Origin of the sequence: Streptomyces sp. NPDC058632 (assembly GCF_042717095.1) — a bacterium.
Lineage (GTDB): Bacteria > Actinomycetota > Actinomycetes > Streptomycetales > Streptomycetaceae > Streptomyces.
In genome coordinates, this window is the sequence record NZ_JBHXQZ010000024.1 from 1 (window position 1) to 45,172 (window position 45,172).

The 45,172-nt window shown below is 70.6% G+C and carries 33 protein-coding genes and 1 pseudogene; 10 read left to right on the forward strand and 24 right to left on the reverse strand.

Annotated elements, in window-relative coordinates; all coding sequences use genetic code 11:
- Positions 1–272: 272 nt before the first annotated feature.
- From ACFWVE_RS11865 to ACFWVE_RS11880, 4 genes and pseudogenes are all read right to left on the reverse strand, one after another.
- Entirely contained in the window at positions 273–1,310 is a 1,038-nt protein-coding gene (locus tag ACFWVE_RS11865) for a GDP-mannose 4,6-dehydratase (protein WP_384011358.1), read from the reverse strand.
- Between the two features lie 613 nt (positions 1,311–1,923).
- Positions 1,924–2,808 carry an endonuclease/exonuclease/phosphatase family protein gene (locus tag ACFWVE_RS11870; protein WP_384011362.1) on the reverse strand — a complete coding sequence of 295 codons (885 nt, stop codon included), beginning with the start codon at positions 2,806–2,808 and terminating at the stop codon, positions 1,924–1,926.
- Between the two features lie 322 nt (positions 2,809–3,130).
- A pseudogene (locus ACFWVE_RS11875) lies at positions 3,131–3,438 on the reverse strand (P1 family peptidase); the annotation flags it as partial.
- Positions 3,439–3,517: 79 nt separating this feature from the next.
- Complete coding sequence (locus ACFWVE_RS11880) at positions 3,518–4,708, reverse strand: MFS transporter (RefSeq protein ID WP_384011365.1); 1,191 nt, start codon at positions 4,706–4,708, stop codon at positions 3,518–3,520.
- Between the two features lie 202 nt (positions 4,709–4,910).
- Here ACFWVE_RS11880 and ACFWVE_RS11885 point away from each other — a divergent pair, with 202 nt between their 5' ends.
- Positions 4,911–5,579 (forward strand): lysophospholipid acyltransferase family protein, encoded by a 669-nt coding sequence (locus ACFWVE_RS11885; RefSeq protein ID WP_384011368.1) that lies wholly within the window; start codon positions 4,911–4,913, stop codon positions 5,577–5,579.
- A gap of 443 nt (positions 5,580–6,022) precedes the next feature.
- Here the strand turns inward: ACFWVE_RS11885 and ACFWVE_RS11890 are convergent, their stop codons facing one another.
- Positions 6,023–6,979: a LacI family DNA-binding transcriptional regulator gene (locus tag ACFWVE_RS11890; RefSeq protein WP_384011370.1), complete on the reverse strand. Its 957-nt coding sequence runs from the start codon at positions 6,977–6,979 to the stop codon at positions 6,023–6,025.
- Positions 6,980–7,133: 154 nt separating this feature from the next.
- On the opposite strand from ACFWVE_RS11890, the gene ACFWVE_RS11895 reads away from it, so the two are divergent.
- The 6 genes from ACFWVE_RS11895 to ACFWVE_RS11920 all read left to right on the forward strand — a co-directional run bounded on the left by ACFWVE_RS11895 (position 7,134) and on the right by ACFWVE_RS11920 (position 16,756).
- Positions 7,134–9,608: a glycoside hydrolase family 2 TIM barrel-domain containing protein gene (locus ACFWVE_RS11895; RefSeq protein WP_384011373.1), complete on the forward strand. Its 2,475-nt coding sequence runs from the start codon at positions 7,134–7,136 to the stop codon at positions 9,606–9,608.
- Between the two features lie 98 nt (positions 9,609–9,706).
- Positions 9,707–11,002, forward strand: coding sequence for an MFS transporter (locus tag ACFWVE_RS11900; protein WP_384011375.1), 1,296 nt, complete (start codon positions 9,707–9,709; stop codon positions 11,000–11,002).
- A gap of 32 nt (positions 11,003–11,034) precedes the next feature.
- The gene (locus tag ACFWVE_RS11905; RefSeq protein WP_384011378.1) at positions 11,035–13,305 is read left to right on the forward strand and encodes a beta-glucosidase; all 2,271 of its coding nucleotides are present in this window, start codon (positions 11,035–11,037) and stop codon (positions 13,303–13,305) included.
- Positions 13,302–15,065 (forward strand): family 43 glycosylhydrolase, encoded by a 1,764-nt coding sequence (locus tag ACFWVE_RS11910; protein ID WP_384011381.1) that lies wholly within the window; start codon positions 13,302–13,304, stop codon positions 15,063–15,065. Before ACFWVE_RS11905 ends, ACFWVE_RS11910 begins: the two co-directional genes overlap by 4 nt.
- Positions 15,066–15,117: 52 nt before the next feature.
- Positions 15,118–15,885, forward strand: a complete 768-nt coding sequence (locus ACFWVE_RS11915) for an SDR family NAD(P)-dependent oxidoreductase (RefSeq protein ID WP_384011383.1) — start codon at positions 15,118–15,120, stop codon at positions 15,883–15,885.
- A 91-nt stretch (positions 15,886–15,976) separates the two neighbouring features.
- The gene (locus ACFWVE_RS11920; RefSeq protein WP_384011387.1) at positions 15,977–16,756 is read left to right on the forward strand and encodes an SDR family NAD(P)-dependent oxidoreductase; all 780 of its coding nucleotides are present in this window, start codon (positions 15,977–15,979) and stop codon (positions 16,754–16,756) included.
- A 334-nt stretch (positions 16,757–17,090) separates the two neighbouring features.
- Here the strand turns inward: ACFWVE_RS11920 and ACFWVE_RS11925 are convergent, their stop codons facing one another.
- From ACFWVE_RS11925 to ACFWVE_RS11950, 6 genes are all read right to left on the reverse strand, one after another.
- Positions 17,091–17,282: a hypothetical protein gene (locus ACFWVE_RS11925; RefSeq protein ID WP_384011525.1), complete on the reverse strand. Its 192-nt coding sequence runs from the start codon at positions 17,280–17,282 to the stop codon at positions 17,091–17,093.
- A 44-nt stretch (positions 17,283–17,326) separates the two neighbouring features.
- Complete coding sequence (locus ACFWVE_RS11930) at positions 17,327–18,646, reverse strand: transporter (RefSeq protein ID WP_384011390.1); 1,320 nt, start codon at positions 18,644–18,646, stop codon at positions 17,327–17,329.
- A gap of 8 nt (positions 18,647–18,654) precedes the next feature.
- Positions 18,655–19,305 carry a hypothetical protein gene (locus ACFWVE_RS11935; protein ID WP_384011509.1) on the reverse strand — a complete coding sequence of 217 codons (651 nt, stop codon included), beginning with the start codon at positions 19,303–19,305 and terminating at the stop codon, positions 18,655–18,657.
- Between the two features lie 197 nt (positions 19,306–19,502).
- Positions 19,503–21,632, reverse strand: a complete 2,130-nt coding sequence (locus ACFWVE_RS11940; protein ID WP_384011393.1) for a hydantoinase/oxoprolinase family protein — start codon at positions 21,630–21,632, stop codon at positions 19,503–19,505.
- A gap of 106 nt (positions 21,633–21,738) precedes the next feature.
- Positions 21,739–23,367, reverse strand: a complete 1,629-nt coding sequence (locus tag ACFWVE_RS11945) for an FAD-dependent oxidoreductase (protein WP_384011396.1) — start codon at positions 23,365–23,367, stop codon at positions 21,739–21,741.
- An 84-nt stretch (positions 23,368–23,451) separates the two neighbouring features.
- On the reverse strand, positions 23,452–24,537 hold the full coding sequence (locus ACFWVE_RS11950; RefSeq protein ID WP_384011399.1) for a LacI family DNA-binding transcriptional regulator: 1,086 nt from the start codon (positions 24,535–24,537) through the stop codon (positions 23,452–23,454).
- Between the two features lie 284 nt (positions 24,538–24,821).
- Between ACFWVE_RS11950 and ACFWVE_RS11955 the strand changes: the two genes are divergently transcribed.
- Positions 24,822–25,619 carry a VOC family protein gene (locus ACFWVE_RS11955; RefSeq protein WP_384011402.1) on the forward strand — a complete coding sequence of 266 codons (798 nt, stop codon included), beginning with the start codon at positions 24,822–24,824 and terminating at the stop codon, positions 25,617–25,619.
- A 171-nt stretch (positions 25,620–25,790) separates the two neighbouring features.
- Here the strand turns inward: ACFWVE_RS11955 and ACFWVE_RS11960 are convergent, their stop codons facing one another.
- The 11 genes from ACFWVE_RS11960 to ACFWVE_RS12010 form a co-directional block, all read right to left on the reverse strand.
- A complete protein-coding gene (locus ACFWVE_RS11960; RefSeq protein WP_384011404.1) occupies positions 25,791–27,179 on the reverse strand; it encodes an MFS transporter in 1,389 nt (462 codons plus the stop codon).
- A gap of 52 nt (positions 27,180–27,231) precedes the next feature.
- Positions 27,232–28,155 carry an amidohydrolase family protein gene (locus tag ACFWVE_RS11965; protein WP_384011406.1) on the reverse strand — a complete coding sequence of 308 codons (924 nt, stop codon included), beginning with the start codon at positions 28,153–28,155 and terminating at the stop codon, positions 27,232–27,234.
- A gap of 22 nt (positions 28,156–28,177) precedes the next feature.
- Positions 28,178–28,861, reverse strand: coding sequence for a 4-carboxy-4-hydroxy-2-oxoadipate aldolase/oxaloacetate decarboxylase (gene ligK, locus ACFWVE_RS11970; protein WP_384011409.1), 684 nt, complete (start codon positions 28,859–28,861; stop codon positions 28,178–28,180).
- Positions 28,862–28,933: 72 nt separating this feature from the next.
- Positions 28,934–29,959, reverse strand: coding sequence for an amidohydrolase family protein (locus ACFWVE_RS11975; RefSeq protein ID WP_384011412.1), 1,026 nt, complete (start codon positions 29,957–29,959; stop codon positions 28,934–28,936).
- The gene (locus ACFWVE_RS11980) at positions 29,956–31,164 is read right to left on the reverse strand and encodes a 4-oxalomesaconate tautomerase (RefSeq protein ID WP_384011415.1); all 1,209 of its coding nucleotides are present in this window, start codon (positions 31,162–31,164) and stop codon (positions 29,956–29,958) included. The genes ACFWVE_RS11975 and ACFWVE_RS11980 overlap by 4 nt, the downstream gene beginning before the upstream one ends.
- 377 nt (positions 31,165–31,541) lie before the next feature.
- Positions 31,542–31,922, reverse strand: coding sequence for a hypothetical protein (locus ACFWVE_RS11985; protein ID WP_384011416.1), 381 nt, complete (start codon positions 31,920–31,922; stop codon positions 31,542–31,544).
- 342 nt (positions 31,923–32,264) lie between these two features.
- Complete coding sequence (locus ACFWVE_RS11990) at positions 32,265–32,693, reverse strand: DUF6892 domain-containing protein (protein WP_384011419.1); 429 nt, start codon at positions 32,691–32,693, stop codon at positions 32,265–32,267.
- Positions 32,694–32,779: 86 nt separating this feature from the next.
- On the reverse strand, positions 32,780–34,219 hold the full coding sequence (locus ACFWVE_RS11995; RefSeq protein WP_384011421.1) for a GH1 family beta-glucosidase: 1,440 nt from the start codon (positions 34,217–34,219) through the stop codon (positions 32,780–32,782).
- A 112-nt stretch (positions 34,220–34,331) separates the two neighbouring features.
- Positions 34,332–35,252, reverse strand: coding sequence for a carbohydrate ABC transporter permease (locus tag ACFWVE_RS12000; protein ID WP_384011424.1), 921 nt, complete (start codon positions 35,250–35,252; stop codon positions 34,332–34,334).
- A 12-nt stretch (positions 35,253–35,264) separates the two neighbouring features.
- Positions 35,265–36,260, reverse strand: a complete 996-nt coding sequence (locus ACFWVE_RS12005; protein WP_384011427.1) for a carbohydrate ABC transporter permease — start codon at positions 36,258–36,260, stop codon at positions 35,265–35,267.
- A 92-nt stretch (positions 36,261–36,352) separates the two neighbouring features.
- On the reverse strand, positions 36,353–37,663 hold the full coding sequence (locus ACFWVE_RS12010; protein ID WP_384011428.1) for an ABC transporter substrate-binding protein: 1,311 nt from the start codon (positions 37,661–37,663) through the stop codon (positions 36,353–36,355).
- Between the two features lie 303 nt (positions 37,664–37,966).
- Between ACFWVE_RS12010 and ACFWVE_RS12015 the strand changes: the two genes are divergently transcribed.
- Positions 37,967–38,980 (forward strand): LacI family DNA-binding transcriptional regulator, encoded by a 1,014-nt coding sequence (locus tag ACFWVE_RS12015; RefSeq protein WP_384011513.1) that lies wholly within the window; start codon positions 37,967–37,969, stop codon positions 38,978–38,980.
- A 10-nt stretch (positions 38,981–38,990) separates the two neighbouring features.
- On the opposite strand, the gene ACFWVE_RS12020 is transcribed toward ACFWVE_RS12015, so the two are convergent.
- Positions 38,991–39,563 carry a chloramphenicol phosphotransferase CPT family protein gene (locus tag ACFWVE_RS12020; protein ID WP_384011430.1) on the reverse strand — a complete coding sequence of 191 codons (573 nt, stop codon included), beginning with the start codon at positions 39,561–39,563 and terminating at the stop codon, positions 38,991–38,993.
- 109 nt (positions 39,564–39,672) lie between these two features.
- Positions 39,673–41,538, reverse strand: a complete 1,866-nt coding sequence (locus ACFWVE_RS12025) for a ricin-type beta-trefoil lectin domain protein (protein WP_384011433.1) — start codon at positions 41,536–41,538, stop codon at positions 39,673–39,675.
- A 593-nt stretch (positions 41,539–42,131) separates the two neighbouring features.
- Here ACFWVE_RS12025 and ACFWVE_RS12030 point away from each other — a divergent pair.
- Positions 42,132–45,140, forward strand: coding sequence for a family 16 glycoside hydrolase (locus ACFWVE_RS12030; RefSeq protein WP_384011436.1), 3,009 nt, complete (start codon positions 42,132–42,134; stop codon positions 45,138–45,140).
- The last annotated feature ends 32 nt before the right edge of the window (positions 45,141–45,172 follow it).

Genomic DNA, 45,172 nt, shown 5'->3' on the forward strand with positions numbered 1-45,172 from the left:
CGTCCGAATCTCCGTCCGGCACCGCGTCCGGCTCCCCCTCACCACCGTCCTCCCCCCCCCCCCCCGCGGCGGGCCCCCCCCCCCCCCCCCGACGCCGGGCGGGGACCGCCGCGGCAGCTCCTTCGGAGCACGCGCGCAGCGCGCGTGCCGTGCACACGATTCCGCAGACCATGGGCCCAGTCTCGGACGGTACGTCTGCGGAAATCCCTAGTGTGTGGGCGGCCGGTGGCCGGGGCTGCCGAGCGTGCCGCCGCCGGAGGGCCGGGCGGGGCCTACCAGCCGTCGGCGGCGGCCACCAGCCGGCTGTAGTCACGCTCGCGTGAGGCCTGGCGCAGGTCGGACTCGACCATCATGCGCATCAGCTGCTCGAAATCGACCTCGGGCTCCCAGCCCAGTTCCTTGCGGGCGTTGGTCACATCGGCACACAGCGTCTCGACCTCGGCGGGCCGCACCAGGCCGGGATCGACCACGACGTGATCACGCCAGTCCAGGCCCACGTGCTCGAAGGCGATGCGTGCCGCGTCCCGCACGGTGTGCATCCGCCCCGTGCCCACGACGTAGTCGCCGGGCTCCTCCTGCTGGAGCATCAGGTGCATGGCACGCACGTAGTCACCGGCATAGCCCCAGTCGCGCTCGGCGTCCAGATTGCCGAGGCTGACCTTGTCCATCATGCCCAGTTTGATCTGGGCGACGGCCAGGGTGATCTTCCGGGTCACGAACTCGGCGCCACGGCGCGGGGACTCGTGGTTGAAGAGGATTCCGGAAACGCCGTACATCCCGAACGACTCACGGTAGTTGCGGGTGATGTAGTGACCGAAGGTCTTGGCCACGCCGTACGGGCTGCGCGGGTGGAACCGGGTCGTCTCGCTCTGCGGGCTCTCGGCGACCTGGCCGAACATCTCCGAGGAGGACGCCTGATAGAAGCGCATCTGGCCCCGGGGGCCGCCACCGGAGGACTTGCTGAGTCCGCTGACCATACGGATGGCTTCGAGCATGCGCAGGACACCGGTGCCGTTGACCTCGGTGACCAGTTCCGGCTGCTGCCAGGACATGGGGACGAAGGAGATGGCTCCCAGGTTGTAGACCTCGTCGGGCTGGACCAGGTCGACCGCGGAGACCAGACTTCCCTGGTCCATCAGGTCGCCGTCCACGAAGGACAGACCGGGGATCAGCTCGGCGATCCGGTCCCTTCGCGGATTGGCCTGGCCACGGCAGAGCCCCCATACCCGGTACCCCTGACTCAGCAGGTGTTCCGCCAGGTACGAGCCGTCCTGTCCGGTGATTCCGGTGATCAGTGCGCGCTTGGACATCTTCTCTCTTTCCACCGCCACGGAGAGGACAGGTCGGCGGGAGTCCGTACCGCGCCCGCGGACCGGAAGCGGCGGTATTCGACGCGAGACGCGCACTCTCCGGCGCACCGACCGGAAGGTCGGTCCTGCCGGATCCCGAGACGCACAGCCTGCGCTGACTCACGAGCCGTCCTCGTGACGGCCATGCAAGCACCGAAACGGCTAAGGAATTTCCGAGTCTTCCGGCGACGAGCCGGCCCGGGGGGCGGGCCTCGCCCGGCTGCCTGTGGTCCGACTGGTCCCGCAGCCTCGCGGACCCCGACGGAGTACGTCCTGGTCGGGGCCTTCCGCGTCGACGAGGCGGGGGCCGCCCCTGTGCGGTCCGAGCATCTCAGGGTTGCGCAGCGGACCCTGCCGCCCCGCCCGGCCGCGACGCCTCGCGTCGTGAACGCCACGGTTGCGCGGGACGACTGGTGCCTGCTGGGCGGGACGAGCCTCCCCGAGGGGAAGTGACGCACCGCCCGTGAGGCAGACCTCCATCGGGGTTCTGCGGTTGCCGAGGCCGGCCGCCCGGGACGGCGCCCGCGCGGTGGGTGCCGCCCCCGGCCCCCTGGGTCCGGGCGATTCGGATCGCTCAGCGGCCGCGCAGGGGGATCCTCAGGTCCGTGACGACGGGGCGGTGGTCCGATGCCTCCGTCGGCACAGCTTCGGCACCGGTCACGGTGATGTCGCGGGAGACGGTCACCAGGTCGATGCGCTTGGCCGGGTCGGCCGCCGGGTACGTCCCACCGCCGGCCGGGTCGGCGTCCCGCAGCTTCTGCCACAGCGGCGCCAGTTCCGGAGCCGTCGCCCCGGCGTTGAAGTCTCCGACCAGGATCTTCGGTCCGCGGTCGGCGGCCAGCACCTCGAGCATGTCCGCCACCTGGGCCTCTCGGACCGATGGGTCGGCCCGGTGGTCCAGGTGCGTGCTGTAAACGTGTACATGCGCGCCCTTGACGTCGACCGTCACTTCGGCGAAGCCGGGCGCGGGAGCCGGCACCGGATCGGACGTCTGGGTGGAGAGCCGGGTGATCTCGTGGTTCTCGGCCCCGAGCACCGGGTAACGGCTCAGCACGGCGACACCGTACTGCCGGCGCTCCCCGCCCCCGGCGGCCGGGTCCAGGTCGTAAACGGGTGCGAAGAACACCCTCATGCCCAGCTTCTCGGCCAGTGCACGCGCCTCGTCGACGAAGTCGCTCCGGGCACCCCAGTGCACGTCGACCTCCTGGAGACCGACCACGTCGGCGTCCAGGTCACGTACAGCCTGCGCGGTGCGGTCGAGGTCGAGGATCCCGTCCTGGCCGGCACCGGCGTGGATGTTGAAGGTCGCCACCCGCAGCGGCGCCCCCGGGGCGGGTGCCCCGGGGGCGCCGGCACCCGTGGCTGTCGCCGGTGCTGCCGGGGCGAGCACGACGACGGCGGCGGCGAGCAGGGCGGTCGTACGGACGATACGGGCGGAGCGCGGGAAACTCGGCTTCATTCCTTCTCCAGGGATCCGGTAGAGGTCGGGACCGCGGCAAAGCAGACGTCAGGGCTCGTACCGAGCAGGAACAGCGGCGCGGCCAAAGGGACGACATCCGGGAACGATCGGGAAGGCGCGTCCGACGGGATGGAGCGGACGGGGTTCGGCTGCCGCGGCGGATCAGCTGATGCCACGTCACCATCTGTATCAGGTGTCCTGGTCCCTCAGCCGGATCACCGGGTTCCTCTCCCCCGCCGCGATGTCGGGGCCCGGGTGTGTCGTTTACCGGATCCGTTCGTCGGACCGCCGGTGGCATCGGAGGAGACGTGAGGGCGGCGGGCAGGGCGTCCGCCGGAAGGGCGGGGAGCGTTCGGCCGTCGAAGCCGGTGGTCGTCGTCGCGGCCGGCGGCTAGTTGAGCACCGCTTCCTCGACCCCGTCGAGAACCGCTTCGAGGAGCGGTCCCAGACCGGCGTCCGCCACGGAAGCGTCCGCGCCCGGTCGTGTGCCGAAGACGACGGCGCAGTCACCGCTGCCGTGGTTGTATGGCTGCAGGCAGCGCCCGGGCGGGCGAGGGCGAACACCGCACGCCGTGCGACGCGGGTGAGCTGCCGGGCGTCCAGGGGTGCGTCCGTGGCCACCACGGTCATGCCCCCAGGCCCTGCCGTGGCGACCCGCCTCCCCGTTCCTCGCGAACACGCGAGGGGCGTGTCGCGCCCGTACCTGCGCTCACGTCCGCGCCGGTACCGGTCGCCGGAGGAGGTAGACGGCAGCGGTCACGACCAGGAGGGCCATGCAGGCGATGAACACCAGGCCCGCGCCCTCCAGGCCGATCGGGCCCGTCAGTACTCCCACACCGATCACCGGCACCGAGATGCCCGCGTAGGCCACGACGAACAGCGTCGAGATCACTGCCGCCCGTTCGCCCGCCGGAGACACCCCGGCCACCGCGGCCAGCGCCCCGCGGAAGGCCAGCCCCTGCCCGGCGCCGCCGACGAGCGCGCTCAGCACCACCAACGAAAGCAGGTCCCAGTGCAACGCGCCCGCGAGCAGTGCCAGACCGGCGAGGAGCCCGGCACATCCCCAGGGCAGCGACCGCGCCGGACCGACCCGGCCGACGGCCAGTTGGCCGGCTGTCGAGGCGAAGAAGGCCAGCGCGACGACCAGGCCGCTCACGGCGCGGTTGTGCACGTCCAGGAACTCGGCGAGAAACGCCGGACTGACCGACGTGAAGACCCCGAACAGCGCGAAGCCCACGAACGAGGCGGTCGCCGCCGGACCGAACACCGCCCGCACCTGAGGGGGCACTCCGGGCCGTCGCGGACGTGCGGTGCTCAGCGGCCGCCGTTCACGTACCGTCTCCGGAAGCCGGAGCAGGACAACTGCCGAGCAGGCCACCAGGGCCAGGTGCGCGGCGAACGGCAGGTACAGCGGCCAGGGCGCGTACTGCGACAGCACTCCCGCGAGCAGCGGACCGCATCCCAGCCCGCCCATGTTGGCGGCGGTCGCGACGAACGTGGCACGAGAGGCGCCGCCATGGGGTGCCAGTTCCATGACGTACGCCGTGGCGGCCCCGGTGAACAGGCCGGCGGACAGTCCCGACACCAGCCGCCCCGCGTACAGCCATCCCAGATCGGTGGCGCACAGGAAGCAAAGGGCGCTCAGGGCCGCGAACCCCAGGCCCCACAGCAGCACCGGTCGCCTGCCCACCGTGTCCGAGACGTTGCCCGCCAGCAGCAGGACACCGATGACGCCGAATGCGTACACGGCGTACACGACGGTGACGGTCAGCTCGGAGAACCCGAACTTCTCCTGGTAGAGGCCGTAGAGGGGGGTCGGCAGCGTGGTGCCGATCATGCATACGGCGAACAGCGCACCGCCGAGTACACACGCGCGCCACCTCCGGCGATCACCGACCATGCCGCCGACGGTAGCCCCGTCCGTGCCGCGGTTGCGCCCGGCACGCCAAGCGCCCGGCGGAAGCCGGAAAGCGACCGGGCGCTGCCCTCACCCCGTGTCATGGGGGAAGCCGCGCGGTACCCGTAGGTGCGGGTACTCATGTGCCGGAAGGCGTCGGCACGTGAAGCTGGCGAGCAGGGATTCCCGTGTCGAAAGGCCGACCATGCTCAGCCGTGCTGCCGCTGCCCTGCTGCCCTTCTTCGGGCACCTCACCGTCACCCGCGAGGCGGACGGACCGCACCCCGTGGGCAGTGTCTTCGTCGCCAACCACGACTCGTTGGCCGACCCGGCGGTCGTCCTGGCCGCCCTGCGGTCCGTGGGCGTGCGGCCGGCGGTCCTGGCGACGGCGGGTCTCTGGCGCGTGCCGGTGCTGGGCCGGTCGCTGTCCAAGGAGGGGCACATTCCCGTCCGCCGGGGGTCGGCGCGGGCGGCGGAGGCCCTCGCGGCCGCGGCCGAGGTGCTCGGGGCGGGACGTCATGTACTCATCTACGCCGAAGGCGGTCTCCCCCTGCGCCAGGACGCGAAATGTGCCGCGCCTCTGCCCTTCCGCACCGGTCTCGCGCGGCTCGTGGCCGCGACCGGTGCGCCGGTGGTTCCCGTCGGCCAGGCGGGGGCCCGGCGTCTCTGTTCGGGAACGGCCGCGAAGCAACTGGCCGGTGTGCTCACCGCCCCGGTCCGCCGTCCCCGATTCCACGTGCACATCGGCAGTCCGGTGCGTCTGCCGGCGGAGACGGCGCGCGGTACGTCGATTGCGCATGGTGCGGTCAGCGCCGCCTGGCGGCGAGCGGCACACGCCGTCGGTGAACCGCCCCGCGGGCCCGGGAACCATTGAGGGTGGCGGAATCCCTCCGCGCGGAGCCTCGATCCCGAAGTTCTCACGTGTGCCGAACGCCCGTCGGTGGAAACCGATCGTCGCGGCGGCGGCGTCGACCACGATGTGCGCGACCACGACACAGTGATCGCTTCACCACCTGGCTGACGCCCGGCGCACTGCGATCGGCCCCGGCAGCGACCGGGGATCTCGATGTGGCACCGCAGCGCGCCGCTCACCGATACCCAGGGCATCGGACGAACGCGGTGACGGTGCCGCCACCCCCACTCCACAGCCAAGCCCTTCACCGAACTCATTCCGAAGTGATCAGTAAGGCGGTTTCGAGTGGGTCACTCGAAACCGCCGTCCTTCGAGCACGCACTTTTGCCTCGCTCTGCCACTTCCGACGGGCGTCGCAGTTGAGGTGGTGTGCGTCGCCGACCGGCCGGTGATGTGACCGGTGCTCAGGTGGTCCCGCCCTCGATGACCCGGAAACGCACCTCGGTACGGTCCTCCCCGGCTTTCCCTGCGTCCAGGTGGCGGAGGATCGCTTGGATGGTCTCCTCGGTGACCGTGGAGGTGTCGTACTCCATCGTCGTGAGCGGCGGGGTGGTGAGGCGGGACAGGGGAGTGTGGTCCATACCGATCAGCGCCAGGTCGTGCGGCGCCCGCCAGTTGCGGAGCGATGCCGCGTGCAGCAGTGCGGTGGCGACGTCGTCGTTGTAACAGCCGACGGCGAAGCCCGGTTCACCAAGCTGGTCCAATGCGGCTACGGCGTCTTCGACGTTGACCCCGAGCGCGAGAATCCGTGGTCCGTCGACACCGTGAGCCCGGCATTCGGCCAAGAACGCGCGTTCGCGCGCGCCGCCGAAGGGGTCGCTGCGCGCATCGTGCAAATGGGCATAGGCGAGGCACCGGTAGCCGCGGTCGATCAGGTGGCCGGCCTGCAGCGTGCCGATCTCGGCATTGGCGTCCCGGCTTGACGAGCTCCCCGGGTCGATGGCTTCGACACCTCGGCTCTCGAGCAGCCGTCTGTCCTCGTCGGAGAACGGGGTGAGGGACAGCACCACCCGGGGTTTCAACCTGATGATGACGCTCTCCAGCGATGTCACGGTGTGCGTCGCGAGTCGCAGAACCAGGGTGAGCCCCCGCCGGGACAACTCGTCGGTCAGCGCACTGTAGATGTCCTGAAGGTTCCCTCCGAAGGTCGTGTCGGGGATGAGCGCGATGACGATATCGCTTGATCCTTTGGCCAGGGCCCGGCCCGCGGCGGACGGCTCGTAGCCGAGTTCGGCGATCGCCCGATGCACCCGCGCGCGCGTTTCGGCCGTGAAGTGATCTGCGCGACCGTTCAGGATCTGGCTGACGGTGGACCTCGAAACGCCGGCCCGCTCGGCGACGTCCTGACTCTTTACGACCACCGCTGCCCCCGTTCCCTCGTCTCCGATGCCACTGTAACGCGGATTGACGCGCGACACCTCGCATCGAACAAGCCATTGACGCGCGTCACCAACCGATGCTTAGTTATTGACGCGCGTTAACGCCGCAACAACACGACGTAACCAGGAGTCCTCCATGGCGATCTCCGCCTTCAATGACGAGTGGGCCTTCCGCACGAAGGTGAGCGCCTTCGCGGAGCTCGGCGGCGCGAGTGGTGACTGGACGGCTGTGACGCTCCCGCACGACGCGCTGATCGGCGTGCCGAGGCGGGCGGATGCGCCTGCCGGCGCCGCGGCCGGGTATTTTCCCGGCGGCGCGTTCGAGTACCGGAAGGACCTCTTCGTCGAGGAGTCCGATCGCGGCCGGTGCTTCTTCCTCGAGTTCGACGGGGTCTACCGGGGCGCGATGGTGTACGTCAACGGGGCCCTGGCGGGCCAGGACGCCTTCGGATACTCCCGTTTCACGGTACGGATCGACCCCTACCTCCGCTTCGGGGAGGTCAATGAGATCAGGGTCGACTGCCGTGCGCACCAGGACAGCCGTTGGTACACGGGTGCGGGTATCCACCGCGACGTACGCCTGATCGTGAAGGAACCGGTCCACATCGCCGTCGACGGCGTGCGGATCAGCACGCCCGACATCGAGCCCGGTCAGGCGGTTGTGGAAATCACGGCCGAGGTGCTGAACACCTCTGCCGTGACCACGACCGTCGAGCTGGCTTCAGCCGTGGACGAAGAGGGCTCGGCGGAGGTGGCCCGCGAGCGGTGCCCGGTCACGCTGCTGCCCGGTGAGCGGGCGATCGTCCGGAACAGGCTGTACGTCGCGGACCCGGCGCTGTGGAGCGTGGAGACCCCGTCTCTGTATACGGCCAGGCTTCAACTCCGGGACGGAGACCGTGTGCTCGACGATCACGTGAGCGAGTTCGGTATCCGCCGTCTGCAGTTCGACCCCTCTCATGGCCTGCGGATCAACGGCCGCACGGTCAAGCTCCGCGGTGCGTGCCTGCATCACGACAACGGCCCCCTCGGCGCGGCGGCCATCGAGCGGGCCGAGGAGCGCCGGGTCGAGTTGCTGAAGGCGGCGGGCTTCAACGCGATCAGGAGTTCCCACAACCCCGCCGGCTCCGCGCTGCTCAAGGCGTGCGACCGGCTCGGCATGCTGGTCATGGACGAAACCTTCGACGTCTGGACCGTCGGTAAGACCGACTTCGACTACGCCGGCGATTTCCGCGAGTGGTGGGAACGCGACGTGGCGGCCCTCGTCGCGAAGGACTTCAACCACCCGAGCGTCATTCTCTACTCGATCGGGAACGAGATCCCGGAGACCGGCACCCGGTTCGGCGGTGTGTGGAGCCGTCGGCTCGCCGAGAAGATCCGCTCCCTCGATGACACCCGCCTTATCACCAACGGCATCAACGGATTCGTGTCGGTGCTCGACACGGTCGTCGCCGCGACACGGCAGATGGCATCGGCACAGCCGCCGAGCGGCGGGGTCAACGGCATGATGGCGCAGGTCGGAGCGATGATGAACCAGATCGCGTCCTCCGAGGAAGTGACCAGGCGAACCGAGGAGTGCTTCTCCGTTCTCGATGTCGCGGGCCTGAACTACGGCGACGGCCGCTACGAGCTCGACCGCCACCGGTTCCCCAACCGGGTGATCGTCGGAACGGAGACCTTCCCGTCCCGCATCGCGCACAACTGGTCACTCGTCATGTCGAACCCTCACGTCATCGGTGACTTCACCTGGACGGGCTGGGACTACCTGGGCGAGGCCGGTCTCGGCTCCGTCGGACACGGCGATCCGGACTCGCGGGCGGCGTCGGCCGCTCAGCCCTATCCGTGGCTCGCCGCGTGGTGCGGCGACTTCGACATCACCGGTCAGCGTCGGCCGGCGTCGTACTACCGGGAGATCGTGTTCGGGCTCCGGTCTACGCCGTACATCGCCGTGCGACGTCCCCAGCACCACGGGAAGACCGTGTTGGCCACCCCGTGGTCCTGGAGCGACGCGATCGCCGGCTGGACATGGGAGGGCTTCGAAGGGAAGCCGATCGGCGTCGAGGTGTACAGCGACGCCGACGAGATCGAACTGCTGTTGAACGGGGCCAGCGCGGGCCGGATGCCGACCGGGCCTGGTCATGAGTTCCGCGCCGACTTCGAGCTCGTCTACACGCCCGGGGAACTGGTCGCGGTCGCCTACTCGGACGGCCGGGAACAAGGACGCACCACGCTGGTCACCGCGGACGACGCCCTCGTGCTCGACGTCCGGGCGGACCGTGCCCGCCTTCGTGCCGACAGCGGCGACCTGGCCTTCGTGGACATCGCTCTCACCGACGGCAAGGGCAACGTGCACCCGGGGCGGGACCGGCCCGTGACCGTCACCGTGGAGGGCGCCGGTGTACTGCAGGCGCTCGGCAGCGCCGATCCCGCCTCGAAGGAGAACTTCTCCGGGCCGAGCAGGCGGACCTTCGACGGTCGTGCGCTGTCAGTGATCCGTCCCGTCGGGACCGGGGACATCACGGTCACCGTCCACGCCGAAGGGTGTGAACCGGCCCGGCTCGTGCTGCGGGCGGGCGCCCTCGAAGCCGCCGGCCCTCAAGCGCTCGTGCGCTGACCCGGCCGGCCGCAAGGTCTCACAGATTCCTGGACGAAGGAGTCCTCATGAACGAAAACCCACCGATCCCAGAGGTCGGTCCCGCCATACATGCTCCCGTGCCGACGCAAACCCTGAGCGAGCAGGACCCGGCCACCGCGGCAACACCCGGTGACGACCTCCCGAAGGTGAGTTCCCGCTACATCTGGTTGCTCCTGCTCGCGTTGTTCGGCACGTACATCGCGTTCGTCACACCCATCGCCATCTCACTGGCCATCCGGGTCAAGGCACTCGCACCGGACAACGAGGAGTACCTCGGTTACGTGATCGGCGCCGCGGCGGCGGTCTCCCTCGTTTCCGGACCGGTCGCCGGTATCCTCAGCGACCGCACCCGTACTCGCCTCGGCCGACGTCGACCATGGCTCATCGCCGGCTCCGTCCTCGGCTCGGTGGGGCTGCTCGGCATCGCCGTCGCGCCCAATGTCCTCACCGTCGCGGTGGGGTGGGGCGTCGCGGCGCTGGGCTGGAACACGGTCATCGGCAACATCACGAACTCGCAGGCGGACCGCCTGCCGGAGTCACAGCGCGGGAAGGTCGGCGGTCTCGTCGGAGTCGTCACGATGGCGGCCCCTGTCTGCGGTTCGGTCCTCGGCGGAATCCTGGCCACGAACTCGGTGCTGCTCTTCATGGTTCCGGCGTTCATCGGTGTGCTTCTGGTGCTGCTGTTCTGCGTCTTCGTACCCGAGGAGGACAGCCGGGAGCGCGTCTTCGCAGAAGAACTCAACGTCAGGCTCCTGTTGTCGAAGTTCGTGCTCGACCCCCGGCGCTACCCGGACCTGTCGTGGAACTGGCTCGCGCGCTTCCTGTTCTACTTCGGGCTGACCCTCACCTCCACCTTCACCGCCTACCTCTTCGCACAGCGGCTGCGCCTCGACGTCACCGAGATAGGGACGGTCGTCGCGATCGCCGGCTCGGTGGGTGTCGTCGCGGTCATGATCGGTGCCGTCGGCAGCGGGTTCGTCTCCGACCGGCTGCGTCGGCGCAAGCCGTTCGTCCTCGGCGCCGGTCTGATGTTCGCCGTCGGCGCGCTGGTCATGGCCTTCTCCACGAGCCTCCCGGTCCTGCTCGTCGGGATGGGCATCACCAACCTCGGCCTCGGTGTGTTCTCGGCCGTCGATCAGGCACTGCTCCTGGACGTGTTGCCCGAGAAGGACACCGACGCCGGGCGGTTCGTCGGCATCACCGGACTTGCGAACTCCGGCGCGCAGTCGCTCGCGCCTCTGGTCGCGCCCGTCTTCCTCGGCGTCGGCGTCGTCGCGGGCGGCGACAAGAACTACTCGCTCCTCTACGTGGTCGCCGCCGGTTTCACCGTGCTGGGCGGTCTCGCCGTCCTGCGGGTCAGATCCGTCCGATGACCACGCAACTCGCCTCACACAGAAGGAAACCGATGGCGAACATCCCCTTGGACGCCCTGTCCCTCGAGCAGAAGGCGTCATTGCTGACCGGCGGCGGCTTCTGGTCCACCACGGCCATCCCCGAGGCAGGTATCGACGCGATCGTGCTCTCCGACGGTCCCCACGGTGTCCGGCGTCAGATGCACGGCACCGACCACCTCGGCCTGCACCACAGCGAACCGGCGACATGCTTCCCGCCCGCCGTCGCGGTGGGCTCCAGCTGGAGCGAGGACGTGGCGGCGAAGATCGGCACCGCTCTCGCTCGGGAAGCCCGGGCGCTGGGGGTGGACGTCCTGCTCGGCCCCGGCGTGAACATCAAGCGTTCACCCCTCGCCGGACGCAACTTCGAGTACTTCTCGGAGGACCCGCTCCTGTCCGGCGTGCTGGCCACGGCATATGTGCGGGCTCTGCAAGCCGGTGGTGTCGGGGCCTCGGTGAAGCACTTCGCGGCCAACGACCAGGAGACCGACCGCATGGTCGTCAGCGCCGACATCGACGAACGCACGCTGCGGGAGATTCATCTTTCCGCCTTCGAACGGGTCGTCACCGACGCCGGGCCGGCCACGGTCATGTGCTCCTACAACAAGATCAACGGCGTTCCCGCATCGGAACACCACCGCCTGCTCACCGATGTCCTGCGCACCGAATGGGGATACACCGGCGCGGTGATCTCCGACTGGGGCGCCGTGCGCAGCCGTCCCGCGGCACTGAACGCCGGCCTGGACCTGTCCATGCCCGGCCCGGGCCACTACGCCACGCAGGCCCTCGTCGACGCCGTACGGGCCGGCCATGTCACGGAGGCGACGGTGGAGCGCGCCGTGGCGCGCGTACTCGCCCTCGTCGACGCGGCCGGACACGATGCCGCTGCACCGGACCTGGACGCGCACCACGAACTGGCCCGCGAACTCGCGGCCGAATGCGCGGTCCTGCTCAAGAACACGCGCGGCACCCTCCCGCTGGAGCGGCCGTCGTCCTTGCTCGTGGTCGGAGAGTTCGCGACCACACCTCGCTACCAGGGCGGTGGCAGCTCCCATGTGAACGCCACACGCGTCGACGTCCCGCTGGAGTTCATCCAAGCCCACGCCGCGGCGCGCGGAGCAGCCGTCACGTACGCGCGGGGATTCGCCACCGACGACCAGGGGGAAGAGGCGGCGCTCCGCGAGGCCGCGGTGCGTGCCGCTGCCGGGGCCGGGGCCGTCGTCGTGTTCGCGGGCAACCCGGAGGCCGAGGAATCCGAGGGCTTCGATCGGCAGCGCCTCGAGCTCCCGGCCTCGCAGGTACGGCTGATCAGGGAGGTCGCGGCGGTGGCCGCGCGGACGGTGGTGGTGCTCGCCAACGGCGGAGTGGTCTCACTGGAGGACTGGCACGACGACGTCGACGCGATCCTGGAAGGCTTCCTTCTCGGCCAAGGAAGCGGCGCGGCGATCGCAGATCTCCTCTTCGGACAGGCCAACCCCTCGGGACGGCTCGCGGAGACCATCCCCCTGCGCCTCAAGGACACCCCAACGTACCTGTCGTTCCCCGGAGAGCAGGGCCACGTCCGCTACTCCGAGGGCGTCATGCTCGGCTATCGCCACTACGAGACGGTCGACGCCCCGGTCCGCTACCCGTTCGGACACGGCCTGAGCTACACCGCCTACGACATCGCCGGGCTGCGGGTGCAGGTCGACGGGCCTGCCGAGGCGTCGCTGACCGTCACGGTGAGGAACACCGGAAGCCGCGCCGGCAAGTACGTGGTGCAGGTGTACGTCGCCACGCAGGCCGGCCCCGTGCGGCGCCCGGAGCGCACGCTCGCGGCGTTCACCAAGATTCACCTCGAGCCCGGACAGGGGAAGGAGGTCCGACTCGGGCTGGACCGGCGGGCGTTCGCGTACTGGGATGTTCCCCTTTCCCGGTGGGTCGTTGCGGACGGGACCTACGTCGTCCAGGTCGGCGAGAACGCCTCGGCCGTACTTCTCGAGCGGTCCGTCCACCTCGACGGTGACGGCATCGCACCGCCACTGTCGCTGCAGTCGAACGTCGGCGACTGGCTCGCGCACCCCGTGGCGGGTCCCCGACTTCGGGCTCGCATGGCTCCGCTCATGGCGCAGGGCGGGCCGGAACTCGACGACGACAGTGACGAGATGCGCATGGTCGCGTCGATGCCGATGAACCAGATCCTCAACCTGACCGGCGGCGCCCTCGACGGCGACTGGCTCGTGTCACTGACGAACACGTGCCCCTCCGCTGACACCACCGAAGAAGAAGGAAACGTGCACTCATGACGTCCGACCCCCGCGGCCGCACGACAGCGGTCATCTGCAACCCGCTGGACCTCCCCTACCGCTACCAGGACCTACGCCCCATGGCCGGGGGGCGGACCGTGCACCGGGAAGCGGCCGACCCGTCGGTGATCCGCTACCGCGGCCGGTTCTACCTCTTCGCGTCCATGTCGGCCGGCTTCTGGCACTCGACGGACCTGCTGACCTGGGAGTACCGAGTCAGCCGGAAACTCCCGCCGCTCGACTACGCTCCCGACGTCCGGGAGATCAACGGAGCCCTCTACGTCTCGGCATCCCGGCAGACCGACAGCCCGTTCTTCCGCAGCGAGGACCCCCTCGCCGACGACTTCACCCTGGTGAACCCGGGCTTCACCTTCTGGGACCCCAATCTCTTCCAGGACGACGACGGCGCCGTCTACTTCTACTGGGGCTGTTCGAACAAGGAGCCCATCATGGGAGTCCGGGTCGATCCGGACACCATGGACAGGATCGGCGAAGCGGTCCCGCTCTTCGGCGGCGACCCCGAACACCACGGCTGGGAGCAGGTCGGGGAGAACCACGTCAAGACCGAGCCCACGACGGAACTGGCCAGGGCGATCGCCGAGTACCTCGGTGACGCCCCGTTCATCGAAGGCGCCTGGATGACCCGGCACGGGGACACCTACTACCTGCAGTACTCCGCACCGGGCACGGAATGGAACACCTACGCGGACGGCTACTACACCGCATCGTCGCCGCTCGGGCCGTTCGAGTACGCGCCCAGCAGTCCGTTCTCGTCGAAGCCCGGCGGCTTCATCACCGGCGCGGGGCACGGCAGCACCTTCCAGGACCAGCACGGCAACTGGTGGCACGCCTCGACCATGCGCATTTCGGTGCACCACGAGTTCGAACGGCGCGTCGGGCTGTTCCCCGCCGGCTTCGACGCCGACGGAGTCCTGTTCTGCAACCAGAACTTCGCCGACTACCCGACGATCGTGCCGGACCGCCGGATCGATCCATGGACCGAGACCTTCGCCGGCTGGATGCTGCAGTCGTTCCGTGCGAGGACGACCGCGTCGTCCTTCACGGAAGGCCACGAACCCGACCTCGCGGTCAACGAGAACATCCGCACCTGGTGGACCGCCGCAACGGCGGAGCCCGGCCAGTGGCTCCGGATCGACCTCGGCCAGGAGCGCACCGTCGCGGCGATCCAGCTCAACCTCGCCGACGAGGGTCTGGCCGCGCACGCACCCGAGAGGACCGACGGCGGCGAAGCCACCGGGGCATGGCGGGCGATCTACCCCGATCTCCACCCGACCGAGGTACTCATCGAGGTCTCACAGGACGGCGAGCAGTGGTGCACGGTCTCGGACAACCGAGGGTCGGGCGAAGACGCTCCGCACGCGTTCATGGTGCTCGAGCCTGCACGGCGGGCTCGGTTCGTCAGGGTCACGGCCGGCCGGATGCCCTTCGACGGGCCCATCTCCATCAGCGGCCTGCGGGTCTTCGGCACCGGTGACGGGGCGGCCCCCGCAGCGGCCACTCCGCGGGCGAGGCGGGTCGACGACCTCACGGCACGGATCGAGTGGGAGCCCTGCGGGACGGCCCACGGGTACAACGTCCGTTACGGCATCGCGCCCGACAAGCTCTACCACAGCTGGCTGCTCTACGAGCAGAACGACCTTGACCTGCGGAGCCTGAACGCGGGGGTCGACTACTGGGTCGCCGTCGACTCGTTCAACGAGAACGGCATCACCCCCGGCCCGGTTCTGAAGATCACCTGAGATCCGCCCGGCCCCGTGTCCGGTCCGTCACCCAGCGCGTAGGAGTTCGTCCATGCAAGGCTTGCACGACAAGGTCATCGTCTTCGCCGGCGCCGGCGGAATCGCCTCAGCCGCAGCGAAGTTCCTCGGTGCGGGGGGCGCCCGGATCGTAGTCGGCGACGTCGTCGAGGCGTCGGCCCGAGCCACCGTTCAGGCCGCCCGGGACGCCGGCGGCGAGGGCATCGCCACCGTCGCCGACATCGCGGACGACAACCAGGTCGAGCAGCAGATCGAGCTGGCCATCACCACATACGGCCGCATCGACGGTCTGTTCAACGTGGCCGCCAACATCCATCCCGACGAGGTCGCCAAGGACACCGACGCGACCGGTATCGATCTGGCCGCATGGCAACGCACCATCGACGTCAACCTCACCGGCTACCTGCTCACACTCAAGCACGCACTGCCGCACATGATCGCCGGCGGTGGCGGATCCGTGGTCAACACCCTGTCCGGCGCGGTCTACGCCGGCATGCCCGACAAGGTCGCCTACTCCGTGACCAAGGCCGGCGTCGGCGCACTCACCCGCCATGTCGCGCGCCGCTACGGCAAGGACGGCATCCGCTGCAACGGCGTCGCCCCCGGGCTGGTCGTGACCCAGCAGGCCGAACTGAACCTGCCCGAAGAGTTCCGCGACATGGTCCTCGCGGGCACCCCGGCGCCCCGCCACGGCCGGCCCGACGACATCGGTGCCACCGTGGCTTTCCTCCTGTCCGACCTTGCCCAATGGACGACAGGCCAGATTCTCTGCGTCGACGGCGGCACCACGATGCGCCCCTGAACCACGCCCGACGGCTGCTCGGCACCACGGTCCGACCGACCGCCATCAGCCTCTTGACACAAAAACCTCTCGATACCAAGAAGGAAGACCCATGGGAAAGCTGGACGGGAAAGTCGTACTGCTCACCGGAGCCTCCTCGGGCCTGGGCAAGCAACAGGCGATCCGGATCGCCGAAGAGGGCGCCAACCTCGCGATATGCGCGAGGACCGAGAGCAAGCTCGCCGACACCAGGAAGCTCTGCGAGGACCGGGGCGCCGAGGTCCTGGCGATGCCGGTCGACATCATGGACTACGACGCGCTGTCCGCGTTCGTGGCCGCGACCGTCGAAAAGTTCGGCGTCGTCGACGTCCTCGTCAACAACGCCCACACCATCACCGTCCCGGCCCCGTTCCTCGAGAAGACCATCGACGACCTCGATGTCGAGATGCGCAGCTCCGTATACGCCTACTGGCACCTCATGAAGCTCTGCTTCCCCTACATGCGCGACCGGCCCGGAGCCGGCGCGTCCATCATCAACTTCGCCTCGGAAGCCGGTGTGATGGGCGACGCGCTGTATGCCCCGTATGCGGCGTCGAAGGAGGCGGTCCGAGGGCTCTCGCGCGTCGTGGCGAGGGAATGGGGGCGGTACAACATTCGCGTCAACACGCTGTGCCCCAACGGCATGACGGACAACATCTCCGGCGGGCTCGACTGGATGGAACCCCAGACCCGCGAACACATCGAGAAGAGCTTCGTGAACAACCCGTTCGGCCGCGCCGGAAACCCCTACGCGGATGTCGCACCGGTGACCGTGTTCCTCGCCTCGGACGACAGCCGGTGGATCACGGGGCAGAACCTCCATGCGGACGGGGGCGGCCTGATCAACGCCTGATCCGCTACCGGGCAGTTGGAAGCCCAACTGCCCGGTAGGCCCCGGTGTCCCGGATCCTCCGGGCCGGCGGCACCGTGGACGTGCCTGCCGACCTGCCCACCGGGAAACAGAGCCGAGCTCATCATCCCCATGCCCCGCCCGGCACTCGTCAGAAGCCGGCCACCGCGTTCGAAGCCCGCATCGTCCGGCGGTGGCTCGTCGACGATCCGAACCTGGTCGTGGAAGGGGCTCAGGGTGCGCCTGCGTTTTTGAGCTGCCAGTTGTCGTCAACATAGGCGTCGGTGAAGGGTCGTACGTACCGTCCCAAAGTACGGCTGCTCGGACCTCGCCCGGCTTACCGACGCAGCGGGCTTCGGGTACTGGAGTTGTAGGAGAGCTGCTCGGGAGTGAGCAGTGTGCGGACGTGGCGGTAGTCGGGGAAGCCTGCGGGGGCGGCGGAGGCCGTGGCGGTGCCCTGCGCTCCGAGGGCGGGCAGGGCGCCGCCGGCGGTGGCGGTGCGCAGGAAGAGGCGGCGGTCGAGCGTCATGGCGTTACGGCTCCTCGTGTCGGGTCGGGACGGCTGCGGGCTGCTCACAACTGGGTGGTGGCGGTGACGATCAGGCCGCCGAGCGCGACGCACCACACGTAGGGCAGGGTGCGCAGCATGACCTGCTGCGGGCTGACGCCGGCGTACTGCGCCGCCCACACGGTCTGGGTACTGGTCGGGTCGCTGACGCCGAACACCTGGTTGTACGAGGCGGTCAGGCCCAGCACGGCGACGGCCGGGTAGATGCCGGCGGCGATGAGGACGCCGGCGATCCCGGCGCCGAGGCCGTAGACGTTCAACGGGCCGCGGTAGAGGCACAGCGGCACGAGGAGGGTGAACACCGGCACGAAGACGACGGGGTTGTCCGGTGCGACGGCTTTCACCAGCGGATCCAGTGCCTCGACGGCGCCGGGAAGCTTCACCGCGGCGAGCAGGATGCCGATCGCGATGAAGAGCGCGATGGGCGGGGCGGCGATCTCGAAACCGCCGTAGAGGGTGCGCAGGAGTCTCTTGTTGAGCTGCCCCGGCCGGGTGGTGGTCACCAGTGCCCACAGCACGCCCGCGAGCATCGACGGGATGACGGCCAGCTCGAAGCCGAGCGCGAGGACCAGCGGCACGGCGGGGGCGAGCAGCGCGTACCAGGGCGCGTCGCCCATGTGGCGGGCGCGGTTCCGTCGCCGTTCACCCGGGCTCTGCGGGCTGTCGCCGTCCCCGGCCCGCTCTCCGGCCGACGCCAGCGACCAGGCGTGCTCGACTCCCTTGCGGCGGGTCTCGACGAGCACGAAGAGCACGGCGAAGAAGGCCGCGAACGGGAACAGCCTCATCATGAAGCTCTTCACCGTGTCGATCGGCAGCTCCAGCGCGGTGGAGAAGAACTGCCAGACGGGCAGCTCGAACGGCAGCCCGGCGGCGATGCCCATGAGGATGATGCCGGCGGCGGTGGTCTTCGGCACGCCGACCGCGATCATCGCGGGGATGCCGATGATGCCCGCCATCATCGCCGCGGGCGCGGAGCCGGTGACGGTGCCGACGAGGGCGGAGACGGCGAGGACGCCGAGGGCGACGACGGTCGGGCGGTCGCCGCCGAACTCGACGATCTTGCGGACGAGGGTGCCGGCGATGCCGGTCTCCTCCATCAGCTTGCCGAGCCAGGAACCGATGAGCACGGCGAGCATGGTCGCGGCGAGCGCCGTCGAGCCCTCCTGGAGCACCGTGTCCAGAATGCTGTTCTCACCGGTGAGGGGTGCTCCGGCGACGATCGCGATGGCGACGCCGAGGAGCACGAGGGCGAAGGCGGTGGGCAGCTTGCGGGTGAGCATGAGCCCGACCCCGGCAAGCATGAGCAGCAGAATGACCATTCCCATGGCGGGCCTCAGTCCTCTCGGAGGGCCTGGACCGCGCTCATGAGCGCGGCGGTGAGGAGGAGCGGGGTGCGGCGCAGGCCGCAGACGGCACCCGCGTACGCGTGTGCCGCGAGCTCGTCGGCTCCGGCGACGTGGCCGGGGACGCGGAGCCGCCCGAACCGCAGGGCGGTGTGGCCGAGCCGGTCTCGCAGTGCGCGGCGTGCACGGGCGTCGCCGTGCAGCAGGCAGTGGGCCTCCTCGTGGGCGAGGGCCGCGGCCCGCAGCGATCCGGCGGGGTACCAGTGCCGCCAGCCGAGTGCGTCCACCAGCCGCTCGCCGAGGGCGACGGTGTCGGTGTACAGCTCGACGGTGGGCACGGGGCGGGAGACGTACCGGGCGAGGAGCAGTCGGTCGAGTCCGCCGGTGCTCTCGACGACGCGGGTCCCGTGCGGGCCGCCCGCGGGGGCGGCGGGCACGACCTCGCTCTTCGGGCCGGACCCGGCGGCGGTCGCTGCCGGCGCCGTGCTCGCCGCCAGTTCCGCACCGAACGCGGTCGCCGTCCGCGCCCAGCGGCGCAGCCGCGCCTCGTCGCGGATCTCGTGCGTCGGAGTGTTGGCGAGCAGGCGTACGCCGAACTCGGTGTCGTCCAGTGCCGCCAGCCGCGCGCAGGCGGCGCGCAGCGCCTCGCGGCGGGCCGGGGGGAGGGTGAGGAGTGCGGTGCCGGTACGGTGCGGCCCCCTCCCCGGGGCCTTCGCCTCTGCCGCGCGGAGGCCGCCCGTCCCGGTGGCCGGGCCGCCGCCGTGTCCGGCCGGATCCGTCGAAAGCGCGGCGGGCGGGGCGCTCGCGCGTCCGGCGCGGGTCCGGGGTGTCCGCGTACTCATGAGCGCACCTCCACGACCGCCACGACCGGCTCGTCCGCCGCGCGCGAGCGCAGTTCGCTGCGGGCCAGGGCCAGGAGCGGCCCCGCCTCCAAGACGCCGGAGAGGTCGGCGATCCGGGAGCCGAGCAGCAGCCGCAGCGCGGGGGCCCGGACACCGCCGTCGCCGTAGGAGGTGGCGTTGCGGACCAGGTCGGCGAGGAGCTCGGGTGCCTCGCCGACGGTGGTCGTGGCGACCTTGGCGTCGGCGGCGTGCAGCCGCACCACGCCGTCGGCGTCGACGACCCGCACCGGGTGCCTGGTCCTGCGGAAGCGGCGGCGCTGCTCGGTGCCGTAGACGGTGTGCGCGGGTGTGGTGGCGAGCACCCGGACGGCGGACGGGTCGGTCTTGAAGCCGGCCGCCGCCACGTCCAGCCGCTCGGCGGCGTCGGCGCGGTGGGCGCGGTCCTGTGTGCGCAGTTCGGTGGCACCGGTGGCGACGGCCCGTACGGTGTGGGTCTGCGGGTCGACGGTGACCTCGACCTCCACGGCGCCGGGGGCGGCGCCCTGCGCGACGACGGCGGCCTCGGCCTCGCCGCGTACGCCGAGGATCTGTTCCTGCGTGGCGCCGGGAATGATCCGCTCGATCTGTTCGCGGACGAGGGCGAGGGCGACACCGATGGGGCTGATGACCTCGTTGTGCCGGGCTATGCGGCCGGGCAGTCCGGTGCCGGCGGCCAGGTGCGGGGTGACCGAGGCGGCACCGCCACCGCCGCCGACGAGGACGGCGGTGTCGCGGTCGAGCAGGTAGTCGCGCATCATCGCCTCGGCGACGTCCCCGACCTGCTTCACGCCGGCGTCGAGCAGCTGGGTGGCGGCACCCGCCACGTCGGTGCCGAGGGCGTCGGCGAGCGGCTTCAGCGCGGTGCGCGCGACCTCGGGGTCGCAGGCGGCGAAGTCGCCCGCGGGCACCCGGCCGAGGGCGTTCGCCGCGCAGGTCATGGTCAGGGCGAAGCGGCCGCCGGCGGCCTCCAGCACGGCGTAGTCGCCGGGGTCGCCGTCGAGGGGCGAGACGGTGGCCAGCGTGGCGCCCGCCAGGTCCTCGATGCCGGCGAAGCAGGCGTACGGCAGGCCGGCGATGTGGGCGCTGCGCGGGCCGACGGCGTGCACGCGGCCGCCCGCGATCCGGGCCATGGAGCCGCCGCCGACGCCGACGGTGCGGACGTCGAGGGCGGAGAGGTAGGAGGACTTGCCGAGGATCGTGGCGTGCCGGACGGCGACCTTGCCGCGGCGGACGACGCTGATGTCCGTCGAGGTGCCGCCCGTCTCCAGGAACACGCCCTCGCTGACCCGCTCCTGCATCAGCGCCCCGGCGACGCCCGCGGCGGGCCCCGACAGCACGGTGAGCAGCGGGCGGCGGCGCATCTCGTCCAGCGACATGACGCCGCCGTCGCAGCGCATCACCATCAGCGGCGCCGTCACCCCGGCGGCCACGATGCTGCGGTCCACCAGGTCGGCGGTGGCGAGCATCCGCGGCAGGATCGCCGCGTTGACCACGGCGGTGCGGGTGCGTTTGCGCAGCCCGTACAGCGAGGTGATCTCGTGCGCGGCGGTCATCGGCAGCCCTTGCCCGCGCGCGGCGTCCAGCACGGCCCGCTCGCCGTCCGGCACGTCGACGCTGAACGGCTCGCTGGCGACCAGCACCTCGGCTCCGGCGGCGGTGACCGTGTCGACGGCGGCGCGGACGGCCGCGGTGTCGTCGGGGTCGGCGACGTGGGCGTAGTGCAGCGGGAGCCGCTTTCCGGGGGCGAGTTCGAGGGCGGCGAGCCCGGCGAGGCGCTTGGTGGGCAGGGCGCCGGGGCCGGTGCCGATGCCGATCAGGCCGACGGGCGCGACGTCGCCCTCCAGCAGGGCGTTGGTGGCCTGCGTCGTGCCGTGCGCGAGGAACGCGACGTCCCCGGAGGTGCGGCCGACGTCCTTCAGCAGCCGGTCGAGCGCCTCGACGATGCCGTGGGCGACGCCGTCCTCGTGATGGTGGCTGGTGGGGACCTTCACCTGGGCGACGAGTTCGAGGGTGGTGGAGTCGACGGCCACGGCGTCGGTGAAGGTTCCGCCGACGTCGATGCCGACGCGGATGCGGTGCGGGGTCATGATGGGGACACCTCCTTGTGTCGTGCGCACGGAGAGCGGTGCGGGGCGGGCCGGGCGGGACGGTGCCGCCGCGCCGCCCGGCCCGCGGTGCGGTGGTACGGCGTCGTCAGTAGCCGCGCACGTCGGGCCAGCGGCGCTGGACGCCCGCCCGGTCGAGTACGCGGGTGAACTCCTCCAGCCGCTTGTCCTCCTCCTGCACCTGGTGCGGGCGGACCCCCTCCTCCAGGCAGTGCGCGGCGAGCGCGCCGGCGACCTCGCCGATGTTCCACTCGACGGGGTGGAGGCGGTAGCAGCCGTTGGTGATGTGGGTGGTGCCGATGTTCTTGCCGGCGGGCAGCAGGTTGCGCACCCGGCGCGGCACCAGCGCGCCGAGGGGGATCTCGAAGGGCACGGAGCCGATGTCGATGTAGTTGTCGCCGCCGGTGGAGGGGTGCAGGTCGATGCGGTAGGCGCCGACGCCGACGGAGTCGCGGTGGCGAGTGCCGCCGTACGGGCCGACGAGGTCGATGGCGACGTCGTGCTCGGTGACGGTGGTGAGGGCCTTGATGCGGCGGGACTCGCGTACGTACGGGGCCTTGGCGAGGCCGTCGGTGGTGCCGGTGATGTCGGGGCGCAGTCGCAGGCCGGGGAAGCCGGTGCCGCCGTCGGTCCTGGGGGCCTCGGTCTGCAGCCAGTACAGGACGGACAGCGACAGCCGGCGGGCCTCGGTGACGGCGGCGCGGCCGGTCTCCTCGCCGGCGCCGATGAGCGGCTTGAGCCAGTAGTCGTTGAGCGGCCAGTTGACCAGGGTGATGTCGGAGTCGAACGCGCCGGGGCGGTGCAGTTTGCGGGCGAGGATGCGGCGGAAGCCCCACAGTTCCTTGTCGCCGGCGTCGGCGCTCTGGTCGGCGCTGACGTCGAGCGGGTCGACGTCGGGGTTGGGCTCGAAGGTGCGCGGCACGGCCTCCAGGGAACGGGGGTCGGGCGCGAGGAAGCCGAGGAGCGGGCCGGGCCAGAAGTCCGGCCGGTAGGAGCGCCAGAAGTCGTAGTCGGCGGGGCGGTCGACGGTGTGGTTCTCGCCCTGGTGGTGGGAGAGGGCGAAGCAGACGGTGATGCCCTGCTGGTTGAGCGGGTCGGCGGTCTCGGGGGCGTGCGGCTCGTCGTACTCGGAGCGGGCCTCGGCTCCCAGCGCGTGCTCGACGTCCGCCAGTTCCAGCAGCTCGCCGGTCTCGGTGGCGTCGAGGACGTAGGAGGCGGCGACGGTGTGCCGGGCTCCGTCGCGGACGTCCTCGAGGGTGACGGCGCGGACCAGGTCGCCGTCGGTGTCGGCGGCGACGGGCCGGGTGTGGGTCAGCACGGTGAGCCGGCCGGCGGCGACGTGCGGGGCGAGCATCGACTCCAGTACGGCGACGGCGACGCGCGGCTCGTGGCAGAGCTTGCTGACGCGGCCGGCCCCGGGGTTGAGCAGCGGCAGGTCCAGCGCTTCGGCGCGCAGCGGGTACCACTGCCGGTAGTGGGAGCGGATCGATTCGCGCAGCGCCCGGTAGGTGGCCGTGACACCGAACTGCTCGACCCACGGGTGTTCGTCCGGCGGGACGGCCTGCGAGGTGAGCTGGCCGCCGATCCAGTCGGTCTCCTCGGTGAGGACGACGGTACGCCCCGCACGGCAGGCGGCGAGCGCGGCGGCCACACCGCCCGTGCCGCCGCCCGTGATGAGGACCTCGGTCTCGGTGGGGGTGCCGGTGAGGATGGGCATACGGTGCTGACTCCTTGCGGGTTGCGTACGGCGTCGGTGGTCCACCGCAGCCGCGGCGGACCGGGTGTGGGACGGGAGGTGCTGTCAGCAGGCCCCGCCGGGCGGCGGGCCCGTGGTGTGCCCGGCGCGGAAGCCGCAGGCCACGAGAGGCTCGGCACGCTTCTGGCCGGAGAGCTGTGCGGTGAGCATGCGGACCGCGGCGGCGCCCAGTTCGGCCCGGGGGACGTCGAAGCCGGTCGGTGACCGGGCGGCGGCCAGGTCGGCGGGCGGGGACCCGAGCAGCGCCAGCGACACGTCCCCGGGCACGTCGAGCCCGGCGGCGGCGACGGCCGTGTGCAGCGCCCGCCAGGCGGCGCCGGTGTCGGTCTCCTCGGCGACGAAGGCGGTGGCGCCCTCGGCGAGCCGGGCACGCACCCACGCGGGCGTGATGTCGCCCGCGGGGTGCGCGGTGCGGACCACGGCCGCGGGGTCGTCCGCGGCGCGCGGTCCGGTGCACTCGGCGAGCCCGGTGCGGAAGCCGCGCTCGCGGTCGGTGGAGGCGGGGGCGTCGTCGTCCTCGCGGACGAGGACGACACGCCGGTGCCCGAGCCCGGCCAGGTGCCGTACGACCTCGGCGCCGGCGGCGACGTAGTCGGCGCCGACCCAGGCGAGTCCCTCCGGTTCGTCGCGGCGGCCGATGTGCACGGCCGGGTAGCCGTCGGCGACGAGCCGGCGCAACTGGTCGTCCGGGACGTGGCGGCCGAGAAACAGACACCCGTCCGCGAGACGCACCCGGTTCAGCGCGCCGGGCTCCCCCGCCTGCGCGCCGCCGGAGCTGGAGCCGGTGAAGAGCACCAGGTCGTAGCCCTGGGCGGCGGCCTCCTGCTCGACGCCGACGAGGAACGGGTAGTACGAGTGCTCCACGGCGGTCGGGAAGGTGGCGGTGAAACTGAAGACGCCGAGGAGATTGTTCCGGGCGGCGGCGAGGCGGCGGGCGGCGGGGTCGGGCACGTAACCGAGCTCGCGTGCGGCGGCCAGCACCCGTGCACGGGTGTCCTCGTGCAGGGCGATGCCCTGCTTGTTGCCGCCGAGCACCAGCGACACCGTGGTCTGGGACACCCCGGCGAGCCGGGCCACCTCGGCCTGGCGCGGCCGGCCGCGCCGCTGCACGGAAGGGATCTTTTCCGCCATGCTCCACCCCTTTGACTAATACGCATTAGGTTCGTGCTGCGGGACACCTGTGCAGTGCTAATGCGGATTAGCGATGACTTTGCCGCCGCGTCGAGGGAGGGGTCAAGAGGGGCGGGACGACTAATAACCGACTAATATCCGGCGCTCCTCCTCCGGCTCCACGGCACAGCACCGCGTGGTCCAGGCCTCCCGGCCGGGACCGGGCGGGTCGAGGGGCGATCGTCAGTGCCCGGTGTCACGCTGAGAACACGCGGAACGACACGGGAACAGCGAAGGGAATCGTCGTGATCACCACCGAGTTCGCTCCCGGCTCCCCCTGTTGGCTCGACCTGGGCACCCCCGATGTCCGGGCCGCCGCGGCCTTCTACGGCGCGGTGCTCGGCTGGGACTTCGAGTCCATGGGAGTCGAGGGGGACGTGGAGGGCGGGATGTTCCGGAAGGACGGCAAGGTCGTCGCCGGTCTCGGCACCCTCACCGAGGAGGGGGCACGCTCCGCCTGGATGATCTACTACCGCGTCGACGACGCGGACGCCGCGACCCGGGCCGTGGAGGATGGGGGCGGCACGGTGCGGGTGGCACCGGTGGACCTCGACGAGTGGGGCCGGACGGCACAGTACAGCGATCCGCTGGGAGGCCAGTTCGCCGTGTGGCAGCCGGGAACCAGCAAGGGCGTCGAGTTGGTGGACCGGCCGGGCTCCCTGTGCTGGACCGAGCTGCACACGAGCGACGCGACGGCCGCGAAGGAGTTCTACGGTGGCGTCTTCGGCTGGCAGTTCAGCGACATGGACATGCCGGGTGGCGGAGGCACGTACCACCTCATCACTCCCGCCGGGCTTCCCGGGGAGCGCATGCACGGCGGCCTCATGGAGCTGAGCCGGGAGGACCTCGCACCGGCCGGCGGGCACCCGTACTGGCACCCGGTCTTCGCCGTCGCCGACTGCGACGCCGCGGTCGCCGCGGCCACCGGCAACGGGGGCAGCGTGCAGATGGGCCCGGAGGACGCCGAGGGCGTCGGCCGGCTCGCCGTCTGCCTCGACCCGTGGAACGCGGACTTCGTGGTCCTCACTCCGCCCGCGTCCTGAGACCCGGCACTCGGCGGGTTCGGCCAGCTCCCGTGGGCCGCCGCGAGCAGTCCCCGGGCACCTCGCCGGCCCTCCCCTGCACCACGCCCGGCCACGGGGCCGCGGCAGTCGGCGCACGGACGGGGCCCGGCGGTCGCCGGGCCCCGTGGCCGGGTGTGGTGACGTGGGTGTTCAGGCCGTCGCGGACGCCTTGTCCAGGCGCGTCTTCGCCGCGGCCCCGGCCTCCGCCGCCAGCCGCATCTTGCGGGTGGCGGGGCCGAAGAGGGCCAGCACGACGGCGCCGACGGTCCAGGTGCCCGCGATGAAGAAGAAGACCGCCTGGTAGCCGGCCCCGTTGTAGATTCCGGCGATCATGAGCGGGCCGACCGCGTTCGACAGCCGCCCCAGACCGTAGGAGATGCTGGTGCCGAGCGAGCGGCCCTTGGTGTCGTAGAGCTCGGGCGAGTACGCGTAGGCCAGGGCGGTGTAGCCGCGTTCGAAGAGGTTCACCAGGAAGCCGAAGACGACGATGAGCAGCGGGGTGAAGGTCAGCCCGTAGAGGAGGCCGGACGCCGCGATGATCAGGCCGAAGACGACCAGGCACCATTTGCGTTCGAACCGGTCGGTGACCATCGCGGCGAGGTAGGAGCCGAGCGGCGCTCCGATCGTGGTCAGGGCGACGTAGAAGATCGAGTCCTCCACGCTGACGCCCTCGGCGGCCAGCAGGGTGGGCGCCCAGCTGGAGTAGCCGAAGAAGCCGATGGTCTGGGTGATCCAGAGCGCCGACAGCAGGATCGTCGGGTAGAGGAACTTCTTGTCCTTGAGCATGTGCAGGCCGGTCCTGGTGGCCGGGGCCTGGGGCTGCGGGGCCTGCACGTCGGGCAGTGGGCCGTGCTCGGCTTCGGCCTCCGCCTCGATGCGGGCCAGGATGGCTTCGGCCTCCTCGTGGCGGCCGCGGGACTCGAGCCACTGCGGGGACTCCACGATCTTCCGCAGAAAGATCAGGAACAGGACGCCCAGGGAGCCCCACAGATAGACCAGGCGCCAGGACCAGTCGTTGACCGGCACGACGGCGGAGGCGATGAGGTTGGTGACGGGGGTGCCGCAGATGCCGATGACGATGGCGTACGCCTGGAACTTGCCCCGCTTGGCGCGGGGGTAGAGCTCGCTGATGTAGACGACGGCGACCACGGTCATCGCGGACAGTCCCGCCGAGGTCAGCACACGGAAGACGCCCAGGGACCAGATGTCCCAGGCGAACACGCACGCGAAGGACCACACGGCGAACCACACGGTGGTCAGGGTGAGCGTCGGCTTGCGGCCCAGCCGGTCGGCCAGTCCGCCGGCCACGACCGAGCCGATGAACATGCCCACGAAGGACAGCGAGGTCACATAGGCGATGGCGTTGACGTCGGCGTCCCACTGCTCACGCACGACCGGGGCCGTGATGGCGAAGGTGTTGATGTCCGCGAACTCGAAGAAGTAGGCGAACGCCACGGCGACGAGGGTGACTTTGTGGAACTTCGAGATGGGCAACCGGTCGAGCCGGTTGGCCGCGTTGGTGGTGGGAAGGTGCTGCACTGCCCGCTCCAGGGATGGGGACCCGGCGCCGTCGCCGTGTCAAAGGTCGTGGTCAGTCGGTCTCTTCGGGCCAGTAGAGGCGCATGGGGTTGTCGACCAGCAGGGCCTGCTGCAGGCGCGGGGTCGGGGCCACGTGCGGGATGTGGTCGACGAGGAGTCCGTCGTCGGGCATGTGGTCCTTGAGGTTGGGGTGTGGCCAGTCGGTGCCCCACAGGGCCCGGTCGGTGAACTCGTCGACGACCTTCCGGGCGAACGGCACGACGTCCCGGTAGGCGTCGCGCTCCCCGTCCCGGGCACGCGGTCCGGTGACGGTGAGGCGTTCGGGGCAGGAGACCTTGACCCAAACGTCGTTGGACTCGACGAACCGCAGGAATCGGGCGAACTCAGGGCCGTCCGGGTCCCGGGTGACATCGGGGCGGCCCATGTGGTCGACGACGAGCGGCACCGGCAGGGAGGCGAAGAAGGGCGCCAGCTCGTCCAGGTCGGCGGCCTCGAAGTAGAGGACGACGTGCCATCCCAGCGGTGCGATCCGGCCGGCGATGGTCCGCAGGGCCTCGGTGGGCACGGCGTCGACCAGGCGCCGGACGAAGTTGAAGCGCACTCCCCGCACCCCGGCGTCGTGCAGCCGCCGCAGCTCCTCGTCGGTGACGTCGGGACGCACGGTGGCCACGCCGCGAGCGCGCCCGCCGGCGGCCGTCAGGGCGTCCACCAGGGCACTGTTGTCGGCGCCGTGGCAGGTGGCCTGCACGATGACGTTGCGGGAGACGCCGAGGTGGTCACGGAGCGCGAACAGGTCGTGCTTGGAGGCGTCGACCGGCGTGTACTTGCGCTCGGGCGCGTACGGGAATTCGGCGGCGGGGCCGAAGACGTGGCAGTGGGCGTCCACGGCTCCGTCGGGGAGCTGGAAGACGGGCTCGGCGGGATCACGGCACCAGTCGAGCCAGCCGGGGGTGACGGCCGGGGTCTCGTCGGTCATGGGGTCTGCTCCTCGGGGGTGGTCAGTCGACGTAGCCGAGGCCGAGCCCGGCCAGCCGGTCGCGCATTCCGTACAGGTCCAGGCCGAGTTCGCCGGCGCGGAACCGCTGCCGTTTGCCTTCCTCCGCCGCCTCGCGCCGCTCGGCGGCCTCGGCGACCTCGGCGGCCCGGGCCGCGGGGACGACGACGACGCCGTCGGCGTCCGCGACGATCACGTCGCCCGGGTTGACGAGTGCGTTGGCGACGACCACGGGCACGTTCACCGAGCCGAGCGTGGCCTTGACGGTGCCCTTGGCGTTGATGGCGCGGGAGAAGACGGGGAAGTCCATCCGGCGGAGTTCGTCGACGTCGCGGCAGCCCCCGTCGATGACCAGCCCTCTGGCGCCGCGGGCGCGCAGGGAGGTGGCGAGGAGTTCGCCGAAGAACCCGTCCTCGCTCTCGGTGGTGCAGCCGGCGACGACGACATCGCCGTCCCGCACCTGCTCGGCGGCCACGTGCAGCATCCAGTTGTCGCCGGGCTGGAGCAGCACGGTGACGGCGGTGCCGCACATCTTCGCGCCCTCGTAGACGGGCCGGAGGTAGGGGCGCATCAGGCCGAGGCGGCCCATGGCCTCGTGGACGGTGGCCACCCCGAAGCGCGACAGGGCGTCGACGGCCGCGCGGTCGGCGCGCGGGACGGTGCGGTGGACGACTCCGAGTTCATGCATGGGGCGGCTCCTTGCGTGGTGCGTGATGCGTGGGGCGTGACGGGCGTGATCGACGGCGCGCGGCGTCGGGGGTCAGCGGCCCTGGTCGGTCAGGCGTGCGTCCAGGCGCGGGTAGACGCGCCGGGCGTTGAGCTCCTGGACGGCGGCCAGGTCCCGGGGGGAGAGTCCGGCGTTCTCGACGTAGCGGCGGGTGTCGTCGAAGTGGTGGCCGGTGCGCGGGTCGATGCCGCGTACGGCGCCGATCATCTCCGAGGCGAACAGGACGTTGCCGGTCGGGATCACGTCCAGCAGCAGATCGATACCGGGCTGGTGGTAGACGCAGGTGTCGAAGAAGACGTTCCGCAGCAGTGCCTGTTCCGGCTCCGGCCGGCCCAGCGCCTGCGCCAGGCCGCGGAAACGGCCCCAGTGGTAGGGCACCGCACCGCCGCCGTGCGGGATGATCAGGCGCAGCCCGGGAAAATCGGCGAACAGGTCCCCCGCGAGCAGTTGCATGAACGCGGTGGTGTCGGCGTTGAGGTAGTGCGCGCCGGTGGTGTGGAAGGCGGGGTTGCAGCTGGTGGAGACGTGCACCATGGCGGGTACGTCCAGCTCGGTGAGCTTCTCCCACACCGGGTACCAGGACCGGTCGGTCAACGGCGGAGCGGTCCAGTGGCCGCCGGAGGGGTCGGGGTTGACGTTGACGGTGACGGCACCCAGTTCCAGCACGGCGCGTTCGAGCTCGGGGATGACGGTGGCCGGGTCCGCGCCCGGTGACTGGGGCAGCATCGCGCCGGGGGCGAAGCGCTCGGGGTAGAGCTCGGCGACCCGGTGGCAGAGGTCGTTGCAGATGCGGGCCCAGGCCGAGGACGTGGCGAAGTCCCCCACGTGGTGGGCCATGAACGAGGCACGCGGGGAGAAGACGGTCACGTCGATGCCGCGCTCGTCCATGAGCCGCAACTGGTTGGCCTCGACGGACTCGCGGATGCGGTCGTCGCTGATCACCGGGCCGCCCGGGTCGGGTGCCTGCGCCGGGTCGGTGAGCGCGGCGACCTGGGCTTCACGCCACTGGCCCAGGGGTGCGGGCGCGGTCGTGTAGTGGCCGTGAATGTCGATGATCATGCGGTGTCTTCCTGGATGGTGCGTGCGGGGGCCCAGACCGTGCTCGGTACGAGCAGGTCGCCGGCCATGAGCAGGCGCGCGGTGCGCAGCAGTGCGGAGCGCACGACCCGCTGGGGGTCGTCCGGGTCGAGGCCGAGGGTGACGGTGAACTCGCCGGAGGGGTGTTCGACGATAACAACGGCGTCCGTTCCGCCGGACATCTGAGCGGTGGCATCGGCGGCATCGGCGGCATCGGCGGCCACGCTGCCCTCGAGCACGCGGGCGGTGGCGACCGTGACCGCGGCCAGAACGCCGATCGAGGAGTGGCACACCCGCGGGATGAGGCTGCGTGTGGACAGGGTGCCGCCCCGGCTCGGTGGTGCGACCAGCGTCATCTTCGGATAGTTCCGGTCCGTGACGTCGCCCAGCCCCATGGCCCGGCCGCAGACCAGTCTCAGCGCCTCCACGCGGGCCTTGAGCTCGTCGTCGGCGTCGATTTCCGCCGGTGTCTCGTAGCCGGTGGCACCGAGGCGCGAGGCCGCGACGACGGCGAGGGGCTGGCCGTTGTCGATGAGGGTGACGTCGACGGGGCCGAGTGCGGGGACGTCGACGGTGTCGCGCACGTTGCCGGTGGGCAGCAGGGAGCCGGCCACGGAGCCCGCGGTGTCCAGGAAGCCGATCTCGACCGGAGCGGCGGTGCCGGGGACCCCGTCGACGCGGGCCGGGCCCGCGTAGGCGACGTGCCGCGCCCCGGCCGCATCCGCCGGGGTGAGGACGGTGATCTCGGCGACCATGCCGGTGTTGCGGGTGAGGACGCGGGCCGTGGTGCGGTCGGCGGTGGGGACGACCATGCCCGTCTCTATGGCGAACGGCAGCACAGCGGCGAGCATGTTGCCGCAGTTGGCCGTGGTGTCCACGGTGTCGGCACCGGGCTGCACCTGCGCGAACGTCCACTCCACGTCCACTCCGGGCTCCGACCCGGGGCGTACGAGGCCGACCTTGCTCGTCAGCGGGTGCGCGCCGCCGACACCGTCGATCTGGCGCGGGTCGGGCGATCCCAGCGCGGCCAGCAGTACGGCGTCCCGGCTCCCGGTGTCCTCGGGCAGGGCCCGCGCGTCGAAGAACGGCCCGCGCGAGGTGCCGCCTCGCATGAACAGACACGGAATCGCGGTCTGGGAGCCGCGAGGACGGGCCTGGCGGATCCGGTCGGCGGTAGTGCCCGGCATGGTGCCTCCGTTTCCGGTCGGTGTGGTGTGCCAGGAAAACTAGACCACCAACAAGATTGTTGACAATAGCTTCGACTAAATAATCCGCAGAGCTGTTGCGGATATTGCCGCCGACCGATCGGCGCCGGGTGGCCGCCGTGCGCGGCCGGACTCCGGCAGGGGGCAGGGACCATCGGGCATGCCAGGCCGTCCGGGCATCTCGCCCCCGGGCAACCACCTGTGGAGTACGGCCCGGCCGAGTCCTACGGCTGCCGCACGGCGCCCGTAACGGACGTGGCGGCTATGACGGGCAGGACGGCGGCCGCGCTCACGCCCGGGGCGGAGACGCGCCGGCGCGTGGATGCCGGGCGCGGTCCGCGGCAGGGTGCGGGCGCCGGTCAGAGGCCGATGCCGGTGAAGACGGTCTGCAGGTCGGCGGTGCGCCGGCCGCGGTCCTCGAGGTGGATGCCGTCGTCCACGACGGCGAGCGGCGGGTCGACGGCTGCGAACAGTTCCGGGGGCCGGTCCGTCATCTGCGTTCCGCCCACACCCGACGCCCTGAGGGATCTCTTCGGGGCGGGTCGGTCCCACCGGTTGAACATCAACTCGCCGACCGTCCCGGGCCGCCAGTGGCGTACCTGCTTCAGCCCCGCCTCAGCCAGTTCGCCGGTGTGTACCGAGGCCAACGGCATCGTCGGCTCTTCGGCGTCCAGCGGCGTGAAGCCGGCCCGCCCGAACGCATCCGCCGCCCATGCCGGTGGGGACAGGAAATCGGTCACGGGCGCACCGGCCCGTGGAGGGTGCGCCCGTGAAAGCGACGACCGGGAGCACCGTGTGGCACAGGAGGGTGCACACCTCGTGAGGAGCGGTGATCAGCGCGGTGTGGAAGTCCGGCGTGACCCCGGCCGCGGTCAGGTCGCCGACGCCGCCGCGAATGGATCGAGCGGCGGCGTGACAGACGGCCTTGAAGGCCGTGACGTCGGCTTGCGGCAGTGGAGCGCCGCCCCGTCCCCAGAACCCGGTGGCACCTCGTGCGACCCGGACCAACGCGCCGCTCCGTTCTCGTTCACCCCGTCCGTCCGGCGGCGGTTCGCCACGGGTGGCGGGCGTCCCGGCAGGTCCTAGTCGGCGGTGATGCCCCGGCTTTCGAGGACGTCCGTCAGTCCGGGGCCCAGGAACTCCGAACCCAGGACGCGGCGGAGGTTCGGGAGGAGGGTGAGGTCGTCCAGGGAGGTGATGTCGAACAGATCGTCCTCGCCGTCCCAGACCGGTGCGCACTCCTGGTACACCCGGTTGCCGCCGTCGATGCACAACTCCTCTACACCGGCGAGAAGTTCGTCGCTGATCTCCAGCGACTCGAAGTAGTCGCGCGCCTCGGGCACCACCTTGTACGCCAGGTCGTGCTCCTGCGCGTAGTGCCAGGGGTCGTCGCCGAGGCCCTTCTCCTTCAGGAGGCCGGCCAGACCGAACTGCGGGGTCAGCGTCTCGTCGATGTACATGAGCTGCTCGATGACGACGAGCTTGAAGTTGAAGTCCTTGAACCGGGCCATGGATGCGACCCTATTTCACCGCGCGGGCGGCTCTTCCCCGCCCCGGTGCGGGACCCGCGAGGGTGCCGCACCGGGCCGGCTTGCGGTCAGGCGCCGGGGAGGACGCCGCTGCGGACCACTTCCGCGTACCAGCGGGCGCTGGCCTTCGGAATGCGGGTGCCGGTCGGATAGTCCACGTAGACGGCGCCGAAGCGCTTGCTGTAGCCGTGGGCCCACTCGAAGTTGTCCAGCAGGGACCAGAGGAAGTAGCCGCGTACGTCGACGCCGTCCACGATGGCCTGGTGGACGGCGGCCAGGTGGCCGCGCAGGTACGCGATCCGGGCGGGGTCGTTGACCTGGCCCGAGGGGTCTGCGTAGTCGTCGAACGCCGCGCCGTTCTCGGTGATGTACAGCGGCAGCCGCGGGAAGTCGGCGGCCAGGCGGTGCAGCAGGTCGTACAGGCCGGTGGGGTCGACGGCCCAGCCCATGGCGGTGGTGTCGCCGGGCGGCTGGTGGAAGGCGACCTTGTCGGCGCCCGGCCAGGGGCTGTGGGTGCTCCTTCCGTGTCCGTCGGAGGTGTGGGTGCCGCTGCCGTCGGCCGCGGAGACGAGGGTGGGGCTGTAGTAGTTGACGCCGAGGAAGTCCAGCGGCTGGTGGATCTGCCGCAGGTCGCCGTCGCGCACGAAGGACCAGTCGGTCAGTGCCGCGGTGTCCTTGAGCAGGTCCTCCGGGTAGGCGCCCTGGAGCATCGGACCGGTGAAGACCCGGTTGGCGAGCGCGTCGATGCGGCGGACCGCGTCGGTGTCGGCGTCGTCGTCGGTGAGCGGGCGGACCTGGTGGATGTTGAGGGTGACCGAGCACCGGGCGTCGGCGGGGAGGCGGTCGCGCAGTGCCTGGACGGCCAGGCCGTGGCCCAGGTTGAGGTGATGGGCGGCGCGCAGCGCGGCGACCGGGTCGGTGCGGCCGGGTGCGTGCACACCGGAGCCGTAGCCGAGGAAGGCACTGCACCAGGGCTCGTTCAAGGTGGTCCAGGTCTTCACCCGGTCGCCCAGGGCGTCCGCGGCGAGGGCCGCGTACTCGGCGAAGCGCTCGGCCGTGACGCGCTCGGGCCAGCCGCCGGCGTCCTCCGTCTCCTGCGGGAGGTCCCAGTGGTAAAGGGTGGCGACGGGCTGGATGCCCTTGTCCAGCAGGTCGTCGACGAGCCGCCGGTAGAAGTCCAGGCCCTTCTGGACGGCGGGGCCGCGGCCGGTGGGCTGGATCCGGGGCCAGGCGAGGGAGAACCGGTAAGCACCCAGGCCGAGTTCGGCCATCAGGGCGACGTCCTCGCGCCAGCGGTGGTAGTGGTCGGTGGCGGTGTCACCGGTGTCGCCGTTGCGGACCCGGCCGGGGGTGCGGGCGTAGGTGTCCCAGATGGACGGTGTGCGGCCGTCCTCGGCGGCGGCCCCCTCGATCTGGTAGGAGGCGGTCGCGGAGCCCCAGAGGAAGCCCTTGGGGAAGGTGCGGGCGGCGTCCGGGGCGGACGCGGTCTGCTGTGCTGCGGTGACCACGTAAGTCCTTTCGAGGTGGTGGGGGCGGGCGTTGGGGGTGAGGGCGCGGGTGGTTCGCGGGCGCCTGCGTGCCGCACCGGTGGGCGCGGCCGCCCGGCCCTTGACGCGGCGGTCAGCCCTTGACGGCGCCCGCCATGATGCCGCTGACGATCTGTCGGCCGAAGACGATGAACATCAACAGCAGCGGCAGGGTGCCGAGCAGCGCGCCCGCCATGATCAGCGACTGGTCGCGGACATAGCCCGCGCTGAGCTGGGTGAGGGCGACGGGAACCGTCGGGTTGGTCATGTCGAGCACCACGAACGGCCAGAAGAAGTCGTTCCACGCGTGCACGAAGGTGATCATGAACAGGACCGCCATCGCGGGCCGCGCGACGGGCAGCACGATGCTCCAGAAGATCCGCAGCGAGTGCGCCCCGTCCACGCGTCCGGCCTCGACGAGTTCGTCCGGCAGCGCCTCCGAGAGGTACTGCCGCATGAAGAAGACGCCGACCGCGCTCACCAGCGTGGGGAAGATGACGGCGGGCAACTGCTGCGACCAGCCCAGCTCGGACATCATGATGAACAGCGGTACGACGCCGAGCTGCGGCGGCACCAGCATGGTGCCGATCACCAGCATGAGCAGGGCGTTGCGCCCCTTGAACCGCAGTTTGGCGAAGGCGAAACCCGCCAGGGTCGCGAACATCACCGTGGACAGGGCGATCACCCCGGCCACGATCAGGCTGTTGATCATCGCCTTGCCCATGGCCGCCTCGTCCCAGGCCCGGGCGAGGTTGCTGAACAGGTTCGGGCCGGGCAGGAACGGCGGCGGCGTCTGGCTGACGCGGGTGTTGTCGGTGGAGGCCGCCACCATCGTCCAGTACAGCGGGAAGATCGACAGCACCGCCATGACGGCGAGCAGGACGTAGGCGAGCGGGCCCGCGTGGTGCTGTCGGCCGGCGCGCGGGCGCATCAGCCGGCGGCCGCCGCGGACCGGCTTCTCGGCGGGGGGCCCGGCCGGGGTGTCCGTCCGGGCCGGGAGGCTGTGGGTGGTCATGACGACTCCAGGTCAGGACGTACGGGAACGCAGGCGCTTGATCAGGCGCTGCGCCACGAAGACGAGGACGAGCAGCAGGAACATCGCCCACGCGACGGTGGCCGAGCGGCCCATCTGGTAGTTCTTCCAGCCCTCCTCGTACAGCAGCAGGCCCAGGGTCTGGTACTGGTTGTCCGCGCCACCGGTGACGCCGTTGGGCCCCTGACCGAAGATCAGCGGCTCACCGAACAGCTGGGTGGCGCCGATCGTGGAGAGCACGATGGTGAAGACGATGGTGGAGCGGATTCCGGGAACGGTGACGTGGGTGAACTGCTTCCACCGGGAGGCACCGTCGATGGCGGCGGCCTCGTACCGTTCGGCGGGGATCGCCTGCATGGCTGCCAGGTAGAGCAGCGCGTTGTAGCCGGTCCAGCGCCAGATGACGATGGTGGAGATCGCGACCTGGGCGGGCCACTTGTCGGCCTCCCAGTTCACCGGGTCGATGCCGACCGCACCGAGCGCCCAGTTGATCATGCCGAAGTCGCGTTCGAAGATCATGGTGAACACGAGGGCCGCGGCGGCGACCGAGGTGGCGTAGGGGACCAGCGAGGCGACGCGGAAGAACAGCGAGGCGCGCATCCGGTAGTTGAGCAGGTGCGCCAGGCCGAGCGCCATCAGCAGCTGCGGCACCGTGGAGATGACACCGATGGTGAGGGTGTTCGCCAGCGCGTTCCAAAACCGTGCGTCGTTCCAGAGTTCGACGTAGTTGTCGAACGCCACCCATTCCATGACGTCGAGGGTGGCCAGTTCCACCCGGTGCAGGGAGATCCACGACGTGTAGACGAGGGGGTAGAAGCTGAAGGCGGCGAAGACGACGAAGAACGGCGCGACGAACGCGTACGGGGCGCCTCTGACGTCCAGCCGGTGCAGCAGCGCGCCGCGCCGCCGGGCGGTGCCCTCGCCGTCCGTCTTCGGCGGCGGGCCCGAGGGCTCCCCGCCGTCCAGGGCCTTGGTGGTGGAGGTGGCCACCCGACTTTTCCTTCCTGGGAGCGGATGTGTGAGCCGCCCCGGGCCCGTCGGCAGGTTGCGGACGGGCCCGGACGGCCGATGGGGGCGACGGGTCAGCCGACGGCCTTCTCGATGCGCTCCGCGGTGGTCTTCCACGCCTCGTCACGCGGGGTGTCCTGCTGCTCGATCAGAGTCAGGCCCTGGGAGAAGGTGTCCTTGATCGTGCCGTCCTTGCGGCCCAGGACCTGCTTGTCGGGGATCTCCTGGGCGGCGGCGCCGAAGATCTCGCCGATCGGCGCGTCGCTGAAGTACTCCGACTCGGCGTTCTTCACCTCGTCGCTCTCCAGCGCCTCTCGCGAGGACGGGATGTTGCCGATCTCCTTGAAGATGTGGGCCTGCTGCTCCGGCGCGGTCAGCCAGGCGACGAGCTTCCTGGCCTCCTCCTTCACCGGGCTCTGGTCGATCACGCCGAGGAAGGACCCGCCCCAGTTGGCGCCCTTGGGGGCCCTGGCGACGTCCCACTTGCCCTTGTTCGGCTCGCCGGCCTTCTCGCTGATGTGACTGAGCATCCACGCCGGGCACACGGCCGTGGCGAACGTGCCGTTGGCCAGGCCCGGGTCCCAACCCGGCTGGAACTGACGGAGCTTGGCGCTCAGGCCGTCCTCGGCGGCGTCGGCGGCGAGGTTCCACGCCTCCTTGACGGCCGGGTTCTTGTCGTAGATCAGCTCGCCCTCGGCATCGTAGAACTGCTCGGGGTAGCCGTAGACCATGGCGTTGAACAGGCCGCTGGACGCGTCCATGTAGGACACGTCGTCACCCTTGAAGTCCTTCTTGAAGGTGCGGCCGACCTCGACGTACTTCTGCCAGTCGCCCTCCCACAGCTTGGCGACCTCCTCGCGGTCGGTGGGCAGGCCGGCCTGCTCGAAGTAGTCCTTGCGGTAACAGACGGCCATCGGGCCGATGTCGGTACCCAGACCCAGCACCTTGCCGTCCTGGGTACTGATCTGGGACTCCTTCCACGGCAGGAAGTGGTCGGTGCCCGGTACACCGGAGAAATCCGCGAACTTGTCCGCCTGGGTCTCGGTGATCTCCTTGGCCCGGCCGATCTCGATGCCCTGGATGTCCTTCAGGCCCTTGCCTGCGGCGAGCCTGGTCTGCAGCGCGGTGTAGTACGTCTGCTCGTCACCGGCGATCTCGGCCTTGATGTCGACGTCCGGGTTCTCCTTCTCGTACTGCTCGAGAAGGCCCGTCTCCTTGATGCCCATCACCCCGTACAGGCCCATGGTGATGGTGACCTTGCCGTCCTTCTTGCCACCACCCGTGGCCGAATCGTCACTGCTGCTGCAGCCGACGACGAGCGTCAGCGCGCCGACGACCGCGGTCGCCGCCACCGCCCTCGTACGCAACGAACCGGGACTGCCCATGGATCTCCTCCTAGCGACGGCGCTGACGCACCGGAGTGACGATTTCTGCGATGACCACAGCGGCTCTGGCAATGGGGTGGGAACGTGCCCACTTCGAGGTGGGCACGTTCCCATCGCTGGACCGAAGACTCCTGGCAGCACAGCCGGTCTGTCAATGACTTGAACACAACTTGTGATCCGGGACCGGTGTCCGCCGTTCGGCCCCCTGGCCCCGACGCGCTTGCGCTCTTGCGCTGTCTGCAAGAATTGCCGCTGGTCAACTCCGCGGCCGGTGTCGCCGCGACCGCCGAAGAGGGGGAGCACATGGCCGGGGATCGCCGTCCCACGATCAAAACCGTCGCCGCCCGTGCCGGCGTGGGCCGGACCACGGTGTCCCGCGTCGTCAACGGATCGGATCTCGTCAGTGCCGACGCGCGGTCCAGGGTCCTGGCGGCGATCAAGGAGCTCAACTACGTTCCGAACTCGGTCGCCCGCGGCCTGGTGACCAACCGGACCAACGCCGTGGCCCTGGTGATCCCGGAGTCGGAGAGCCGGCTCGGTTCGGAACCGTTCTTCGCCGCGCTGATCCGGGGCGTCAGCGGCGCCCTCGCCGAAAGCAGGACCCAGCTCCAGCTGATGCTCGTCCGTGACCAGGCCGAACGGGACCAGCTGACCGAGTCGGTGGCAACGCGCCGTGTGGACGGCGTTCTTCTGGTCTCCGTCCATGCCGAGGACCGGCTGCCGGGCATGCTGGAGGAGATGGGGCTGCCCACCGTGCTGGCCGGCCGCCGCGATGCGGGCGAACGGCTGAGCTACGTCGGCTCGGACAACGCCGGAGGCGCCGCCGAGGCGGTCCGGCACCTGCTGCGCGGCGGCAGAACCAGGATCGCCACGATCACCGGACCGCTGGACATGGACGTCGGCCGCAGCCGGCTCGCCGGCTGGCGTGACGCCCACCGGGAAGCGGGGGTGCCGGCAAGTGAACTCCTGGCTGAGACTGGTGACTTCACAGAGAAGGGCGGCAGCCGCGCGATGCGTTCGCTTCTTGAACGCGCCCCGGACCTGGACGCCGTCTTCGCCGCCTCCGACCTGATGGCGGTCGGCGCCCTGGCCGAACTGCGCCGCCACAAGCGGCAGGTGCCCGGCGATGTCGCCGTCGTCGGATTCGAGGACTCCGTCCTCGCCCGCCACACCAACCCGCCTTTGACGACGGTGCGTCAGCCGGTGGAGGAACTGGGCCGCACGATGGCGCGGATCCTCACCGACATCACCCAACACGGCGCGCTTCGGCAGCAGTTGACGCTGCCGACGGAGCTGGTGGTGCGCGAGTCGTCCTGAACCGCCGCCCTCAGCCCATCGGATCGCCGTCCGCCAGATACCGGGCGCGCAGGCGGGTGAAGGCGGTGGGCGTCGGCCGGCGCGGGAGGAATTCCTTGATCAGTTCGGCGCACTCGCGCGGCCTCGCCGTGCCGGTGTCGCATTCGAGGTCGTAGTCGCCGTGCTGATGGACCAGGTCGTACTGGAGTGCCGCGAGGCCGAAGGGGCGGTCGCCGCGGGCCTTTTCGCGGCGGGCCAGTTCGTCCGGTGGGCAGTGGACGCCGACGAACAGCACGTCCGTGGGGCGCAGCACGGTCAGGCAGTCGACCAGTCTCCACGGTTCGCTGAGAACGTGGTCGACGACGACATCGTTGCCCACCTCGGCCATGGCCGCGATCGAGCGGTGGAAGCCCTTTCTCGTCCGGCGAAGAGCGGTGTCGAGGTCCTCCTGGGCGAGGGGCCGCTTCGTGCGCATCGCGTTGAAGCCGTCCACCGCCAGATGGAAGAAGACACCGTCCTCCAGGATGTCGAGCAGTTCCCGGGCGATGCTCGACTTGCCTGAACTGGACGTGCCGTTGAGGAAGATGATCCGACCGGCTGCCATGCGGACATGATCACACGGCTGTGCCCGGTACCGGCCGCCCGTCTGAGGGGGCCGGTACCGGGTGGGCCTGGCCGGGTGGGGTCGGGTGGGTGGGGTCGGGTGGGTGGGGTCAGGAGGTGTTCAGGGTCCATTTCTGGTTGGCGGCGCCGGTGCAGGTCCAGATCTGGGCGGGGGTGCCGTCCGCGGAGTTGTTGCCGGTGACGTCCAGGCACTTGTCCGCGCCGGTGTTGACCACATCGTGGGTCGTGGGGTTGTACGACCACTGCTGCGCCGTGCTGCCGTTGCAGCCGTAGAGCTGCACCCGGGTGCCGTCGGCCGTCGAGGCACCGGTCACGTCCAGGCACTTGCCGAGTGCCCGCACGCTGCCGTCGGCGCTCACGGTCCAGCGCTGGGCCGCCGTGCCGTTGCAGGTGTGGAGGTGCACCGCGGTGCCGTCGGCCGTGGCTCCGCCGGCGACGTCCAGGCACTTGCCCGCGAGTCCGGTGAGGGTGCCGGTGCTGCCGCCCGGGTTGCCCGACGGGGTGCCGGACCAGGTGAAGGTGGCGGTGGTGCGGGCGGGGAGGCCGTAGGTGAAGGACTGGCCGCCCCAGTCGACGCGGACCGAACGGGCGGAGGTGCCTCCGTTGTGGGCGATCAGGGCCTTGGAGCCGTCGGGGTTGCGCCAGGCCACGTTGGACACCGCGGTGCCGGCGGTGGAGGCGATCCGGTGGGCGCCGGGCCTGACGAACTTGGTCAGGTGGCCGGTGGTGTAGTACTCGACCGTGTAGTCGACCTGCCCTGCCCGCGGGCCGCCTTCCTGCACGGTGATCAGTCCGGTGCAGGTACCGCAGCCGCCGTTGTGCGGCCCCATGTCCTGGTTGAGAGCCAGGCTCCATTTGACCAGGCTGCTGCTCCAGTTGCGGGCGTAGCCCACGATGTCGGCCAGGTCCTCGTTGTGCTGGTTGCCGATCCAGGTGCCGCCGGAGTGCTCGGTGCTGAACTGACGGACGTTCGGGTACTGGCCGTGCACCTGGCTGCCCACCGCGGGGTCACCGGCGTAGCCGTGCCAGGCGATGCCGCCGAAGAGCGGGTCCTCGCGCAGCCCGGCGTCCGCGAGGACGGGGGCGCCGAAGCCCGCGTAGTCGCCGTAGTTCCAGTCGTGCACGAGGACCTTGGTGTCGATCCCGGCGGCACGGAAGGCCGGGTAGACGTGGTTCTTGGTGAACTCGACGAGACCGGAGGGGTTCCAGCTCATGCCGGGGTAGTTCATGGCCGTGGGGTTGCCCGCCTGGCAGCAGTTCGGTTCGTTCTGGACGGACAGGTAGTCGATGTCCACGCCGACGGCCTGGTAACTCCGGACGTACTTGACCAGGTACTGGGCGTACAGGGGGTAGTACTCCCACTTCAGCCAGCCCATCTGGTCCATGCGGCCGTTGTCCTTCATCCAGCCGGGTGCGCTCCAGGGCACGCCCTTGACCCGCAGTTGCGGGTTGAGCTGCCGGGCCTGCGCGGTGAGGAGCCGGACGTTCGTGTCGTAGCCGTTGGCGCCGAAGTCGGACAGGTCGCAACAGGTGTCGTCGAGCGAGACGTGGCCCGGCCGGGACAGGTCGGAGGCGCCGATCGGGTTGCGGACGAAGGACAGCCCGATGCCGTCCGTCGGTGAGAACAGTTTGCGCATCACGGCGTCACGGGTCGCGGCGCCGACGGCGCCGCCGCGCAGCAGATGGGCGGTGGTGTCGGTGATCGAGGCGCCGCCTCCCTCGAACTGCTGGTAGGTCGTCGTCTCGTCGACGGCGATCGTCTGGTCGGCGCCGCCTCCGGCGGGGCCGAAGGCCACCGGTGTCTGTGGGGCCAGGCCGCGGGTGACGTTGCGGCCGCCCGCGTCGGACGTCGTGGTGAGCCATACGTCGACGCGCTCACCTGCGGCCACCGCCTGCTGCGTGGCGCCGGGAGCGAGTGTCAGGGCGAGAGCGAGGGTGAGGACCGCGGCCAGCATCGCGGGGAGCCGACGGGAGGGGGGTGTGCCGCGAAGCGGAACGCGTCTGCGCAGGGGCGTCATGGGCGTGACCTCTCGGTGGGGGCGTCCTCACCTTCAGGACCTCGGAACCTTCAGGACGCCGGAGACCTTCAGGGGTTGAACGCGGGGCGGGGCAGACCTGCCAGGGGCGACAGCGTCAGGGACCGCCACCGAGACCGTGATGAGGTAGGAGGTGAGAACTGCGGGTTGTGCCGTGCCAGCAGACCGACCGGCTTACCTCAAGGCATGATTGAACTCTTAAGGCATGTCCCCGTCAATACAAAGGTCTACGGAATCCGGTGCGTCATACGGGGCCTTCGCCCCCGCGTCATCACTTCTTGGCTGCGGTTATCTCTCCGTTCAGGTACCGGAGTTCAGAGGGACTCCCACCCAACTCGCAGGATCGGGAGGCCCCTCCCCGGTCTCGCGGGGTCCCGGACTTTGAACTTTCTGATGACAAAGTATGGACACGTCAAGCGGAAGTCCTCTAACTTGACGGCGCAAGTACAGCGCCACCGCAGCAGACCGGAGCGAAATCCGGCACGGTCCGGTCCCCAACTCGTGGAGGGCCATTGCGCAACCGTCTGTTCCCACGTGCTCGAAGACACCTCATCCCTCTGTTGTTCGCGGGGACCCTGGCCGCGGGGCTGTGCTCCGCGCCGCCGGCCGTCGCCGCTCCCGCGGACATTCCGCCCCAGGAACCCGGGATCACACTGCGCGTGTTCGACGTGCAGACGCCGCTGAGCAAGCTGTGCACCCTGAAACCGGGTCAGACTCCCAACCACGACAAGCTGATGCCGACGGTCGACTGGTCCACCGAGGCCGACTTCGGCGGGCTGTCCGATCACTTCGTCACCGAGGCGTCGGGCTACCTGAACATTCCGAGCGACGGCTCGTACGTGTTCCGCCTGACCAGTGACGACGGCTCACGGCTGGCGATCGACGGTGACACGGTGATCGATCACGACGGGCTCCACGGTGCCGAGCCGAAGGACGGCACGGTCCATCTCAGCACCGGGGCCCACCCGTTGCGCATCGACCACTTCGAGCGCGACGGCGGGCAGCAGCTCCAGCTGGCCTGGAAGCCGCCGGGCGCGAGCGACTTCACCCTCGTTCCCCGGGAGGTACTGAGCACCGACGCCGGGGTCGTCCGGGTCACGGCGCCGGGCCGCAAGGAGTGCGAGGCGAGCGGCGACTCCCCCGGCGACGGCCTCCCGCTCACCGATGTGCGCCCCGACCTGAACCTCACCGATCTGCGCCCGGACGGCTTCGAGCCGCAGGTCAGCGGCATGGACTGGCTGCCCGACGGGCGTCTGGCGATCAGCACGTGGGGCGGCACGGACAACGTTGCGGGAGAGGTCTACCTGCTCGACAACGTCACCGGCGCCACCAGCCGCGAGAAGGTCACCGTCACGAAGGTGGCGGGTGGGCTGCGCGAACCCATGGGGATCAAGTACGTCGACGGAGCCCTGTACGTCTCGCAGAAGCACGAACTGACACGGCTCGTCGACCGCGACGGCGACGAGGTCACCGACGAGTACCGGACGGTCGCGACCTGGCCGTACGGAGGCAACTTCCACGAGTTCGCCTTCGGTCTGCTCTACCGCGACGGCCACTTCTACGTGAACCTCTCCGTCGCCATCGACCTCGGCGGCGCGACCACCGTGCCGCAGCCGGCACCGGGCCGCGGGGCCACGTACAAGGTCAGCAAGAAGACGGGGAAGATCAGCCCGGTCGCGGGAGGACTGCGGACGCCCAACGGCATCGGCTGGGGGCCCGACGGCAGCATCTTCGCCACCGACAACCAGGGCGGATGGCTTCCCTCCTCGAAGCTCGTCCAGATCAAGCAGGACCGCTTCTTCAACCATTACACCGAGCCCGCCGGCCCCTTCGACGACTCCCCCGTCACCGAGCCGGTGCTGTGGCTGCCGCAGAACGAGATCGCCAACTCCCCCTCCACCCCCCTGTACCTGAAGAAGGGCCCGTTCGCCGGGCAGATGCTGCTGGGCGACGTCACCTACGGCGGCCTGCAGCGCGCCTACCTGGAGAAGGTGAAGGGCCAGTACCAGGGGGCCGTCTTCCGCTACACCCAAGGGCTCGAGGCCGGCATCAACCGGGTGACCCAGGGGCCCGACGGCGCGATCTACGTCGGCGGGCTGGGGGCCGACGGCAACTGGGGCCAGGAGGGCAAGCTCAGGTTCGGCCTGCAGAAGCTGACGCCGAACGGCCGGAACACGTTCGACGTCAAGACCATGCGTGCCGTGCCCGGCGGTTTCGACCTGACGTACACCCAGCCGGTGTCCGACGCCACCGCCGAGCAGTTGGCGACCCACTACCGCGCGGAGCAGTGGCGTTACACGCCGACCGCGGACTACGGCGGCCCGAAGATCGCCGAGGAGCAGCTGCCGGTGCGCTCGGCGACGCTCTCGAAGGACCGGCGTACCGTCAAGCTCCGGCTGGACGAGCTCAAGCCGGGCCGTGTCGTGCACATCCGCTCCCCGCGTCCCTTCACGTCGGACTCCGGTGAGCAGTTGTGGAGCACCGAGGCCTGGTACACCCTCAACCGGATCCCCGGCAAGCAGCCGGCTCCCGCGACCCGGTACGAGGCGGAGGAGGCACGTCTGACGGGCACGGCCGGTGTCGGCACCGACCACACCGGCTACTCCGGCAGCGGTTTCGTGGACCGTTACGCCACCGAGGGCAAGGCCGGCACGACGTTCGACGTGACGGTCCCGAAGTCGGGCGCCTACGACGTGGGGCTGCGCTACTCCAACGGGCCGGACCCGTTCCGGGGCACCAAGTCCCTGTCCCTGTACGTCAACGGGAAGAAGCTGCGGCAGACGAAGCTCGCTCCGACCGACAACTGGGACTCCTGGTCGACGCAGACCGAGCAGCTGGCGCTGCGCGCCGGGGGCAACACGGTCTCCTACCGGTTCGACACGGGCGACACCGGTCATGTCAATCTCGACATGCTCAGCGTCCATCCGCGCGGAGCCCAGGTCCCGCTCTTCGACGGCACGGCCGCCTCGCAGGCGCAGTGGCAGCACACGGACGGCCGGAGCCTGCGCTGGCCGCTCAGCGACGAGGAGTCGATGGAGGTGTGCTGCGGCGACATCCGCACCAAGGACGCGTACCGGGACTTCAGACTGCACCTGGAGTTCCGGGTCCCGCTGCTTCCCCCCGACGTCACCGGACAGGACCGCGGGAACAGCGGCATCTTCCTCCAGGACCGCTACGAGCTGCAGATCCTCGACTCCTACGGTGACACCACGCTCGACACCAACGAGGCAGGAGCGTTCTATCTGAAGCGGGCGCCCGACAGCAACGCGGCGACGGCGCCCGAGACCTGGCAGACCTACGACATCGACTTCCGCGCGGCCCGCTTCGACGACAGCGGCCGCAAGACCGCCGACGCCCGGGTCACGGTGGTGTGGAACGGGCAGAAGGTCCACGACGACATCGCCCTCGACGGACCGACCGCCTCGGGCCGGTCCGAGACTCCTGCCGCGGGAGCGATCCGGCTGCAGGACCACGGGAACAAGGTGAGGTTCCGCGACATCCGGATCACTCCCCTGACGTGATTCCCCCCGTCGTGCCGGGCGGCCCTCGCGGC

Excerpts from the sequence above, each read along its gene's own strand:
- ACFWVE_RS11915 (WP_384011383.1), top strand. The coding sequence starts at position 15,118 with ATGCAAGGCTTGCACGACAAGGTCATCGTCTTCGCCGGCGCCGGCGGA.
- ACFWVE_RS11870 (WP_384011362.1), bottom strand. The coding sequence starts at position 2,808 with ATGAAGCCGAGTTTCCCGCGCTCCGCCCGTATCGTCCGTACGACCGCC.
- ACFWVE_RS12025 (WP_384011433.1), bottom strand. The coding sequence starts at position 41,538 with ATGCTGGCCGCGGTCCTCACCCTCGCTCTCGCCCTGACACTCGCTCCC.
- ACFWVE_RS12000 (WP_384011424.1), bottom strand. The coding sequence starts at position 35,252 with ATGACCACCCACAGCCTCCCGGCCCGGACGGACACCCCGGCCGGGCCC.
- ACFWVE_RS12020 (WP_384011430.1), bottom strand. The coding sequence starts at position 39,563 with ATGGCAGCCGGTCGGATCATCTTCCTCAACGGCACGTCCAGTTCAGGC.
- ACFWVE_RS11930 (WP_384011390.1), bottom strand. The coding sequence starts at position 18,646 with ATGGGAATGGTCATTCTGCTGCTCATGCTTGCCGGGGTCGGGCTCATG.
- ACFWVE_RS11925 (WP_384011525.1), bottom strand. The coding sequence starts at position 17,282 with ATGACGCTCGACCGCCGCCTCTTCCTGCGCACCGCCACCGCCGGCGGC.
- ACFWVE_RS11910 (WP_384011381.1), top strand. The coding sequence starts at position 13,302 with ATGACGTCCGACCCCCGCGGCCGCACGACAGCGGTCATCTGCAACCCG.
- ACFWVE_RS11990 (WP_384011419.1), bottom strand. The coding sequence starts at position 32,693 with ATGGCCCGGTTCAAGGACTTCAACTTCAAGCTCGTCGTCATCGAGCAG.
- ACFWVE_RS11920 (WP_384011387.1), top strand. The coding sequence starts at position 15,977 with ATGGGAAAGCTGGACGGGAAAGTCGTACTGCTCACCGGAGCCTCCTCG.
- ACFWVE_RS11895 (WP_384011373.1), top strand. The coding sequence starts at position 7,134 with ATGGCGATCTCCGCCTTCAATGACGAGTGGGCCTTCCGCACGAAGGTG.
- ACFWVE_RS11950 (WP_384011399.1), bottom strand. The coding sequence starts at position 24,537 with ATGGCGGAAAAGATCCCTTCCGTGCAGCGGCGCGGCCGGCCGCGCCAG.
- ACFWVE_RS11885 (WP_384011368.1), top strand. The coding sequence starts at position 4,911 with ATGCTCAGCCGTGCTGCCGCTGCCCTGCTGCCCTTCTTCGGGCACCTC.
- ACFWVE_RS11905 (WP_384011378.1), top strand. The coding sequence starts at position 11,035 with ATGGCGAACATCCCCTTGGACGCCCTGTCCCTCGAGCAGAAGGCGTCA.
- ACFWVE_RS12015 (WP_384011513.1), top strand. The coding sequence starts at position 37,967 with ATGGCCGGGGATCGCCGTCCCACGATCAAAACCGTCGCCGCCCGTGCC.
- ACFWVE_RS11975 (WP_384011412.1), bottom strand. The coding sequence starts at position 29,959 with ATGATCATCGACATTCACGGCCACTACACGACCGCGCCCGCACCCCTG.
- ligK (WP_384011409.1), bottom strand. The coding sequence starts at position 28,861 with ATGCATGAACTCGGAGTCGTCCACCGCACCGTCCCGCGCGCCGACCGC.
- ACFWVE_RS11965 (WP_384011406.1), bottom strand. The coding sequence starts at position 28,155 with ATGACCGACGAGACCCCGGCCGTCACCCCCGGCTGGCTCGACTGGTGC.
- ACFWVE_RS11980 (WP_384011415.1), bottom strand. The coding sequence starts at position 31,164 with ATGCCGGGCACTACCGCCGACCGGATCCGCCAGGCCCGTCCTCGCGGC.
- ACFWVE_RS11880 (WP_384011365.1), bottom strand. The coding sequence starts at position 4,708 with ATGGTCGGTGATCGCCGGAGGTGGCGCGCGTGTGTACTCGGCGGTGCG.
- ACFWVE_RS11940 (WP_384011393.1), bottom strand. The coding sequence starts at position 21,632 with ATGACCCCGCACCGCATCCGCGTCGGCATCGACGTCGGCGGAACCTTC.
- ACFWVE_RS12010 (WP_384011428.1), bottom strand. The coding sequence starts at position 37,663 with ATGGGCAGTCCCGGTTCGTTGCGTACGAGGGCGGTGGCGGCGACCGCG.
- ACFWVE_RS11945 (WP_384011396.1), bottom strand. The coding sequence starts at position 23,367 with ATGCCCATCCTCACCGGCACCCCCACCGAGACCGAGGTCCTCATCACG.
- ACFWVE_RS11865 (WP_384011358.1), bottom strand. The coding sequence starts at position 1,310 with ATGTCCAAGCGCGCACTGATCACCGGAATCACCGGACAGGACGGCTCG.